Genomic DNA, 57,528 nt, shown 5'->3' with positions numbered 1-57,528 from the left:
TGACGTGGAAGCCTGGGTGGGCGACGCTGCCCACGTGGAGCTGACCGGTGTGGATCGCGAAAATCATCAGCTGATCGCCGAGCGCATCGATGGGGAGAAGAAGACTCCGAACCCCGCAGGAGATGACCTGTTCTTCGATTCGCAGAAGGCCGACGGCACGATGACCTACCGCTGGACCGCCCCGGATGACGGTGACTGGTCGCTGCTGCTGGCAGCCGACGGCACCAAGGCGGCGCCCAGTGAGATCTCGGTGACCTACGCCAACGATGACGCCATGCCATGGGCGTTGCCACTGATCATCATCGGTGCACTGCTGTTGGTACTCGGTGTGGCACTGCTGGTGATGCGCGTGATCAAGCCGGCTAAATCGGCTAACTCCGGGCGTCGGGCAGAAACCGCGGTAGCAAATACTAAGAACGGACCGACGAAGCAGAATTCGCTCGCGGTTGCCGCGGTGCTGGCCCTCGCGGTGAGCGGAATTAGCGTACCGATGGCGCCGACCAGCGATAAGCCATCGGACTCGCCAAAAGCCTCTGAATCTGCGTCGGCCTCTGAATCTGCGTCGGCCTCGGCAAAACCTTCGGAATCTACTGCGGAGGAAAAGCCGAGCTACCCGGTACTCACCGAAGAACAGCTGCAGCGCGTGCTCAGCGACGTGGAGAAGCAGATCGGCAAGGCCGACGAGAAGAACACCAAGAAGGATTTGGACTCGCGCGCCTCCGGTGCCTTTAAGGACCTGCGCACCAAGCGTTACGACATCCTCAACGACAAGATCAAGATCGCTAAGCCACTGGCGCTGAAGACCTCGGTCATTCGTTCGGCCGCGGTGCCTAATAGCTCCGAGGCGAAGTTCCCGCGCGTGATCACCGTGGTGACCGCGAAGGATTCCGATCCGGCCACCTTGCCAATCGCGTTGACCCTGCAACAGAACAGTGCCCGGGATAACTACAAGCTCACCTTCGCGGCGCAGATGCTGCCGAACTCAACCTTCCCCGGGATTGCGGTCGGTGACCCATCGGTGACGCAGCTCGACGCCAATGCCGAGGGGCTGAAGGTGAAGCCAAAAGACGCGCTGACGCAGCTGGCCGACGTGCTGACCAACGAAAAGTCCAAGCACAAGGACAACTTCGCGGAATCCGAATTTATTAAGGCGATCCACTCCGGGCAGAAGACCGAGCAGAAGGATGCCAAGGAGGCGAAGGTGAAGTACTCGCGCACGGTCACCGATAAGGACACCCAAGTGGTTTCCACTCCCGATGGCGGGGCGATCGTCACCGGTCGACTGAACCAGAAGGCAGTCTTTGAACGCACCGAGGATGCCGACCCATTGGAGAGCGCCGACGAGCTGACCAAGAAGCTGCTTGGATCGAGCACCTCAAACGGTAACGTAGAGATCACGTACGCCGAACCGGTGATGATGTACATCCCCGCATCCGGTAACGACGACAAGATTCAGCTGGTCGCCAGCGAGGTTTCGTTGCTGAGCGTCAAGCAGGTGGAGGAAAACTAATGACTGAACCACATATCCCTTCCGCGCGCGGAGCCATCGACCTCGGCGCGCTGGCAAGTTCCGGGCCACAGGCCACCGAGTCAGATAGCGCGGCTGCGACAGTTGCCAGCTGGACGATGAACCTTGATGAGGCCGCGTTCCAGCCGTTTGTTGCCCTGTCTCAGCGGGTTCCGGCGATCGTCTCCCTGGGCTCGCCGCGCGTGCAGGTTTCGGTCGATCTTGATGCTGCGCTCAAAACCCTCGTCGATCGCCGTGCCGGCAAGATGGTGCTCGGTGTGGTCGACGCGGAGAAGTACCCAAATATCGCTAAGGCCTTCAACGCCGAGCAGATCCCGATGGTGATCGCGCTGGTCAACGGGCAGCCGGTGCCTTTGTTCCAAGGTCCGGCAGCTGCCGAACAGATCGACCAGGTGCTCAACCAGCTGGCCGAACTGGCGACGCAGCAGGGGCTTGGCGGGAGCGTTCCGGCGTTCTCCGGTGACAGCGGCGAAGCAGAACTGCCGCCGTTGCATCAGAAGGCGGTGGATGCGATCGACGCCGGTGATTATGCGGCCGCGGAGGCCGCATACCTCGAAGCTTTGGCCGAAAAGCCTAATGATCACGACGCGCAGGTGGGCGTGTATCAGGTGCGTTTGCTTTCGCGTACGGCAAATCTTGATTTGAACGATTCGCGCGCCGCGGCGGCAGCGAACCCCGATGATCTTGACATGCAGCTCAACGTTGCCGACCTGGATTTGGTCGGCGGGCATGTGGAAGACGCCTTCGCGCGGTTGGTTACGTTGATTTCCCGACTGGCCGATGAGGACCGTGAGCGTGTGCGTCGTCGGTTGATTGAACTGTATGCGGTGATCGGCAACGCCGATCCGCGCGTGGCAGCTTCGCGCCAGAAATTATCTCGCGTGCTCTTCTAACCCGTGCAGCTTTACCCGTCGTAGAGGCGACCGGCCACATTTTTAGCTGATGTGGCCGGTCGCCTTTTTTGCGCCCTGACGTGGCATCCCCATCGATTGGGCTCCGCCCTAGCAGAGCGCTGGGCTTCGAGATTAACTCCAAAGGATGATGCGAGTTGACTTGGGCGATTGATAGTCTCGAAACATGAATAGCATGGCGCTCGAAATTAGAAATCTTGCCAAGCAGTTTGGCGACAAGGTGGCGGTGAATAACGTCAGCCTTCAGGTGCCCACCGGATCCTTTTACGGACTGGTCGGACCCAACGGGGCGGGTAAAACCACGATGTTATCGATGGCCACCGGGTTGCTACGCCCGGACCAGGGAAGTGCACTAGTCAACGGCGTAGATATCTGGGCCGCTCCACACGAGGCCAAGGCTACGCTAGGCGTACTTGCCGATGGGGTACGTCAGTTTGACCGGCTGACCGGACGGCAGCTGGTGACCTATGCCGGACTGCTGCGCGGCATGGATCGCGAGGAAGTGGCCACGCGCACCGAAGATTTGCTACGCGTGATGGACCTCGGCGAGGACGGCGACAAGCTCGTCGTAGACTACTCCGCAGGTATGACAAAGAAGATTTCCCTGGCGACCGCGATGATTCACTCACCGAAGCTGCTGGTGCTCGATGAGCCTTTCGAGGCGGTGGACCCGGTGTCGGCGGCGAATATCCGCGACATCCTCAATGACTATGTGTCCTTTGGCGGCACCGTGATCGTCTCCAGCCACGTGATGGACCTGGTGCAGCGGATGTGCTCGCACGTGGCGGTCATCGACGGCGGCATGCTTAAAGCCTCCGGATCGGTGGACGAGGTACGCGACGGCATGAGCCTCGAAGATCGCTTTGTGGATCTGGTCGGCGGGCGCGGAACCAGCGAAGGGCTGTCATGGTTGCGCACCTCCTAAGGCTGAAGTTACGACTGCTAGGCAACGGGTTTAAACGAAGCCCCTGGCAACTGGTGGGCGTGATCATCGGTGGGCTCTACGCGCTAGGGATCGTGGTGATGCTTTCGCTGGCCGGCTGGTTTACCGCCGACCAAAGTGATCTGCGCGGCTGGGTAGCTATTCTGGCCGGATCGGTGATCGTGCTGGGCTGGGCGGTGATTCCGCCGTTGATTACCGGTGTGGATCTAACCCTTGAACCACAGCGCTTTGTGCACTTTGGGATCGAAGAAAAGACATTGGCGCGCGGGCTGATCCTGGCCGGGTTCATCTCCATCCCGGCGGCGTTGACGCTGCTCGCCGCCCTAGGGTTCTCCACGATCTGGCGGCTTGACCCGGCGGTGTTCGTGGTCGGGCTGCTCTGTGCGGTGGGTACCTGGCTGATGGCAATGTTCGCCTGTCAGTACCTGACGATCGTGGCCACCGCGCTGCGTGGCAAGCGACGCTTCCGCGAATTGTCCTTTGCCTTGTTGTTCTTATTGCTGGTTGGCCTGGGGCCGATCTTCAGTACCATCGGCTCAAACGCGGAATCTATCTTTGAAGTGTTGGTGCCGATTTCCGCGGTGCTCGGCTACACCCCCTTGGGTGCTTTTGCTGCGGTGCCCGGCGCGTTGGCTGCCGGGGAGATGGGCATGACTGCGATGTATGCCGGCCTAGCTCTGGTGTACCTGATCGGACTGTACTTCTTGCTCACCCGGGCTACCGGTAAGGCGACGGTGACCCCTCCTGCGGCGCAGCGTGCGTCGAGCGCCAAAGGCTTGGGCTTCTTCAAACTCACCCCGGCTACACCCGCCGGTGCGGTGGCCGCTCGCGCCCTGACCTATTGGTTCAAGGACCCGCGCTACGCACTGAGCGTGATCATGGTGCCGATGTTGCCGGTGATCTTCTACTTTGCCGGTGGATCTACCGGTAGCTACACGATGATGCTGTTGTTGGGACCGATGATCGGCATCCTGATGGGGTTTGCGATCTCCGCCGATGTGTCTTATGACAACACCGCCTTTGCGTTGCATGTGCTCACCGGCGTCTCGGGCAAGGCCGATCGTTTGGGACGCGTGATGGCCTGCTTCGTGCTGGTGATCGTGCCGCTGATTTTGGCCGCGGTACTTCCTGCCGCGCTGACCGGCCAGCCGTGGCGCATTCCCGGGGACTTGGGGCTTTCGCTGGGCGCGTTCCTGATTGCGCTGGGTGTTTCCTCGATCGCCTCGGCCCGCTACACCTACGCGGTACCGTTGCCGGGGGATAACCCGATGAAAACTCCTCCGGGAAGCGGGGCACGCGTTGCGGTCACCCAGCTGGCGACCTTCGGCATTATGGGTGTGCTGTTGATTCCGACGCTGGTTCCGTACGTCACCGGTTGGGTTATGCATTCAACGTTGGCCGGGTACATCACCCTGGCCGTCGGACTGATTACCGGTTCGCTGATGCTGTCCTTTGGCATCCGAATTGGCGGCAGGACCATGGATCAGCGTGCGCCTGAGCTGATGCAGTCGGTGATGATCAACCGCTAGCAGCATCCAGCGGCAACGCCCGCAACGTTCGGACCGGAGAAAATTTGGTTCGAGGGTTGCGGGCGTCGTCGCGTTTGAAAGGCGTTTTGTCTGAGCCGTTTCGACTGCGGGGTGGCGCGGATGGACAGGGCTGTGCCCCGATCGGCAGTCAATCCCAGTAAGTATTACGCCGCGGTAACTGTTGCGGGTCAATATGCTTCGGCAAAATCACGTGCGGCAACCCATCAACCACCACAATCTTGATCCGACCCGAATCAGCATCCATATGCGCACCCCGGCACAGCCCAGCCAAATTGATCAGCTTCGTTTCGCCGCCCATCCACCACGGATCAATATGGTGAAACTCAATTTTCTCCGGTGGCTCGGTACAACCAGGCACAATACACCCATGATCACGCGCGAGCACGGCGCGTTTGAGTTTCTCCGGCACCAACCGTTGAGCTCGACCATAGTCAAGCAGTTCACTTTTCGAATTGAACACTGCCGGGATGATATCTGCTTCGCATAACAACCGTCTCAAATCCCCGGGCGGAAGTTTCACTCCGTGGGCGGTGCGGGCATCTCCGGAGGCGAGGTCCTGCAAATTTTCGAGCTTCAAATGCACCAGGACTTCAGGTCTGATCCGTTGGCTACCACCCCCGGTCGTGGGGATGGTGGTGAGGAGGTCCATCAACGCGTTGAGCGCTCGTTCGGGGACCGTCGCTGGGGGTTCGGTTGTTTCTGGTTCCCAGATTGCTTCCTCCAACGCCCCTTCGGGTAAGAAATCCAAGATGCTGGGTTCGGTTGGGACCGTTGGCTCAATTACGTCGTTTGCTGTTGCTGGTTCTGGTGTGGCGGTTGGCTCAGCGGGTGCGGGGGCGGGTTCGGCAATAGCTTGCTCAGCAGAGGAAGAGTCCGTAGCACTAGCCGACTCATCAACCGTGCCGGCCTGTGGCTGCCGGTTGACCCTAGCCTGCGCTCCCGCACGGGTGCGTCCGTTAGCTGCATGCGCCGCCAACGAATCAAAATACTCACCCTCCACCGTGGTGACCCGCAGTAAAAACTCGCGGGTGAACTCGTTCTTAATCGGCAACGGGAAGAACCCACGGCGCAACGAGGAAGAAGTCGCCGTGCCCGCAGTGGTGCTGGCGGTAGTGATCAGTTCTTTGACCTGCTTGTTCATTTCGGAGACACTCTGCCCGGCAGATAACAGGTTGGCTGCGTGTTCTTCGACCGGGCGGCCGTCGGCATGAAACAACGTCGGCTCGGTGCGGACCCCGTCAAAGGTTTGATCTTTCGGTTCGCGTTTGGCGAGTTTCTGACTGGTCTCACGCACCACCGATGGGTGCAGTGCCGGTGATTGTTCCGGGCCAGGGGTGGTGAATAACGTGGCGAGGTGTTCAAAGCGTGGTGGGAGCTGGTTGCCAGCCATATCGCGGCGGCTAATAAGATCACTGGCGTCGCCGATGAGTTTGTTCGCTTCACCAAACGGGATATGAGTCCAAGAAGCTAACAGTGCGGCCGGGGTTTGGAAGCTTGCTTTACCAGCACAACGGTGCGCCTGGCGGCTGGTGTCAGGGGCGGTGGTGCGTAGCGTGTCGAGTTCTGATTCATCCAGGGTGTGGGCGTTGGTGGCGGCGATCCGGTCGGCGCCGGTGACACGGATCCGGGCTGCTTCATCTTCGAGGTGTTGGCCGGTGGTGGCGAGCTCTAGGGCGAGGCGGGGATCGGTGGTGTCTGCCAGATGGTGGCGCAGGAAGGTGAACAGTGCGGTGCCGGTGGTGGCCAGGGTGCGCAGGGTTTGTCCGGTGAGGTTTTCTGGCTCGCCGGTGGCTGCGGTGAGCTCGGTGAGCGTCGTGTGCAGTTCGGTGAGGGTGGCCCCGGCGGTGGTGTTCATGATTTGAGTATGCGCGGAAGGGTGGGCCGGGTAGGTGGGGGTGCGAACCGACTGTGGATAAGTGCGGACACACCCGGTTGGATCGAACATTTGTTAGCGTCGGGGAGCGTGTGGGGCGGGCGGTGGCGGTGGTTGGTGGGGATCGGCGGTAGGAGAGTTGGGGTGGGTAAAGGTGCTGGTAGTACCGATAATTGTGGCGTGGGGTTTGCTGCGAGGAAAGATGTTGGGCAAGGAGGAGGGGGACTGGTCAAGGGGTAGCGTGTGTGGATAAGCTCCCACCGTTTGAGGTGCCCGCGGCGGGCAATGCGTACTAGACTTGAAGCCATGGTGGAACAGTCTGAGGAAACCCGTGGCGGAACGGCAACGATCGAGCGCACAGACACGAGTCAAAGTGTCGAAGCCGGAGATCATGAGCGCTTTGCACACTACGTGCAGAAGGAAAAGATCATGGAGTCGGCGATGTCCGGCGAGCCGGTGATCGCGCTGTGCGGCAAGGTATGGACCCCGGGGCGGGACCCGAAGAAGTTCCCGGTATGCCCCGAATGCAAGGAAATTTACGAAACCCTGATGGGCTAAATTGCTGCGCTAAGCACTAGGTAATACGGCAAGCAGCAGGCACGTTCGGGAAAAGGTATATGACCGAGACACTTTTTGACTTTGGTGACAAGCTTCCACTGGAAGACAAGCTCCCGCCGGCATACCCGGAACGGGCGGCCTGGGGGACCGGGCCGAAACTTCGCGCCTGGCAGGCCGAGGCGCTGGCCAAATACTTTGATACCGAACCACGGGACTTTATGGCCGTGGCGACCCCCGGCGCGGGTAAAACTACCTTTGCGCTGCGCCTGGCGAAGGTGCTGGTGGATTCGGGCAAGATCAACCGGCTGATCGTCGTCGCGCCCACGGACCACCTGAAAAAGCAGTGGGCCGATGCGGCGGCGCGCGTGGGAATCTCGCTGGACCCCAATTATAAGAACTCCGATGGTCGGCACGGCTCGCATTATCTGGGGGTGGTGGTGACCTATGCGCAGGTTGCGCAGAAGCCTGCGGTGCACCGGGCAAAAACCGAAGGTGCTCGCACGCTGGTGATCATGGACGAGGTGCACCACGCCGGGGACGCGCTGTCCTGGGGCGACGGTATTCGTGAGGCCTTTGAACCGGCTACCCGCCGGCTTGCGCTGACCGGTACGCCGTTCCGCTCGGACGCCGCTCCGATTCCTTTTGTGCAGTATGTTGATGAGGGCGACGGGATTCGTCGATCGACCGCGGATTACTCCTACGGTTACGGCAAGGCGCTGAAGGATAATGTGGTCCGCCCAGTGCTCTTTATGGCCTATTCCGGGGCGATGCGTTGGCGTACCGCCGCGGGCGAAGAGATGGAAGCCGAGCTGGGCGCCGGATTTACCAAGGACGTCACCGCGCACGCCTGGCGTACCGCGCTAGACCCGCATGGGGATTGGATTCCCTCGGTGCTGCGCGCCGCGGATCGGCGGCTTTCCGAGGTGCGGCGTACCGTGAAGGACGCCGGCGCCCTGGTGATCGCCACCGACCATGAGGATGCGCGCGGTTATGCCACGCAGCTAGAGGCGATTTGTGGCGAGAAGGTCACCACGATCCTCTCTGATGACCCCAAAGCCTCGCAGAAAATCGACGAATTTGCGGCCTCCGATTCGCGTTGGATGGTGGCGGTACGCATGGTTTCTGAGGGCGTGGACGTGCCCCGGCTGTGTGTGGGTGTGTATGCGACGAGCACCTCGACGCCGTTGTTCTTCGCTCAGGCGGTCGGACGTTTTGTGCGTAGCCGCAAGCGCGGCGAGGTCGCCAGCGTGTTCTTGCCCTCGGTACCGGTGCTGATGGCGCTGGCCAACGAGATGGAAGTTGAACGCGACCATGCGCTGGACCGCGCGGGGGACAAGCTCGAAGACGGGTTGGATGACGCGTTTTTGGAGGAGGCTAACCGCGAGGAGAAGGCCAGCGATGAGCTGAACAAATCCAAGTTTGAGGCGCTGAATTCTCAGGCGGCCTTTGACCGGGTGCTCTTTGACGGCGGTGAATTTGGTACCGGCGCCGAGCTGGGTAGCGACGAGGAGCTCGGCTTCTTGGGGATCCCTGGCCTGCTCGATACCGAGCAGGTCTCCGCGCTGTTGCGTGAGCAGCAAAATAAGCAGATTAACCGTGGCGCCACGAAGCCGGCACCGGTCAGTGATCATCGGCGGATGATGGATTTGCGCTCGAAGCTGTCGAAGAACGTGTCCGCGTGGGCCTCGCGCACCGGGATGCCGCACGGGCAGGTGCACAATAAGTTGCGCAGCGTCTGTGGTGGTCCGGCGGTGCCGCAAGCTACCGTTGATCAGCTCCAGGCACGGATCGACAAGCTCCAAGACTGGTTTGTGGGACGTAAATAACCTTCGCGGTGCCGCGTACCGGGTCCAACCGGTGCGATACTACCGCTATGACCAGTAGTAATATTTCTGCCGCAGCCCGGGTGCATCAACGCGATCGCGCCCGGGCTGCCGCGTCTTATTTAGCCATCTTTTTGGCGGTGGTGAGCCTTTTTGGTCCGCTATTGCACCCGCTGACCTCACTGATTTCCGGGTGGTTGCAGGGTCCTGTGACCTTGTTCCCCGAATTTTTGACGCAGATCTCGCGCATTTACGCGGTGTTCGGTGCCTTTGGATTATTTATTGTCGCCCGGTATCTGCGCACCGGAAATGCGGTGGCGTGGGCCGGATCGTTGGTCTTGCTACTGGCCAACGCCGTGCTCCACTTAGGCAAGTTCAGCGACTGGCCAGTGATGGTGTTATCCGTGGCCGGCGGACTCTGGTTAGCCGCCAAGCACCGTGCCTTTCCGGTGTGGCCGGGCAAATTTTTGACCCGGCGGGTGCTGTTGATCAGCGCCGGCGCGCTGGGCGTCGCCACACTGATCGCGGGCGGATTTTTTGTGCGCCAGATGAAGGCCGGGCATCAGAGCATCGGTGGCGAAGTTCAAATCCTGTTCGGAGCCTTCGGCGGGGAGCTACAGGAGCGTGGTGCCCATCCGCGCTGGGAGTTGGCCGCGGCGCTGATCATTTGCCTCACCGCGATGATGCTGTGGTTCCTCTATGACTCGAACCGTACCCGGCCCGCCGGAACCCGCGAACAGCTCGCACAACGAGAACGCGCCCGAGCGGTGGTGCTGGCCCATGGTGGCGGTACCCTTGACTACTTTGCCTTGCGCGATGACAAGCAGTACTTTTTCCTTGCCGATTCTGTCATCGCCTATGCGGTGCGCGGATCGGTCTGTTTGGTATCCCCGGATCCGATCGGCCCCGCGGCGCAGCAGGAAGAAATTTGGGCTGAATTTATGTTGCTGGCAGAGCGCCGCGGCCTGACGGTCAGTGTGCTCGGCGCGGCGGCGAACTGGCTGGATATTTACGAACGCTCGGGTTTGCGTGCGGTGTATCTGGGCGATGAGGCGATCGTTGAGACTCAAGGGTTTTCGCTCGATGGTAAAAGGTTCAAATCCTTACGCCAGGGCCATGCCCGGTTGGGCCGCGCCGGTTACACGGTGGTGCACCGCAACCCGCTGGAGATTGATGCAAAGCTACGCGAACGGTTGACCGAGCTTGCTACCGAGAGCCGGCAGGGCGAGGTGGAACGCGGATTTTCCATGACGCTTTCGCGCCTCTTTGACCCGGCAGATAAAGAACTGCTGCTCTCCATTGCGCTAGATGCCGAGGGGGTCGCTCAAGCGTTTATCCAGTGGGTTCCGGCGCCCGCGGTTAACGGCTGGTCCTTGGACGTGATGCGTCGCAGCACCGCCGAGCAGGTGCCCGGCGGGCTCACCGACTTTGTCATCCTGGAAACCATTTTTAAGCTGCGCGCCGAGGGTGCTGGCGGATTGGGGCTGAACTTTGCGGTCCTGCGCGAAGCGATCGCCGGGGCACCTGATGCCTCGCTCTTTGAGAAGCTGGTGGCACGCCAAGCCTCTAAACATGCCCAGGTCGCCTCACTGTGGAAGTTTAATGCGAAATACGATCCACGTTGGCAACCACGCTATGCCGCGGTGGGCACCGTGGATCTGTGGTTGACCCAGGGATTGGCGATGGCTCAGGCCGAAGGTTATGCCGAGGTGCCCGGTCTTTCCTCACGTAGTAGAACGCCGGAGCAGAACTAATGGTGACGGGACTGATCACCGCGCTGATCGCAAGTATTTGTTATGGAAGCGCCTCGGTGCTGGAAGCCGTGGCCGCGCGACGTGCCGAAGGTTTAAAAGTTTTTACCCAGCCGCTATACCTGATGGGTCTGGGCTTGGACGGTGTGGCGTGGGTAGCCTCGTTAGTGGCGCTACAGTTTTTGACCCTGTTCACCGTGCAGGCGCTCATAGCCGGTTCGCTCATTGTGACCGTACTGCTGGCCAAGATGGTTTTTTCTACGCGGCTGGGTACCTCGACCTGGTGGGCCATGGGACTGTTGGTTGCCGGGTTGGTGGTGATCGCACTAGCTACCGGAGAACAACCTGCCACCGGTGCGCCGCGCCTCTTAGCTCCGGTGCTTGGCGCCGTGATGTTGCTGCTGACGGTGGCATTGCTGGTGTTATACCGCCGCCGGGTGCCATTGGCGATGTCGATCTTAGCCGGTCTCGCTGCCAGCGTTTCCGCGTTGGCCGCGCGCGGCCTGGAACTGGGCGGTTCGCTGTGGCAGATCCTGATGCAACCGTTGCTTTGGGTGCTATGTGTGGCCGGGGTGGTGGCTATGGCCAGTTACACCAGGGCATTGGAGCATGGCTCGGTGGGTGCAATGACGGCCGTATTCACGGTGATCGAGGTGGTAATCCCCGGGGTGGCGGGCATGCTGCTGCTGGGGGATGCCTCCCGGCCAGGCTGGGAAGTAGCTAAGTTTGTGGCGATCGCACTGAGTTTGCTGGCCTGCGTGTGGTTGGCTAAACAACCCGGAGCGGACCCGGTGCATGAAGCTCAGAGCACACACGAAGACGAAGAAAAGATGGCAGGGCGAGGAACATGAAAACGTTGGATCGGGCAAAGATCTACCGCACGGCGTTGCGCGTCGGCGCGGTGTCCTATTCGGGCGGAATGCTCGGTGAGGCGCTGCTGGGTTGGAAATTGGACCCACAGGTGACCCTGCTTTCCGAATTGGCGGCGCGCGACCGTGAGCATCGACGGCTGTTCCAAGTCCTTGACCTAGGGGCGGGGAGCTTATTTATTACCGCCGGGATGACTCAGCGCAGTGGCGGTTCCAAATGGTTAGGAAGCTGGCTGGAACTTTTTGGTGCGGCAACTATCGGCGATGCGCTCAGCCCACTGGATTATCCGATTTCCCATGATCATTTACGCCCGGGGCACGCGCAGAAGGACTGGACACCAAGTGTTAGCCACACGATGCACTATGTGACCACCACCGTGGCAGGGGTGGCCGCTGCCGGGATCTGCCTAGAGCATTGGCGGATACAGCGCTCGGCGCAAGTGTCTGACAGTTTAGCCGCGCGGATCTTGCGCACCTGCGCGGGTCCGGCTGTGGGATTGCTGCTGCTCAGCGAAACGCTCACGGTGCTGTTTCCCAAGCTGCTTCCAGGAGTGGTGCAACGGGTGCAAACTCTAGCCTTCTCGGCGCTCTGCCTAGATCTAGCGGCCCTAGATGGGGCGAAGCCACAAACTTAAACACCAACGCCGCCGAACAAATATATTGTCCGGCGGCGTTGGTCAGTTAAACATTGGTTTAGGGTGCGGGGCTGAGCGGTTCCAACCCAAGGGTGAGCACCGTGGCGCCGGCCTCGCGCAGTTCCGTATAAACCTTCGGCAGGTTTTCCGGGGTGACCGCCGCGGTCAGCGGGGCGAGCACGGTGGTGGTGAACCCGGCGGCTGCGGCATCGATCGCGGTGGCTCGTACGCAGTGATCGGTAGCGATACCCACGATGTCTACCGTGGTGATTTCTCGCTCGCGCAACCAATCGGCCAACAACATGCCCGATTCATCCTCTGGCGCGGCGTTCGGATCGAGCAGGCGTGCCTCAAAACCCGAGTAGGCGGCAGCGAAGCGGCCCTTGGCGAAGTGCGCGTCAACTTCCAGTGCGGCGATCTGCGGGTGCAGAGCCGCACCGGTGGTTCCAGCCACACAGTGCACCGGCCAGGAATCGACAAAATCAGGGGTGTCCGAGAAGTGGGCACCCGGGCTGATATGCCAATCCTGAGTGGTGATGATGGCTGCGTAGGAGTCGCGGCGGGTGTCCGCGTCGCTGGCGATAGCCGACGCGACAGCGTTACCTCCGGTCACCGCCAGCGCGCCGCCTTCACAGAAATCGGGCTGGACATCGACAATTAGCAGTGCTCTGCTCATAAGTTTCTCCTAATCATTGCGAGTGAGTAGGGGTTTTAACCATGATACTGCCTGAGTGCTTAGTCTTCGCGCATAATCGTGGGAATGACCGGCTCGCCGCGCTGCAGTTTGCGTGCTACACCGGGCATTTCCTGAATCGACGCGTAGTGACGAGCGCGCGCCTTTTTAACGCCGGACGCTCCAATGTAGGACTCATCGATTTCACCGTTGGTAACAAATGGGATCGAGAGCTTACGTTCCGGACCACCGGTGCTGAATTCGGAAAGTGAGACGACCTCGGCGGTGGCACGGTTGCGTTCGTTGAGCTGACGGATCGCGTGCTTGCGTCCGCCCACGCTGGTCTTATTTGCCGCAGCCTTGGCCACTGGAATCCATTGCCCTGCCGAATCCTGCCGGGCCACCAACTTGTAAACCATCGAGGCGGTAGGGTGCCCGGAGCCGGTCACCAGTGCGGTGCCCACTCCGTAGGAGTCGACCGGGGCGCTGGCTAGCGCGGCGATCGCGTATTCGTCGAGATCTGAGGTGACGGTGATCTTGGTGTTCCAATTGCCAAGGTCATCGAGCAGCTCACGGACCCAACCGGCCTGCGCGATGAGATCTCCGGAGTCCAGGCGTACTCCGCCCAGCTGCGGGCCGCCGACCTTGACCGCGGTGCGCACGCCGGCTTCCACATCGTAGGTGTCTACTAACAGCGTGGTGTCCTTGCCTAAGGAGTTGACTTGCGCGGTGAACGCGGCTTCCTCGGAATCGTGGAGCAGGGTGAAGGAGTGGGCGGAGGTGCCGACGGTTTTGATGCCGTAGCGTGCTCCAGCCTCCAAGTTAGAGGTGGAATCAAAGCCGGCAATGATCGCTGCGCGTGCCGCGGCGACCGCTGATTCCTCGTGGGTACGTCGGGAGCCCATTTCAATGCACGGTCGGGTACCGGCGGAGGCGATCATCCGTGAGGCGGCCGAGGCGATGGCCGAATCGTGGTTCAGGATCGAGAGGATGTAGGTTTCAATGACGCAGGCCTCGGCGAAGGAAGAACGCACCGTGAGGATGGGTGAATTCGGGAAGTACAGCTCGCCTTCGGCGTAGCCGGTGACCTCTCCGGTGAACTTGAAGTTTTCCAGGTAGCTCAGGGTTTCCTTGTTCACCACCTTGGTGTCCGAAAGGAACTTCAGCTGTGCATCGTCGAAGTGGAAGTTCTTTAGCCCTTCGAGCAGACGCCCGGTGCCGGCAACCACGCCGTAGCGTCGTCCCTCGGGAAGGCGGCGAGCGAAGGCTTCGAAGACCGAGGGGCGGTGAGCGGCGCCGGAGGCGAGGGCCGCCTGCAGCATGGTCAGCTCGTAGTGGTCGGTGAAAAGGCTGGTGAGCATGTGGTGCTCCTGATCGAAGAATGAATGGACCGGCCTTTACTGTATAACGGCTCACGCTTGCGGTGATATTCACAACGCACCGTGTGTACCGCGGCGTTGGGGCGTAAAATGGAAATTATGACCGCTATGCCCGATGTAATATCTAACCCCGAGACCGTCAAGGCGCAGGATAAGGCCTGGCGTCTGATCGTGTGGAATGACCCGGTAAACCTGATGAACTACGTTTCTTACGTGTTCCAGTCCTACTTTGGGTTCACTCGCGAGCGCGCCGACCAGCTGATGTTGCAGGTGCACAACGATGGTTTTTGTGTGGTGCGTTCCGGCTCCCGGGAGGCCATCGAATCCGATGTGCATGCGATGCACGGCTTCGGTTTGCAAGCGACCATGACTCAGGAGGCCTAAGCTACGTGGCTAAAGCCTTTAAAAATGGTGCCCGCGGCATCACCGGTTCCTTGGCGAGCGCGGAACGAAAATTATTGCGCGAACTATTTAGCGACGTGATCACCGTGCTCGAAGAACGTGCACAGATCCACGAGCTACCCGAAGATCTTGACCCGCTGTACGCGCTGACCGGAATGCGCCCAGAATCGGCGAACCTGCCCGAACCTGCCGACGCGGCGGTTAAGCGCCTGCTACCGGATGCCTCGGACGATAAAGATGTGGCAGATGAATTCCGCCGGCTGACCGAATTGGATCTGATTACCGAAAAGATTTCTTTGTTACGTCGCTCCCAGCTGTTGCTGGAGACCGAGAAGCTGGTGCTTTCCGTATCCGAGGCCCAAGGTTTTGCGCGCGCACTGAACGATGTGCGGCTGGTGCTTGCCGAACGGCTGAACATTCAAAGCGAAGCTGATTCGGAGCGGATCGCACAGTTGGTGGATGCCGCGAAGGTCACTACCTCCGAAGAATACCTAGGACTGGTCTATAACCTGGTTTCCTGGGTGCAGGACACCTTGATGCAGGCGTTGATGAGCGCGGAGCGCTAGGTCATGAATTCTTATTTCGCCTCCGGTCCGGTCAGTGCGCCACAAGCTAATACACCCATCGGTATTTTTGACTCCGGGGTGGGTGGGCTGACGGTGGCACGTGCCATTATCGATCAGCTGCCCGGTGAATCTTTGATCTATGTGGGAGATACCGCCAATTCGCCCTACGGTCCGCTGCCCATAGCCCAGGTGCGTGCTAACGCGTTGGGTGTGATGGATGAGCTGGTGGACGCCGGGGTGAAGCTGTTGGTGATTGCGTGTAACTCGGCCTCCTCCGCGGTGCTGCGTGATGCGCGTGAGCGTTATACCGCGCGCTACGGAATCCCGGTGGTTGAGGTGATTCAGCCTGCGGTGCGCCGTGCGGTGGCGGCGACTAAAAACGGGAAGATCGGGCTGATCGGTACCCAAGCTACCGTGGGCTCGCGTGCCTATGAGGACGCATTTGCGGCCGCTCCAGCATTGAAGGTACATGCGGTGGCTTGCCCACGGTTTGTCGAATTTGTGGAGTCCGGGATTACCGCTGGAGCCGAACTATTGGAACAGGCCGAAGAGTATTTGGCTCCGCTTAAAGAGGCCGGGGTAGACACCCTCATCTTGGGATGCACACACTACCCGTTGCTGACCGGCGTGATTTCTTATGTGATGGGGGATTCGGTGACCTTGGTGTCCAGCGCCGAGGAGACCGCGAAGGACGCGTTCCGTGCGCTGACGACCCACCAATTGATGCGTGATGACCAGTTGGCGGCGCGTCATGAATTCCTTGCCACCGGTAACGCTGATAGTTTTGGGGTATTGGCTCGCCGGTTCCTCGGACCAGAAGTGTTGCAGGTGCGCCATGTGGACCATGTGGCCGCCCACTATCCCACCGGTGCGATCACCAGGCTAACCCCGGAATTGATTGCCGCGGCGAAAGCGAGTAAGCAATGAAGCTGACCATTATCGGTTGCACCGGGTCATTCCCCGGGCCGAGCTCTCCAGCGTCCTGTTACCTGGTGACTGCCTTTGACGGCACCCGTGACTGGAAGATCTTGCTTGATTTGGGCTCTGGTGCACTGGGCGTACTGCAGCGCTACACCGATATTAAAGACCTCGACGGCATCATGATTTCCCACCTGCACCCGGATCACTGCATGGATCTGTGCGGGATGCACGTGGCGATCCGTTGGGATCCTAACGGCTGGAATCGCGAAAAGATGCTGGTACACGGTCCTGCTGATACCGCTAATCGCATCGAGACCGCTTATGGGTTGCCCGAGGGCGACACCATGCACCAAGATTACGACTTTAAGCACTGGACACCGCTGAAACCGGTGAACATTGGGCCGTTTACGATTACCCCGTACCCGGTGCGTCACCCTATCGAGGAGTCCTACGCGTTGCGCGTCGAGGCCCACGAGCCGGGCCCAGATGGGGAACTGCTCACTAGTGTGCTGACCTATTCCGGTGATACCGATACTTGTCAGGGATTGGTAGATGCCGCCAAGGACTCAGACATGTTCTTGTGCGAAGCGGCCTTTGAAGAAGGCCGTGATGACGCGATCGATGGAGTTCACCTAACCGGTAAACGTGCCGGAGCGATGGCCACCCAGGCCGGTGCCGAACGCCTCTTGCTGACTCATATCCCGGTCTGGACCGACATTAACAAGATCGTCAATGAGGCGAAGGAAACCTACGATCGCGGTATTGCGGTGGCAATTTCCGGGGTGACCTACGGCGTATATTCCGGAACTCTGAAGGAAGAGAAGCACCCAACGCTCTTTAAAGGCGATTTGGGTACCGATTACCTCAAATCCCGTACCGGCTCGTTGCCAAAAATCAATTACGAAAAGGTCCGCAAGTTCCCACTGCTCAAGCGCAAGAAGTAGCGAAAAACTAAGGCCAACTAAGCTCACCGGCGGAACTGAAGTTCCGCCGGTGAGCTGTTTAACCCAAAGTCTTATCCTTGACCCGGATTCGAACCGTCGGCCATCCTTAGAACCACCGCACCGATTGATTGTTGAGGCACCGATGAAGAAATTTTCGCTCACAGCTCTGGCTCGTACGCAGATTCGCCAGGCAATTGTGGCTCCGGCCGGACGCAGTGCCAGTACCGTCTTTGGCGGTCATGAGCACACGATGCGGCAGACCGTGATTGGAATCAAAGCTTCAGTGACGCTTCAGGAGCATGAAAATCCGGGGGAAGCCACGGTGATGGTGCTCTCCGGGCGGATTACGCTCACTTCGAATGGTGATTCGTGGGAGGCCCGTACGGGGGACCTGTTGTTGATGCCTGCCGGGCGCTCTCAGCTGAGCGCCATCGAAGATTCCGCAGTGTTGCTCAGCGTGGCGAAGTTGGGCCGCCCCGGGGTGTCCGAATTGGAATCCGATTTAACCTAAGAGTTTTATCTGTTTAGCTGGCCTAGATCGCTAAGCTGAAGGCGAGGAACACCGCCATTCTGCACTGAGAAGAGATGGACGCTATGTCAGCAATATCAAATAACGCGGTTAATCTGGGCAAAGTACATCCCGAGGTTTATCAGGCCATGATCCAGTTTAATCAGCAGGCCGATAGCGCATTCAAGGCTTCAGGACTTGACCCGCTAGTAGCTGAACTCATCAAAATTCGGGTGTCGCAACTTAATGGGTGTGCATTCTGCTTGCGCATGCATCAGCGTGATGCGATCAAACTAGGTGAGTCCATGGATCGGCTCGCGGTCGTGGCAGCCTGGTGGGAATCGCAGTACTTTTCCGAGGTAGAGCAGGCCGCCTTGGCGTTGGCCGAGGAAATTACTCAGCTCCCGGTGCCGCAGCATAAGTCGTGGAACACCGGGGTACTCAGTGACGAACAGATGTCAGCGATTAGCTGGTTGGCGATTGTGATGAACGGATGGAATCGAATTGCCATTCAAAGCCACTACCCGGTTGCTCCGTAGCCGGCACAGCCCGCGAATCGAATCGCACCCGCGGACTTCTAAGCTGGTGAGTTTGCTCATCGAAGCCTAGCGAGCCGATTTTTTGCGTGCTAGCTTGGAAATGATTCCGCAGTTGACCCGCGGAACGAAAAAATTGCTACACCATGGACGCGAACCCGCCAGGACTTCCTATGGACTATTCATAAGGAGCACCTCGTGTCCCCGGTTCTGCGACGTATTGTCTACGTTTTTTCTTACGAGCTATTTGCTATTCTGCTCACCTCGACAGCCTTGATCCTGATGGGATTTGGTGGAGGAAACTCCGGGATTGTCGCGATAACTTCTTCGGCCGTGGCCCTGATCTGGAATTACGCTTGGACCTCTGCGTTCGAAGCCTGGGAAAAACGCCAAGAGGAGCAATCGCGGTCCGTGTCCCGTCGGGTGGTGCACGCGGTGGGTTTCGAAGCTGGCCTGGTGCTCATTCTCGTCCCGATCCTGGCCTGGATTCTGTCGGTCACGTTGTTAGATGCTTTGATCTTGGAAGCCGGGTTATTGGTGTTCTTCTTGTTTTACACCTTTGCCTTCTCCTGGCTCTTCGATCGATTTGTACCGACTGCACGGTCTACACCGGCCAAGGCGCAAAACAGCACGAGGTAATTTTCGCCGGCCAGGTCTACTCGCTGGGCTCCTGTTGCGCTAAACACCCCTAGCATTAGGTGTCGTCACTGGCGAAAAGGATGCCACGTTTTCGCTACGATGGAAGTATGACTTTACGTGCCGACGGCCGCAGCGCCGCGCAACTTCGTGACATCACCATCACCCGCGGATGGTCCACCCAAGCCGAAGGTTCGGCCCTGATCGAATTCGGAAACACCCGAGTACTATGTACCGCTTCCTTCACCCAAGGCGTGCCGCGCTGGCTTAAGGGCGAAGGTACCGGCTGGGTCACCGCCGAATACGCGATGCTGCCCCGTGCTACGAATACTCGTAACTCCCGCGAAGCAGTTAAGGGCAAGGTTTCGGGTCGCACCCACGAGATCTCCCGGCTGATCGGCCGTTCCTTGCGTGCGGTAGTTGATACCAAGCAGCTGGGCGAAAACACCATCGTATTGGACTGCGATGTATTGCAGGCCGACGGTGGTACTCGTACCGCAGCGATCACCGGCGCCTATGTAGCGTTGGCCGAAGCTATCGAATGGGCTCGGGGCGAAAAGATCCTGAAGGTCAACGCGAAGGTACTGACCGATTCGGTCGCAGCGATCTCGGTGGGCATCATCGATGGCACCCCGATGCTGGATCTGCCGTATGAGGAAGACGTTCGCGCGGAAACCGACATGAACGTTGTGGTGACCGGTAGCGGTGACTTCGTCGAGGTACAGGGCACCGCCGAGGGCGCACCCTTCAAGCGCGACGAACTCGATGCACTGCTTGATCTCGCCTTGATCGGCACCACCGAACTGGCACAGATCCAGACCGAAACCCTGAAGAAGTCCAAATGAGCCAACCGGTTCTTGTCCTAGCTTCACGTAATCAAGGCAAACTACGCGAACTGCGTGAGTTGCTGCGTGGCCAGGTGCCAGGTCTGAACGTCGACACCCAGGTGATCGACGCAGCGACCGCTGGGGCACCGGATCCGGTAGAGGATCAGGTGACTTTTGAAGGCAATGCGTTGAAGAAGGCGCGGGAGATTAGCGCGGCGACCGGGCTGATTGCGCTCGCCGACGATTCGGGTCTGAGTATCGACGTTCTTGGTGGGGCACCAGGGATCTTCTCTGCTCGCTGGTCTGGTGTACATGGAAACGACGAAGCGAATATTGACCTGTTGCTTGCACAGCTGGGGGATATCTCCGCCGAACACCGCACCGGTGCATTCGTTTGCGCCGCAGCGATTGCGACACCGCAGGGCACCGAACATGTTCAGCTAGGTAAGCTGTTGGGCAGTTTGCGTACCGAGCGTGCGGGGGACGGCGGATTTGGTTACGACCCGGTCTTCCAACCTGCAGATTCCAATCGTTCACTGGCGCAGTACAGCGCCGAGGAAAAGAACGCGATCTCGCATCGCGCGCAGGCCTTCGCACAGTTGCTTCCGGTGATTATCGCCGAGGTCACCAAGGTGCTGGGGTCAAACTAGCAAGTCTTTTCAGTACATTAAAATCCGGACGTTGCCTTGGCAACGCCCGGATTTTTTTGCGTCTAGGTGTAGTTCGATTTGCTGGGGATGGCGCACATAAGCGTGGGATTAGTCAGCTGGGATCGGCTAAATCTGAGTTCTTGTCTCGAGTTTTCTCTGCTGCTTCGGACATGGGAAGTGCGCGTTGTGCGTTGCTGCCGGCAACTTTTGTCTCGTCGCCTGAAGCGGATGTTAGCGCGATAGTTTTCCCGCTCTGGATGTGATCGGTGATCTGAGGTTGGGATGCAGTTGCCGTGGTGTCGCCGGGGGATCCGGCTAACGCCGCTGCCACAAGGGTCAGCGATGAAATCATCATCATGAGTTTCTGCGATTCGCGTCTTCGCCCGTCAAATGAGTCGGGCTGAAAAGGATTGAGGGACATCGTGACGCCTCCTAACTTGTTATCGAAATTCCGATACCTACATTTTCATGTTTCGTCATCAGTCTGTGTGGACCCATTGCGCAGGTGGGGAATCACCTTTATTTGGATTTTCCGGGCTCAACTAAGCACTTATCTATACTTGTCAGCATCGATATTCAGCTGATCGCGCAAGTTCTCAGTTCGTATTTATCGATGTTACTTACCGCTCCAAGGCTTGCCATAAAGTTGAGTTGGTTCTATGGTTAGTTACACAAGTAATGAACCAATGAACTGAAGTTCAGATGTTGGTTCCAAGTAAGGCAGGAGGCGCGTGGTGTGATTGACGATTCAAAACCAATTTTCATGCAGATCGCTGAGTTGATCGAGAACGACATCTTCTCTGGCGTCCTGGCCGAAGAAGGTCAGGTGCCATCCACCAATGAATTCGCCGCCTTCTATCGGATAAACCCGGCAACCGCGGCTAAGGGAATAAACAAACTCGTCGAAGAGGGTTTGCTCTACAAGAAACGGGGAATCGGAATGTTCGTAGCGCAAGGCGCGCCGGAACGCTTACGGCAGAAGCGCAGGCAAAAATTCAATGACCAATATGTCCAGCCATTGGCAGCCGAAGCAGGGAAGCTCGGCATCGAAGTCGAAGAACTCATGGACATGATCAAGTCGGCGCAACCCATCATCGATGTAGGGCCAGGAGGATCTCACCATGTCTGAGCAAACCCCAGTTTTAGTACGTAACGTCAGCAAAACGTTTAAAGATGTTAAAGCCTTAGATGACGTCAACCTGCAATTGGATTCTCACAAAATCTACGGATTGCTCGGACGCAATGGAGCGGGCAAAACCACACTCATGTCCATCTTGACTGGACAGGGGTTCCCCGACGCTGGCGAAGTCAAAGTATTTGGTCATACTCCCTTTGAGCATGACGGGACACTCTCACGAATCTGCTTCATCAGGGAATCGCAGAAATACCCCGATGAGTACAAGGCTTTTCAGGCATTCAAAGCCGCAGCACTTTTCTTTGAAAACTGGGATGAACAGCTGGCCCAGGAACTGATCGCTGACTTTAACCTTCCACTCAAGCGTAAAATCAAGAAACTCTCACGTGGTCAGCTCTCCGCGGTGGGCGTGGTCATCGGGTTGGCTTCACGTGCCGAAGTCACATTTTTCGATGAGCCGTACCTGGGTCTAGACGCGGTGGCCAGGCAGATCTTCTACGATCGACTGGTCGAAGATTTCGCCTTGTACCCGCGAACCATTGTGCTCTCAAGTCACCTGATTGACGAGGTAGCTAACTTGCTGGAACACGTGATCATTATCGACTCGGGACGCATTGTGATGGACGAGGACGCAGAATCATTGCAGGGAGCCGCAGTCACGATCAGCGGCAAGGCAGAGGTGGTCGACGAGTTTGTTGCGGACTATCCGGTGATCCATCGCGATTCGTTGGGTGCGCTGGCAAGTGTGAGTATCCAGCAACGGCTGACACCGGCCCAGCAAACCGAAGCCAAAGAACTCGGTCTTGATCTGTCGCCGTTGTCGCTGCAGCAGCTGGTGGTCCGAACTGCCATGGGACGCAACGTCCTTGCATCACACCAAGATCAAGCGAAGGAGAGGACATCATGGAACGCGTAATCAAAGTTGCTCGGATGCAGCTGATCAACAAGTGGGTCTTTATTGGCTTGCCGTTGCTGATTCTCGGCTGCGCGTTTGTCTTCTCGTTAGCGATCTTCTGGATTGTTCGCGAGAACGGTGGCGAAGGAACAATGTATGGCGGCGGCGCACAGGCACCGATGTGGTATTTTCTCGCACTGGGAATCCAGGCCTTGACCTTGACCTTTCCGTTCTCCCAAGCGATGAGCGTTTCGCGCCGAAGTTTTTACCTTGGCACGGTGTTGCTCTTTGGAGTGTGTGCTCTGGCCTTGTCCGTCTTCTACTACCTGATGGGTCTTCTCGAAAAGGCCACCGGGGGATGGTGGATGGATGCGCGGTTCTTCGCCTTGGAATGGGTGGCCGATAACAATGGCGCGGTACAAATTGGCTTCTACTTTGTACTGATGGTGCTGTTGTTCATGGTGGGCTTCTTGATTGCCACCATCTACATGCGCTGGCGCACCACTGGACTGCTCGTATTCTTCATAGCATTGGGTGTGCTGCTGCTCGGAGTTATCGCACTGCTGACTTTCAACCAGCTCTGGGGCAACTTCTGGACCTGGGCGCTGACATGGACCGCCGCAGGTGTCACCCTGTGGGGCGGTGTCGTGGCAGTAGTGATGGCTGGCGCTTCGTACCTGACGCTGCGCAAAGCGACCGTAGCCTAGTAGTTGTTCGGCCCAGATGCCCTTGATGCGTTACGACGTGTCAAGGGCATCTGTGCGTGCATCAGCGACTCGCTATCGGTGCTTGCAAAGCGGGAGTGTGACAAGTCTGTGTTGTCGCACGTATTCAACATCGACATTTTGTCGCAGAGTCACAGGTCAGTAGACGTTTAATCGTTGAATATCAGCCTTCCGGAATTCACAACTCAGGAGGAGGGATTATCCACACATTAGACTTCGGATGCTGGCCTTTGAGCATTAAAGAGTAAACTGTCATGCGTGGCATTGGACTTCACAGCATTAGATTTTGAAACTGCAAACGGATTTATCGGATCGGCCTGCTCGGTAGGCCTGATCAAGGTCCGTTCCGGACGCATCGTCGAAACCGAACAATGGTTACTTAGACCGCCGGCAGGTTTTGACCACTTCGACCCGCGAAACGTCTCAATCCACCACATCACCGAAGACATGGTCACCGACGCACCACGCGTGGGGGAGAAGCTCGGAGATCTACTCGAATTTGTCGGATCCGACGTGCTTGTAGCGCATAACTCGGCCTTCGACTCCGGAGTCATTCGTGCCGCCTCGGAAGCCAGCGAACTCGCTGTCCCCGAAATTGCACATCTTTGTACGGTCAAACTTGCCCGCAAGGCCTATGACTTGCCCAGCTACTCGCTACCGTTTGTCGCAGAAGAAGCCGGCCACCCTATCGAAAACCACCACCAGGCGCTCGCCGACGCTGAAGCCTGCGCGTGGGCAATGATCGATATCGCTCAGCGAAGTGATGCTCCTTCCGTCTTGCACGCTGCGGATCACTACAACGTCGGGTTGGGGCTCACCGCGTCATGGAAGCCGGGCGAAGAATTCTCCCGTGCCACCCGAGATGCGCAAGGTTGGATGGCCAATGGTCACCCGATGCCTGCCTCAGATTCCTTTGGCTCCTGGCCGCAGGAGGGGGAGAACCCCGAACCAAATATGGATGCAGATCGAACGCACCCGTTATTTGGGCAGGTTATCGTGTTCACCGGAAACCTCTCGGTACCGCGGCCTAAGGCCAAACAGTGGGCGGCAAACTATGGCGCACAGACCGCCTCGCGAGTCACCCGAGCGACCACCGCATTAGTGGTTGGCGATGGATTTGTTCCGCAGGATCTGGCCAACGGACGTTTGACCAACAAAGCCAAGCAGGTGCTGAAGTTGCGCGATAAGGGCCAGCGCGTGGAAATCATCTCGGAAGGTGAATTCATGCAGCTAGTCGAGGGCTTTGGAATGGCCGTTCAAGGCTGAGTCTTGCAGTCCGAATAGTTTTTCATCAACTAAACACCACGAGGTATACGTGAACAACAAAAATGGCATGCTCACTAGACTCATGCGATTTATTGGAGTTGGCGGATTCTGCTTCGTAGTAACTTTGGTAGTCAACTACGGGTTAAAATTCACGGTGCTTGAAGCGCACCCAACCACGGCATTCATCATCGCTAATGCTGTTGCGACGGTAGTCTCCTTCGTACTGACCCGGCAGTACACGTTCCAAAATCAAAACGACGCGTACCGTAAGCGCATTCAAGCCATTGGCTTCTTTACCGTGTCGTTGATCGGCATTGCCATCAACTCCGCACCGCTATATGTATCGCGCTGGATCTTGGGATTCCACTACCCGCAGGTATCTTTTCTCAGCCAAGAAGTAGCAGACTTTATCTCCGGGCCGATTATCGGCACACTACTAGCGATGGTGTTCCGTTGGTGGGCGCTGCATAAGTTTGTTTTCCCAGATTCACAGAAAATTAACCTGCCACAGGAACCACAGGAATCACTTGTTCCTTCCAAGGGATAAGCGAGAACCCGCAGTTTTCTAGCGGTACGTCTCACGTTGTACAAATGACTCGGCCCGGAACCAAAAATTTGGTTCCGGGCCGAGTCATCTAAAACGTTTGGGAGGGTTAGTCCACCAAAGCCATCCACCGGTCGTGAAGCTCGGAGATGATGTCATCCAACGCGGATGCTGGACGGTCACCCACAGCATCAGAACCATACACGGCAGCCAGCAGGGCTACCGCGTAGGCGTCGGTTTCTGGATCACGGCTGTCGTCTTCCTCAGCTACTGGGGCATCAGCTGCCTCGATATCCGATTCTTCCTCTACCTCGGCTGCGCCGCTGGCGTTGAAGTAAGCGGCATAGGCATCGGTAGGGGACAGGTGCAACGAATCGCGCACCACGCTCACAACCTGACGCAGGGCATCCGCCGAGGGACCTTCCAGTCCTTCGAGCAGCGCTTCCCATTCACTGCCAGCTGCCTGGGAGCGTTCAATGGCGGAGCGGACAATGCGGGCAGCAGCCACCGTGGTTTTTGCAGCCTGCTCATCATGGGTCAGATACGCGGAGGCACGGGATAACGCCTCTGTAGTGGATTCTGGGACGCGCGATAGCAGTGCTACCGCGGCGGCACGTGGAAGCACGCCCGTGGAGTCCGCATTCACACCGGTAGGACGCCCGCGTTGGCCCATATCTTTGGATTTTAGACCCGACAAGTTGAGCGGATCGCCAGCCATCAGGCCGTCATGAATCTCGACCTTCTTCATTTCGAGATCAATCCAACGCTTCAGTGGCTCGGGCGCACCGGTCGGGAAGGACCCAGTTAGCTGAGAGTAGGCGCGAAGCGAAGCGAGCCACATGCAGGCTAACTCGTCGCTGCCCACACCGTCTTTGGCCCATTCGAGGGCTTCAAGCAGCCCATCGACCATATAGAGCGGGAGTAGTTCGGTGGCACCGGGATCGATATCGTCCCGGGCGTGGGTTGCGCCGTCGGCTAGGCCGAGCAGGATCGCGAACACCTTGTCTGAGTAGTTCTCTGGCAGGAGTGCAATTTCACCGGTTTCATTCACAAGTACATTCTAGTGCGCAAACTGTCCGAGGTATTGCATAAGGTGGGATCATGCGATTGCTTCACACCTCAGACTGGCATTTGGGTCGTACCTTCCATGGTGCGTCGCTACTCGATGCCCAGCGCAACGTACTGCAAGAAATCATCGATATCACCCGCGAACGCCAAGTGGACGTGGTGTTGGTGGCCGGTGACATTTATGACCGTGCACTGCCCCATGTGGATGCGGTGCGTTTGTGTAACTGGGCGTTGGCCGAACTTCGCAAAACCGGGGCCACCTTGATTTTGACTAGCGGCAACCACGATTCCGCCTCCCGGCTAGGATTCGCCTCGGAACTCTTGGATTCCGCCGGAGTACATATTTTTGCTGATACCTCACGCATGCTCGAACCGGTGGTTCTCGAAGCAGAGGGGCACCGAGTGGCCGTGTACGGGATCCCGTATCTGGAGCCACGGATGGTAATGGATGAGCTTCAGGTGGATAAAGCCAGTCACGAGGCAGTGGTTGAAGCGGCCATAAACCGTATCGACGAGCACCTGGGAGAACTACGAAAGAGCGGCACCCCGGTGGTGTCTGTGGCGATGGCACATCTGTTTGCCGCTGGCGGTGAAGGCAGTGACTCGGAACGTGAGCTGAGTACCGGCAACTTGGATGTGGTTCCCGCGCGGCTCTTTGAGAATTTTGACTACACCGCGTTAGGTCACCTCCATGGACGCCAGCGCATCGCCGAGAAGATCCGTTACTCGGGTTCTCCTCTGGCCTACTCCTTCTCGGAAGTGAACCAGCGCAAGGGGATCTGGCTGATCGATACCGATGCGCAGGGAATTACCGGTTACGAAGAAATACTGCTTTCGGTACCGAAAAAACTCGCCATCCTGCGCGGGAATCTCGAAGACCTTCTGGCCGATAAGGAACTGGCCTTTGCCGAGGATGCTTGGTGTCAGGTGACGCTGACCGACCCGGAACGCCCGGCAGATGCGATGAGTAAGGTGAGGACTCGCTTCCCCGACACCGTGGTGCTCGCCTTTGACCCACAAGGTGGCAAAGCAAAGGAAAAGTCGACGTATTCAGACCGGATGGCTAAAGCAACAAGTACCGCACAGGTCTGCACAGACTTTATTGAACATGTCAGAGACCGGCAGCCCGATGAACTTGAACGGGAACTGCTCGACTCGGTGATCCGGAGCACGCGTGAAGCACAGGTGAGCAAATGAGAATTCATAAACTTCGTATCCAAGCCTTTGGTCCTTTCGCCGGAGTAGAAGAAGTTGACTTCGATGAATTGTCGGCCGGCGGATTGTTTTTACTTGATGGCCCCACGGGCGCCGGCAAATCCAGTATTCTCGACGCAATTTGTTACGGAATTTATGGTTCGTTGCCTGGAAACCGTGCCGGTAGTCGGCAGATCCGCTCGGATCACGCAGCAGAAGGTCTCGAACCACAGATCATCTGCGAATTGACCGTGGGGGACCGTCGCTTTGAGGTGACTCGTTCCCCAGCCTGGATGCGCCCAAGTAAGCGTGGCAAGAACGGGGTCACCGAACAGAAGGCTTCCAGTGCTCTGCGAGAACTGGTCAAAGGACAGTGGGAGGCCTTGTCGACCCGTAATGATGAAGTAGGGCAGATCCTCGGTGGCCTTTTAGGTCTAGACCGTGATCAGTTCACCAAGGTGGTCATGCTCCCGCAAGGTGGGTTCGCGGATTTTTTGCGTGCCAAGGCCACCGCACGTGAAGACCTGCTCAGCAACCTCTTCGACACCAGCGATTACGGAAAAATCGAGGACGAGTTTAATCTGCGTCTGACCGAGGAACGTAAAAAGGCCGCGGAGATTGAGGCTACGCTCAGCGCTCGTGAAAATGGTATTCGTCAGGACGCCACCGCCTTCCTGGCTAGCCACGAGCTAGCTGATCCCGAAGTAGCTCAGAACCAGATAGAGCCACCGGCAGACTTAGCGACCGAGTTCGCCGACTATGATGCCCGTATTCTCACCATGCATTGCGCACGCCAAGAGGGCACGGCGAAGTTGCGTCTGCGCCGCGAGCAGTCACTGAAGAACCAAAAATCAGTGGATGAGCGCCGACGTGTGTTCGCGCGACGCGCCGAATTGAGCGGTTTAGAAAGCGAACACAGCGAAAAGCATCCCGCTGCCGTACGCGCCGGACAGGCTTTGGAACTTCATGGTAAGGCCGCGGGAATTAGGGGCTATGAAGCGCAAGTTAATGAAACTAAGAAGAGCTTGGAAGCCACCGTCAAAGCATGGCACGAGTCCCAGCTGAAAGTCGCCAATGGTTATGAGCTTCGGGCTCAAGCGAACGCTGATGATCTTGACGTGATTAGATCACGAACCGCGAAGCTGAATAACCGTCTCGTGGTGCTCAACGCGGCGCTCGCCGACGAAACCAAGAAGGAACAACTGCAAAAAGATCTCAAAGACGCTCTTGAACAGGTGAATAAGCAGAAGAAAATCCGTGAAGATGCGGAGAAAACTCTTGGGCAATTACGTGCTGAACGAGATGACATCGCGGCCGAACCACAAAAGCTAGATCTTGTCGCTGCCGCTGGAGCCAAGCAAGTAGCCACCGAGGAACTCACAGCAGCGCAGGAATTGGTAGTGCAGATCAAGCTGCGCGATAAGTTGCACAAATCATTAACGGCAGCCGACATCGAATATGCGGAGCAAAGCCTTAAACTCAACGCTGCCGAGACTGAGCTGATTGCAGCGCAGCGTATGCAGCTAGAACAAAGCGCGCTGCGTCTAGCCGCCGCGCTCGAAGATGGCTCGCCGTGTCTGGTCTGTGGTTCGCTGGAACACCCCCAGCCGGCGCAGAGCGAGGATGACGCCGAACTCATCGACGACGAACGGATCGAGGCGCTAGATAAGGTCGTTCAGACAGAACGCGAACTGCAACGCACCAAGGCCAAGATTCGTGATGTTGCGACCACCAAATTTGAGGCAGCCGCTGAATCCGCAAAAGATACGGATCTGGACACCGGCAAGGCTCGGACCGAACTGGCGCAAACAAAGCTTGATGCGGCCACTGCCAAGCAGGCGGAGACTACCGAGCTGGCGCGAAAACTTGAATTGCTCCGCGCCCGTATCGAAAAGGAAACCGCCAAGGTCGCTCAGGCTGCCTTGGATCATGCCACGGGTACCAAGCAAGTTCAGTCGTTAAGCACCCAGATTGACGAGCTTGATGCGAAGCTAGCGCAGCTGCGTGAAGGCAGCGACTTGGGGCTTGCCGAGCTAGTGAAGAAGGTGCGGGCCGAATTCACCGTTTTTAATGGTGCTCATAAGGCACTTACGGACCATTTGGCCGCGGCCAACGCAGCGAAAAAGGCGGCGGACACGTGGACCCAGCAACGTGATGAAGCCGGTTTTGTGAACGACAAGGAATACGTTGTGGCCCTGCTGAGCGACGAGAAACGAGAGCAATACCAAACACTGCAGCACGAGGACACCGTGCGTTCCAGCGCCATCGCGACTCTCAAAGCCTCCGAAGATCATTTGCGAGCCAAGGACTTGGCTGCTCAAGGAATCGGCGCGCCCACCGAGGAAGAGCAGTCCACAGTGAACGAGAACGTCAAGGCCGCTGAGGAACTCTACGAATCCGCACGGCAAGATGAGGTGCTCGCCCAGACCCAGCTTGAGCGACTTCGCACTTCCGTGGCCGCGCTGAGCGAGTACCGCGCCGAGTCTGGTCCGGTAGTGGATGCATATCGCAGGCTTCGCGATCTGGCCGACGTGATTCGTGGCGGGGGAGAGAACAAATACAAGATGACCCTGAGTACCTATGTGCTGGCGGCGCGTTTGGAAGAAGTTGCACAAGCCGCCACCGAGCGGCTGAAGATCATGTCCTCCGAACGTTATTCGCTGCATCATGATGATTCCACCCGTGGCAATTCAAAGTCTGGGCTGGGCTTACGCGTCCGGGATTCATGGACAGGTAAAGAACGCGACACTCAGACGCTGTCCGGCGGTGAAACATTCATGGCTTCACTGGCTCTGGCATTGGGACTGGCGGACGTAATCTCACATCACAGTGGTGCGGTAGATATGCAGACGCTCTTCGTGGATGAAGGTTTCGGCTCCCTTGATGCCGAGACCCTAGAGCAGGTGATGGAAGCGCTGGAATCACTGCGTGCAGGCGGACGAATGATCGGTCTGGTGTCCCATGTTTCGGAGATGAAACAACGAATTACCAACCGAGTGACGGTTATCAAAACCCAGCACGGTTCCACAATTGATATGACCCCAGAAGTGATGCTCACCATCTGAACTAGACATTGACCAAGACGCTGGTATCTTGAAAGTAGTGCCATCAGGCATGTCTGGGAAATTTTGTGTGTCGGGGGGCGTGGGACGACACACGCTTTGTTGTGGAGAATTGTTGACTCAACATATGTTGTCCAATGAACCGAACCAAAAACTAGAACCTAAGCCAGGGTTCTCTTCTCTGGTGCCTATGGTTGGAACGGCCTACGTTCCGCTATCTTTCTTTGCTAGATTGCCCCTGGCAATGCTCACCATTGGGTCGATGACCTTGGTGACTGCAAGCTCCGGATCCTATGCACTCGGTGGCTTGAGTGCGGCCATGGTGGGACTTGGTTCTGCCGTGGGCGGGCCGAGTATCGGAATGCTCGCGGACCGCTTCGGTCAGCGTCCGGTGCTAATTCCAGTATCAATCTTGCATACCATTTTGCTTCTGCTGTTGACGTGGTACGGCAATAGCGGTTCGAACATGCTGGTCGGTGTGCTGGTCCTGATTTCCTTGCTAGCAGGAGCCAGCGGTCCACAGGTCGGACCGATGTCGCGTGTGCGTTGGATTTCAATGACGCGCCGGCAGCAAAAAAATCCTAAGGTGCTCACCGCGGCGTTGAGCCTGGAATCCATGCTGGACGAGCTTGGCTTCGTCTTCGGACCGGTTGCCGTAGGTCTATTAGCCTCGCTGGTACACCCAACCTTGCCGCTGCTGATCGCTGCAGTCCTCACCGTGGTGCTGGTTCCTACCTTTGCGAAACATCGCACCGTCGATGAGGTTAAACCGCATGGCAGTGGCGAACATGAAGTGAAGGTGCGCATCTCTAAGGCGCAAGTGGCCGCCATTGGTGCGCTAGTACTTGGCATGATTGGCTTAGGCACGGTCTTTGGCTCATCAGCCGCCGGCACGCTGGCATTTGCCGGCGCGCTGGGTAATTCCAATCAGGGTGGCTTGCTCTATGGCGCAATGGGTCTTTCCAGTGCGCTGGCAGCGATTTCCGTGGCTTCGTGGCCACAGGGATTTAGCCAGATCAACCGTTGGATCACTTGCGGTGTGGCGCTGACTATTGCCAGCTTTGGATTGCACTATGCCAGCTCCGTGCCGTGGATGCTTTTAGCACTGTTTGTGGCAGGTTTTGCTGTCGGTCCGGTAATCGTCACGGGCATGACCTTGGGCGGCGAGGTAGCTCCGCCGAAGGTGCTGTCCACAGTGATGACGCTGCTGTCGGCCGGAATCGTGGTGGGCACATCAATCGGTAACGGATTGGCCGGAGTATTGGCAGAATCTTCCGGTTACCTCGGGGCCTACTGGGTCTCTACAGCTGCGGCGTTCCTCATCCTGCTTGCGGCTCTGCTGATGAAGCTGATCGTTGCAAAGGCTCCGTCGTTGCGACGCGTGCGCTAACTAAAGAGCGTTAAGCCGCAGGCTCCTTTCACTTAGGGGAAAGGAGCCTGCGGTGCTTAAATCTGAGGGGACCAAGTTTTTAGCTGAGTTCGTCGCCCACGTTCAGTGCAGCTTCTTTCAACGCACGAATAATGTGCTCACGGGTGTCGACGGTACTGGTAGCGAAGATGACGGCGATGGCCGCAGGGGTAGGGCCGGTGTGGGAAATCGGTACCGCTATGGCGGTGACGCCTTGGATCACTTCGTTCTCGCTGGTGGAGTATCCCTCAATCCGTGCGGTGCGCGCAGGCTCACGGTACTCAATGCCGGTCTCCATCGCATCCCATTGGCTGCGCGTGTATTGGGATTGGATGGCGATACCTGGCGCGCCAATATCCATCCCGTGCACCGAGCCGGGGCGGTGCACAATGGCGCTTCCTGAGTGCACCGGTTCAACTGACTGCAAGGTGGTGCACATATCGTGTTCCCAGACGGCCAAGAAAGCCGTCATGGATAGTTCATTAGCAAGCCTGGTGAGCTCGGGCAGCGCGGCAGATTGCAGGTCGCGCTGCACGGAGCGGGCAAGGACTGCCAGCCCAGAGGCTGAACGAATCCTGCCGGATTCATCCCGGCTGAGCAGGCGGTGTTCTTCAAGCGTGCGCAGGATCCGGTAGGCGATGGAGCGATGGACGTCGAGCCGCTCGGCGATTTCCGCGATGGTGAGGTTGACTGGAGACTCGGCAACGATCTCTAAGGCTCGAATTCCGCGGGATAGGGTTTGCGAGGATGACATCTTCTTCATTCCGGCGCTGGCCACGATTTCTTCGGTGCACAGTCAGCCTTAGGCTCGACGCTGGTGTACTTGATTCGAGTCCAGGGGTTCTTTATCCGAACAGCGAATTCTTTTTTTGAACTGTTCGACGGGAGTGTGACTAATGCAGCTTGTGAGGACAGTCACTCCTAGTTTACTATGTATCTATTACCCGTCCGAACGGTCGGTAATTATCCGCATCTTCATCTGAGGACACTCGCATATGTCTACAACCGCATCACGTACCCAGGAAGAACGGCGCGTTCTGGCCGGCACCCTGGTAGGTACCACCATCGAGTGGTACGACTTCTTCATTTTCGCTCAGCTCACCGCGACGCTGTTGACCCCGCTGTTCCTGGAACCGCTCGGTGAATCAAATCCAGCTGTAGCCCAGATCCTGTCCTTTGCCATGATTGGCATCTCCTTCTTCTTCCGCCCCTTGGGGGCCATCGTGGCAGGACACTTAGGTGACCGCTATGGACGCAAGAAGATTCTGGTGCTGACCTTGATCCTCATGGGAGCGGCCACCTCGCTGATCGGTGTGCTGCCAACCTACGCCGCAATTGGCATCGGAGCACCTATCTTGCTGGTGCTTCTACGTGTGATCCAGGGCTTCTCCGCAGGTGGAGAATGGGGTGGCGCAGCGCTGATGGCAGTGGAGCACGCACCGAAGGCCCGCCGCGGTTACTTCGGAGCTTTCCCGCAGATCGGCGTGCCTATCGGCATGATCCTGGCAACTGGTTTGCTCTACATCCTGCGGGTCTCGATGACTCCAGAACAGTTCCAATCGTGGGGCTGGCGTATTCCATTCCTCCTGTCGGTCGTGCTGATCCTGGTTGGTTACATGATCCGCCGTGCGGTGGAAGAATCCCCGGTCTTCAAAGCCATGGCTCAGCGTAAGGCCGCCGAGCACACTCCGCTGAAGGAGCTGATGACCGGGCACCTGAAGCCGGTGATGCAAGCTGCTTTGATCTTCGTTTCGAACAACGCCGCCGGTTACCTGGTGATCGCCTTCTTCATCTCCTACACCACCAAGGTACTGAAGATGGAACTGGCTCCGGTCTTGTTGGCTACCACCGTTGGCTCAGTCGGCTGGCTGATCTTCACGCTGGTCGGTGGCTGGCTCTCGGATAAGTTAGGACGCCGGAACACCTTCTTGCTCGGTTACGGCATCGTATTTGTCTGGATGATTCCAATGTTTATGTTGGTGGACACCGGAAATATCGTGCTTTACACCGTGGGTATCTTCGTGCTCACCATTGGCCTGGGTCTGTCCTACGGTCCACAGTCGGCCATGTACGCCGAGATGTTCCCGGCTCGTATCCGCTACTCGGGCATCTCGATTGGTTACGCACTGGGTTCGATTCTCGGTGGCGCCTTCGCCGCTACCGTGGCGCAGGTCTTGCTGACCTCCACCGGATGGTCCGGTTCCATCGCGATCTACATTATGGTGTTGACCATCATCTCCGTGGCCGCGGTGCTGTGGGTGGGCGAAACGCAGGGACGTAACCTGCACCTCGAAGAAGTTGAGGACGAGGAAGTTCCTACCGTTCGCTAACTAATGGCAGGTAGAACTGAATAACAACAACAACGCGCTCGCTGGCATCATGCCGGTGGGCGCGTTGTTGATGAACGCACAATCAGCCGATGTTCAATGGGATGGCCCGCAGCCGGCTCTAACCCGCGAATGGTGCGCAACAACATGGCTACCGCAGTTTCACCCTGCTGGTGGGGTCGCTGTTCAATGGTGGTCAGCCCAAACATGTCTGCAAGTTCGTGGTTGTCGATACCAATCACCGACAGATCATGGGGCAGCTGCAGGCCTAAGTCCCGGGCGGCGAGCATCGCACCGATAGCCATCTCATCGCTGGCAGCAAAAATGGCGGTGGGACGATTTACCGGGTGGCCGAGCAGCTGCTTTGCCGCCTGATAGCCCTGGGCCATGCTGAAATCGGCGCCCAGGTAGAGCCGGTCATCTACGGTCAGTGAAGCCTCACGCATGGCGCGCTCGTATCCGGCCCGGCGGCGGGTAGGTAAGTGGAAGTCCTGGTCGGTTTCTTGGCTGCCACCAATGTGGGCGATACGTGTGTGGCCCAGCGCGATGAGGTGCTCGGTAGCTAAGGCCGCCACCGCTTCTTCATCCCAGAAGAGGGTGGGAGCGCCGGGTAATGGTCCGCCTACTCCGACCAGTGGTTTATCCAGTGCGTGCAGGGCTTTCATCTCGGCCTCGCCTAACTCCACGTTGACTGCGATGACCGCGTCTACCCGTTGGCGTAGCAGGAAGTCAGAGAATACCTTTTCGCGTTGGTCCACTTCCTTGCTCAGCTGATACAAGGTGGTGTCATAACCTTCACGCATCAGTGCCGCGCTAATGCCTTCAAGCACCGAGGCGTAATACCAGCGGTTAATCATTGGTACCAGCACGCCGATATTCCGGGTGCGGCCCGAGGCCAGACCTGAGGCGCTGGCGGAAACCACGTAGTCCAGCTCGTGTGCTGCCCGGCGGACCGCCGCGAGGGTGGTGGCCGAGACGTTTCCGCGACCCGACAGGGCCCTAGAGACGGTGGCGATGGAGACACCTGCGGCCTCAGCCACGTCTTTGATGCTGGCCACGATGACCCTTTCACGAAGTATGTCTAGTGCTGTGGCGACCACCTAGTGGACGCCACAGCTACTTTTTGAGCTTACCGGCAGTTAGCTTCGCGTCGCGTCAAGCCATAGCGCGGTTTCGCCTTCGATGCTTGACTCCGAGACCTGCAAGGCGCTGGAGACCAGTCGTGGTAGTTTTGCTAGCTCCGGCGGTAAGCGAACCGGGTCCGCACAAAAATTCATCACGATAATAACCGAGCCATTTTGCAGGGTCAGTAGCTTCTCATCATTGCTAGCTAGCCATTGTACGTCTCCGGAACCCAGTGCATGTTCGCGGCGCAAACGCAGTAGTTCTTGATATAGATGCAGGGTTGAGTCGGCGTCGTTTTCCTGCAATGAACGGGCATAACCGGCCCATTGCTCGGGCTGGGGTAGCCAGCTTTCTCCGGTGGTATTAAAGCCGTAGGCCGGGGCGTCGGCTTCCCACGGAAGCGGGACACGGCAGCCATCTCGGCCGTAGCGCTCGTGATTGGTGCGGAACCAGGTCGGGTCTTGGCGTGCCTCGTCCGGTAGCTCCATGGCTTCGGGTAAGCCGAGCTCTTCACCCTGATAGAGGTAGGCGCCACCGGGTAGCGCAAGCATGAGCGTGGAGGCGGCCCTGGCGCGGCGCAAACCGATGACCGGATCTGGATGGTTTGGGGTTAGTGGGCCGATGCCTTCGCCCTGCGGGTTGTCGTCGGTGAGTGCTAACCGTGAGGAGTGGCGTACGACATCGTGGTTGGACAGTACCCAGGTGCTCGGCGCGCCAACCGCGCCGAAGGCGGCCATTGACTCATTGATTACTTCACGCAGCGCCGAGGCATCCCAGCCGGTGCTGAGATAAGGGAAATTGAAGGCTTGATGCATTTCATCTTCACGCACCCACTTGGCCATTAGATCTAGTGGGTTGACCCAGGCTTCGGCGCAGAGCACGCGCTGGCCTTCATATTCATCCATGACGGTACGCCAGTCGCGGTAGATTTCATGCACGCCGTCCTGGCCCCACCACGGGGCAAGTTCTTCGGTTCCGCCCATGGATGCACCCTTGGGGTCGGGGGTGAAATCTGGAAGCCCTTCGGCCTTGATCATGCCGTGGGCAACGTCCACACGGAAACCGTCGGTGCCGCGGTCCAGCCAGAAGCGCAGTACGTCGCGGAACATCGCGCGAACTTCCTCGTTGTGCCAGTTGAAGTCTGGTTGCGTGGCATCGAAGATATGCAGGTACACCTGGCCGGGGGTGCCGTCTTCGTTGGCGGTCCGGGTCCACATGGGTCCGCCGAACACCGATTCCCAGTTATTGGGCAAGGTTCCTTCGTCGGCGTCGCGGAAGATGAAGCGATCGCGTTCGGGGGAGCCGGCCGGGGAGTTCAATGCTTCCTGGAACCAGGGGTGCTGATCGGAGCAGTGGTTTGGAACAAGATCGATGATGACGCGTAATCCGAGCTCATGGGCGCGGGCCACCAGTGCGTCGTAATCGGCCAAGGTGCCAAAGAGCGGGTCCACGTCCACATAGTTGGAGACGTCGTAGCCTCCATCTTTTTGGGGTGAGGTGAAAAAGGGCGAGAGCCAGATTGCGTCAATATCCATGGTGGCCAGCTGTTCCAGGCGGGAGGTAATGCCCTGCAGATCTCCGATTCCATCTCCGTTGGCGTCTGCGAAGGAGCGTGGATAGATCTGGTAGATCACCGAGGTGCGCCACCATTCCGAGCCGGGCTCGGTTGATGGCGTGGTCGAAAGCGCGCGCGTTTGAGTCATGACAATAACGATAGGCGATGAGTACGTGCTTGTAAACGCTTCCAGTAATTCTTCTGCTTCGCGTAGAGGTGGGCTTGCGCAGCAAGGAAGAATGATTGATTCTTTGCTGAGTGTTGCCAACGTCAATGATTTATGTCACTCTGGAAACGCTTACATATTTGTCGAAAACCTTCGACGCTCAGATCCGCCCGGTCCCGACCTTGGACCGAGGTTGTTACGAAAGGTACACCAATGAAGGTGAACGCTCGCTCCCTGATTGTCGGCGGGGCCATGACGGCCATCGCCGCACTCTCGCTGACCGCCTGCGGCGGATCCGGCACTACGACCGAACCCACCACTTCCAGCTCGCCCGCGGCTTCTGCCTCGGCGCCTTCTGAAGCCGGATCGTTGACCGTCTGGGTTGACGCAAACCGTGAACCAGTGCTGAAACTGGCGGCCAAGGACTTCCAGGCAGCCAGTGGCGTGAAGGTAGATCTGGTCATCAAGGATTTCTCGAAGATTCAAGAAGACTTCCTGCGTCAGGTACCTACCGGCAAGGGTCCTGATATCACCATCGGCGCCCATGACTGGTTGGGCAATCTCGTCAATAACGGCGTTGTTCAGCCGGTAGAACTGGGCGACAAAGCAGCAGACTTCCAGGATGTCGCGGTCAACGCGATGAGCTATGAAGGAAAAGCCTACGGCGTCCCCTATGCCACCGAAAACTTGGCACTGCTACGCAACACCAAGCTGGCTGATAAAGCACCTGCCACCTTTGACGAGATGATCACTGCCGGTGAAAAATCAGGGGCAGACTTCCCATTCCTGGTGCAGGTCTCCGAAACCGGTGATCCATTCCATCTCTACCCATTCCAGACTTCATTCGGCGCACCAGTGTTCGGTACCAATGCCGATGGTGCCTATGAGGCCAGCAAGCTGGAATTGAACAACTCCGGCGGCGAGAAATTCGCTCAGTGGATGGCTGAACAGGGCAAAGAAGGCACACTGAAAACCTCCGTGGACTCAGATATTGCCAAGGAAAAGTTTGTTTCCGGCGATTCACCATTCTTGATTACTGGCCCATGGAACGTCGAAGCGGCCGAAAAAGCCAAGATTGAGTTGTCCATTGACCCAATCCCAAGCGCCGGTGGCGAACCAGCACAACCGTTCGTGGCAGTCCAGGGATTCTTCGTCTCTTCGAAGACCGAAAACCTGTTGGCAGCTACAGAATTTTTGACCAACTACATTGGTACCGAGGCGGTGCAGACCGAGCTCTATAAGGTTGGCGACCGTCCACCAGCAAACAAGGCAGCCTTCGAGGCCGCGAAATCTGACGAAGTAGTTGCGGCCTTCGGTGAAGTTGGAGCCAACGGTGTTCCGATGCCAAACGTTCCCGAAATGGCTGCGGTCTGGGAATTCTGGGGTGTCGCAGAAGCTGACATCATCTCCGGCAAGGCCAAAGATCCAGCCAAGCGCTGGGACAAGATGGCTGAGGACATCGAAGCAGCAATTTCCAAGTAGTTCTGCGTTGGCCGGGGTATAAGTCTTGGACTCACACCCCGGCCTAACCACACCGATAACCGCTGGCAGAATCGTTCAAGGACCACGTAGATGAATCTCAAAACCACCGCGCCACAAGAAGCCGCCCCTGAACGTGCTTCCGGGGAAAAAAGTACTTCGCTCCAATTTAGCGGCGGACTGGGCACGATGATCTTCAAGATCGTCGCGCTGGCGGTCCTGGACGCTACCGCAGTATTTGCAATTTTCCTCGCAGTAGCTAAAGACGCGGTGCTTATTGCCAGCATCATCGGTGTCATTACCTTATTGATCAACGTCATCTACCTCAAACGAGGGTGGCTGCCGGCTAAGTATTTGGCACCCGGCGCCGTATTTCTGCTGATCTTCCAAGTTTTTGTCATTGGTTACACCGGTTATATCGCCTTTACCAACTATGGATCCGGGCACAACTCGGATCAGGACGACGCGATCATGTCGCTGCTGCAAACCAATCAGCAACGTGTGCCTGACTCGGCCAGCTACCCGGTGACGGTGCTGGATGGTGCCGACGGGCTGGCGCTCTTGGTACAGCGTGAAGGGCAGCAGCTTGTGGGGGACTCCGATGACCCTCTGGCACCGATTGACCCGGCAGCACTTGGAAAATACACCCAGCTGAACTTCGCTGATTTACTTGGCCGGCAACAGGAGGTCACGTCCTTAGCGGTGCCCATGAGCGAAGACCCGACCCAGGGAACTCTTCGCACCTCCGATGGACGGACCGCATATCAGTACACTTCCACCCTGGTCTACGACAAGGGTGCAGATACGATGACCGACTCGATCACTGGGACGGTATATAGCGACACCGGCGTGGGCGCCTATACCGCACCGGATGGTGAGCAATTAATGCCGGGCTGGTCCATCAACGTAGGTTTTGACAACTTCACTCGGGCTATCACTGACTCCTCGATCCGCAGCTCGTTGATCTCGGTCACCGTGTGGACCTTCGTCTTCGCATTTCTCTCGGTCGCCACGACCTTCTTCCTTGGATTATTCCTTGCGATTGTGTTCAACGACCTGCGGATGAAGGGGCGCAAGATCTACCGAGTCATCTCGATCCTGCCTTATGCGTTCCCTGCATTCCTTGGCGGCCTGGTCTGGGCAGGCATGCTGAACAAGGACTTCGGTTTTGTTAACCAGGTACTTTTCAACGGAGCCTCGATACCCTGGCTTACCGACCCATGGCTAGCCAAGTTCTCCGTGCTCTGGGTCAACCTCTGGCTTGGATTCCCTTATATGTTCCTCGTCTGCACTGGCGCCTTGCAATCGATTCCAGAAGAGCTTTCTGAAGCCGCGAAAATTGACGGGGCGAAACCCTTCCAGATCTTCCGGTTGATCAAGATGCCATTGCTACTGGTATCCGTAGCGCCGCTGCTGATCTCTTCTTTCGCGTTCAACTTCAACAACTTCAACATCATCTACATGCTGACCGAGGGCGGACCACGTCTAGCGGACGGCGCCATGAACGTGGGTTCCACGGACATCCTCATTTCGATGGTGTACAAGGTAGCGTTCGTCGGCTCACAGCGCGACTACGGGTTGGCTAGCGCATTCTCCATCATCATCTTCTTGATCGTTTCGCTGATCGCGGTCATCAGCTTTAAGCAGACCAAAGCTCTGGAGGAATTGAACTAATGAGCACTGCAACCTCAATCTCATCCAAGGGACCGAAAAAAACCTTCGGTCAGTGGTTCGCGGCAACCGGCTGGCGCCACCTCATTGGTGTGGCGCTGTGCATCTACGCGGCCTTCCCGCTGCTCTATGTTCTTTCCGCGTCGCTCAATCCCAACGGCACCCTGCTTTCCTCCAACGGATTCTTCAGCACCATTGGTTTGGAAAGCTACGAGAAGCTCTTCGCTAATGAACAGCGTCCCTTCGCTGCATGGTTTGCTAACACAATGTTTATCGGACTAACTACCGCTGCCGCGTCCGTGCTGCTTGGTGCACTCGCCGCCTACAGCTTTAGCAGGATGCGCTTCAAAGGCCGCCGCTTTGGCCTGGTGTCCTTATTGGTAGTCCAGATTTTCCCGCAATTGCTGGCAGTGGTAGCAATCTTCATTTTGCTCACGACCCTGGGGGATGTGTACCCAGCACTGGGTATCGATAACCAGATTGCTCTAATCATGGTGTATCTCGGTGGCGCACTGGGTGTAAACACCTACTTAATGTATGGGTTCTTCAATACTGTGCCGATAGAAATTGATGAGGCTGCCAAGATTGATGGGGCTGGGCATGCGCGCATCTTCTTCACCATGATCCTGCGCCTGGTGGCACCGATCCTTGCAGTGGTGGGATTGCTGTCATTCATCTCCACCACCAGCGACTTCGTGATCGCCTCCGTGGTATTGGTCAGCCCGGAGAATCAAACGCTAGCGGTAGGGCTGTACTCCTACGTCTCTGAAGAATTCACCTCAAACTGGTCGGTGTTCGCCGCTGGTGCGGTGCTCGCAGCCATCCCGGTCATGGCACTGTTCTTGTTCTTGCAGAAATACATTGTAGGCGGGCTGACCGCAGGAGCCGGCAAATAGGTTTTTCGAAACACGAAAAGGGCTCACCACGTCATCAGGCACCATGTGTCAGACGCAACGGTGGCATCCGCCAAACTGGGGAGCGCACCGGCTAAAGTAAGCCTCATGAAGTCACGCCTCCCACGCGCAGCACGCAAATACTTGGATCAATTGCGCCTCGAATTGGGACACCTGAACATTGAAGAGCGAAACAGGATCATTGAACAAACCAACGCGAAGATCCGTCAACTGCCCGGACGCGGCCGCAATCAGGTAGAGCTATTTGAGCACCTCGGTACCGCAGCTATGCGAGCTGAAAAGTTCCGGCGGACCGAACCCGAAGCACTGGCGGTACGTAGTGGCAAAGAATTCTTGAACCGAATTCTTGGCTGGCCGATTCTTGCCTTTGCTCTGCTGACCGCCGTGGTGCTTTACTTCGGTCCTATTGCCTCCGTCGAGCCAGACGGCACAGCGTTGGCAGAGACTATGTTGTCCACGTGGGAAGCTGCAGTGGGAGCTCAGATCATCTGGCTTGCGGTGCTGCCGGTGTTGTTCAGCTCACTGCGACTGTGGGCGCAGAATAAGTTCACCTGGACTCTTGGAGTACTCGGCGCGGTACTTTTCACGCTCGTAGTGATCTTTGGTGCCGCGGGCATTGGGCTGTATTTCATCCCGATCACCGTGTTGCTTTGGGCGCAGGTACTTACCCCGATGATCATGATGCGTGGATCCATGGCTTATCCTGGAGCTCTCTGGTTGATTTCAGGTGCCTTGCTGGTGCTCTTAGGACTGGTATGGGCGGTGCGTCCGGCCTTAGACGAGAGCACCAATAACATCTGGCTGATCATTTCACCCGCGATTGTCTTGGGACTGCTGGCAGTCCTACTTCCGACCCGCAAATTCTGGGTCCAAGTAGCATTGATTACTGTCGGGATCTTGGTAATTGCCGCCGGACTAACTGCCGCACTCGGCAACCTGGGCCATCCAGCATTAATCGACACCTGGGTGGTTGGGGGACTGGCATTCGCCGTCGGGCATTTAGCGCTCGCCGGTGGACTGTGGCACGAGCGGGTACGCAAGCTCTTGGCCCTGTATTAGTTCTGTTATCGAATCTGATGGATGACAGCAGGACAAACAGCCAAGTAGTTTCCGGAATACAGGTGCCCGACTGCTTAGAATAGAACTATGAGCGACGCCCCAAATTCCTTGCCGACACCGCCAGCTAAGCGTGGGCGAGGCCGACCCCGAAAAGACTCAAATTGGGCGACGTTCTCACGTGACGAACTAGCTGCCCGTGCCTTGCACATCGCTGGAAATGAAGGCTTCTCCGCGGTGACTATGCACCGGTTGGCGGCAGAGTTCTCCGTGACCCCGCGGGCGCTGTATAACTACGTGGCTGACCGCCAAGAGATTATCAACCTCGCGGTAGCGCAGTTTTTGGAAAAGGCTCCGTTCATCGATTTTGATCCGGAGAACTGGCGTGATTCCGTGGGCGAAGCCTATAACCGCTCACGTGAGGTCTATCGGATGTTCCCACGCGCCACCTTGGTGGGAATGGAAGAAAGTGTGACCGCCGATATCGGGCCGAGGCACACCGAGTTGCTGGAACGGTTACTGAAGTTTTTTGTAGACATTGGTCTGCCACTAAAAAATGCGGTCAGTCTGTCACGTTGTTTAGAACAGGACGTGCTCGGCTTCGCACTGAAATATGACTACCCCTATGACCGTGCCCCGGAGCAATACCGCGACGTAGTCACTAGAGTCGTGGCCGAACGCTGGCTGGATAACTACCCAGAGGTGGATGCGCCAATGTGTCGGGCTTCGCTTGAGCTTCCCGAACAGACCAGTGACGAGATCTTCGCTGAACTAGTGGAGATGCGGATCCTGTCCATCGAAGTGATTCTCGCGAGAAACTGAGCATCACTAGGGAATAACTTCCTCGCCCTGGACGCTTGAGTACTTGTTCGCATAAATTTTTGGACCTCCTGCGGAGTTCGTCAGGTATCGGCCTACCAGTTGAAAGTTGGACCATGCCACAGCGAGATCAAAAGCTGCCCGAGCCCTTATCCTCCGCGGCACGGTGGCGCTTGCTTGGGGTGCTCCTAGCGACGATGTTTATGTCATTGGTTTCGGTCAGCATTGTCAACGTGGTGCTGCCGTCCATTGAGTCCACCCTCGGCGCCACCGAAGCCGACATGCAGTGGGTGCTCGCCGGATATGCGCTAACCTTCGGCGTGGTGTTAGTTGCCGCCGGACGTGCCGGAGATGTGCTGGGGCGCGGGGTGATGTTTGTGGCCGGAGTGATCATCTTTACGCTCTCCTCAATCTTCGCCGGCCTAGCTCCGGATCCCACCAGCCTGAATATCGCACGTTTTATTATGGGATTTGGTTCTGGCCTGCTGAACCCGCAGGTTATGGGCATGATTCAACAACACTTTAAAGGTCACGAGCGCGGACGCGCTTACGGACTGTTGGGCACGGTCATCGGCGTTTCGGTGGCTATTGGTCCGGTTCTTGGTGGTTTTTTGATCGGCTGGCTTGGCCCGGATGCCGGCTGGCGTTGGACTTTTTTGATTAACGTTCCGGTGGGAATCATCGCGGTACTACTGGCATTGATGTGGTTGCCACGCCCCTTGCTGATCCGCGGTACCGGAAAGCTGGACCTAGACCCCGTGGGAGGGGTCTTACTGGCGGTGGGATTGTTGGCTTTCCTGCTTCCGTTCGTCCAGGGACGCGAGAATCCTGCGCTGTGGGCACTGCTGGTAGTGGGTCTAGCGATCTTGGTCTTCTGGGTTTACTGGGAGAAGAAATATAAGGCGCGGGGCCGTGCCCCGATGGTGGAACTGGCCCTATTTAAGATTTCCAGCTTTACCAACGGCTCATTGATTGCCGGACTGTATTTTATGGGTGTCAGCAGCGTATGGGTGCTCGTGGCCATTTATGTGCAAAGCGCACTCGATTTCAGTGCACTGGAAGCCGGATTGATCTGTCTTCCGGCGGCACTGCTCTCTGCGGTGAGCTCGCAATTGGCGGGAAATTACGTGATGAGTATCGGGCGCAAGATGATCGTGTTCGGTACCGCGAGTGCACTGTTCGGACTTCTGGCCACGGTGGCGGTAGTGGAGCTGGAAGCACGCGCGGGGTTGAATATCTGGTGGATGATGCTGGCACTGTCATTTATCGGTCTGGCCCAAGGTTTCATTATTTCGCCGAACCAAACGCTGACGCTGATGGAGGTACCGCTGGAAAACTCCGGCAGCGCCGGTGGGCTGATGCAGACCTCCCAACGTATTGGCACGGCGGTAGGCATTGCGGTCATTACTGCGATCTTCTACGGAGTCAATCACATCTCGGGCTGGACTAACGCGATGAGCTTGTCCTTTGCCGCCATCGCATTGCTGGTGCTGATCACCATGTGCGTGGCCATTGGAGATCTGCGCAGGGGACAACGCGACGAAGCAGCGGTTTCCTGAGCTGGTACAGAGGCAGCGCCACACCCTGAAGCTGGGCGGAGCATTGGGGCGCACCGGGTAGTACCGGCGAATATGGGCAAAGTCGTTGGAAGGCTCCTGTGATCGCTCTACGCTGGAGGGATGAAGCGTCTTACCATGGTCCTAGCCATCCCACTTCTGATGTTTGCCTTGGCCTCCTGCGCCTCGTCGTCCGGAGGCGCGTCGGCGCCCGAGGGGGTATGGGGCGAACAGGCCCAAGGTAAACCCTGGATTGAACTTTCAGCAGATGGGAAAGTGTCAGGCAACGACGGATGCAACCGTATCGCAGGGCAATGGGCTGGCAAAGACGGAGAGATCCACTTTGAACAGTTGAGCAGCACCAAGATGTACTGCCTTGGAATCGACCCGTGGCTCTCCTCTGCTGTGACCGCGCAGATCAGCGGTGACAGCATGCTGGTGCTGGATGCGGAAAATGCCGAACTTGGAACGCTGAAGCGAGCCGGGTAGTTGGTTGGTAAAATAACAAAAAAACCTCGGAATGAACCTTTTGGTTCATTCCGAGGTCTTTTTTAAGTGATTCGAACTAGACGATTCGGTATCCGCTAACCAGCGGGCAATCGAATGGATCGCGGGCCGAGAGGCCAACCTTGTTCAGGTAGGTAATGACCTGCGAGTAGGATTCTCGGACGCTGGCAATGGTGTAAGGAACCTGATGCTCGTCGCAGTACTCGCGAACGATTTTGGATACCGCAGCCAGGTTGGCGCGCGGCATCGATGGGAACAAGTGATGCTCGACCTGGTAATTCAATCCGCCATAGACGTGGGAAAGAATACGGTTTCCCCAGTTGGACTTGGCCATCACGTTACGTCCGGTGAGTACCTGGCGGGAGAAAAAGTCGATACGTGCATTCTCGGGAACCATGGGCATGCCCTTGTGATTCGGAGCGAATGACGCACCCATGTAAACGCCGAATACTGCCAGCTGCACGCCGATGAATGCGAAAGCCATACCGACAGGCAGGAAGTAGAAGATGGCAGCTAGGTAGAGCGCGATACGCAGTGCAATACCGGTCATTTCACGCTTGCGGTTCTTCACGCGGTTGGCCTGGAACAGGTACTTGATTGACTGCATGTGCAGGTTCAAGCCCTCAAGCGTGAGCAGCGGGAAAAACAGGTAACCCTGGCGCTCGGTGATCCACTTGAGGAAACCACGCTGGCGCTTGGCATCTTCAGGCTGGAACGAGATGGTGTCCCACTCGATGTCCGGGTCCTTGCCGATGGTGTTCGGAGTGGCGTGGTGCTTATTGTGCTTGTTCATCCACCACTGGTAGCTGATACCGACAACAATATTTGCCAAGAACTGGCCCAGCTTGTCGTTGCGCTTGTGCGAGGCAAGGATCTGGCGGTGAGCGGCCTCATGGGCCAAGAAAGCGAACTGGGTCAACAACAGACCCAGTGCACCGGCCATCAGCAGCTGGAACCAGCTATCTCCGAGCAGGAAAAAGCCGGCAACTGTACCTGCAAGGAGAACCGTCAGCACGGTGGCGATGCCAACGTAGTGTCCGCGGCGGCGTTGGATTAATCCAGCGTCGCCGACCAATTTTTTGACGTGGAAAAAGCTTTTAGGATCTCCCGGTTTGACCGACGGGCCTGCGGGGTCCAGTACTGAACTACTGCTCAAGAAAACATCCTTGGGTGATAGGCGTCGACATTACAGTCGAAAGAACTGAAAATCTCGGCTCCCATATCCTTAGCTTACTTGGAAAAACTGTGAAGCAACTGTCCGGTTGGTGCCAAAATTTGAAATATCGAGTAATAGACGATACTCAACATTTTCCGCCCAAGCCAGGCAACAGTTAGTGCCGTACTGTCAACTGGCCGTCTGTTATTTCCCAGCGTGCGTCAAGGCGCACATTTTCAAGCATCCGCCGGTCGTGTGTGACGAGCAGCAAGGCACCCTCATAGGATTCCAAAGCTTCTTCAAGTTGCTCAATTGCTGGTAGGTCCAGGTGGTTGGTTGGCTCATCGAGGACCAACAGGTTCACACCACGGGCTTGCAAAAGAGCCAGACCAGCACGGGTGCGTTCCCCGGGGGAGAGCGCAGAGACCAGTGAAGCAGCCTGGTTGGCTTTCAGGCCGAATTTTGCGAGCAAAGTCCGAGCGTCCGCCGAAGTCATTTCCGGCAATTCGAGCTCAAATGCTTCTCCCAGAGGAAGCCCGGCGGGCAAGTAGCTGCGCGCCTGATCGATTTCACCAATCTTCACCGAGGCACCCAGCGAGGCGCTTCCCGAATCAGGGGTGATTTTGCCCAGCAACAAGTTGAGCAACGTCGATTTTCCGGATCCGTTGGGACCGGTGATGCCGATGCGCTCTGCGGCGTTCAACTGGATTGACAGGGGACCGAAGCTGAAATGTCCACGGTTCAGGGCCACCTCATTGAGTGTGGAAACCACGGTGGAAGAACGCGGGGCCGCCGCAATTTCAAATTGCAGCACCCATTCCTTACGAGGCTCGATGACCTCATCGAGCCGTTTAATCCGTGACTCCATCTGGCGGACCTTCTGTGCCTGCTTTTCCGAGGACTCATTGGACGCCTTGCGGCGCAGCTTGTCATTATCCGGGTTCTTCTTCATGGCATTGCGAACGCCTTGGGAAGACCATTCACGCTGGGTGCGGGCACGGGAGACAAGATCTGCTTTTTTGTCCGCGAATTCGTCATAGGCTTCGCGTGCATGACGACGGTTGATGTCCCGTTCTTCAAGATACGAATCATAGCCTCCTTCGTAAACCGCGACTTGGTTCTGCGCCAGATCCAGCTCCACAATCCCGGTAGTGCAGCGAGCCAAGAATTCACGGTCGTGGGATACCAGCACCACGCCGGCGCGCAGTGAATTGATAAAGGTTTCCAGTCGTTCCAACCCGGCCAAATCGAGGTCATTCGTCGGCTCATCAAGCAGGACGACATCAAAACGGCTCAGCAGCAGAGCGGCCAGCGCGATACGCGCTACCTGTCCGCCGGACAAAGAGGTCATCAACGAGTCGGTGGGAAGCTCAAAGCCAAGTTCCGCCAGGACCTCCGGCGCGCGGTCATCCAAGTCCATGGCGCCCGAGGCCATCCAATGGTCAAAGGCCAAGGCGTAGGCGTCATCTGCTCCGGAAGCCCCGGAGCCCAGTGCCTCGGCGGTCGCTTCCATGGTGGCTGTGGCCTGCGCGCATCCGGTGCGGCGGGCTAGATACTCGGCGATAGTTTCGCCTTCAATGCGGTCGTGTTCCTGCGGCATCCAGCCGATGAATGCCCCATCGGGTGCGGTGGAGACGGTGCCGCCCATGGGTTCGTCAACGCCTGCGAGCAGGCGAAGCAACGTGGTTTTTCCAGCGCCGTTGGCACCTACGATTCCATACACATCCCCCGGAGAAAGGGTGAAGCTGAGTTTGGAGAAGAGGGTTCGATCGGCATGGCCCCCGGAAAGGTCCTTGGCCACCAGCGTTGCAGTCATGGTCTCAATTCTAGGGTGTTTTGGCCGGTAGGACTGCGCCTTCGTTGCCAGCTCGGGTGTGATGTTTGGAGAGGGCAACTTGCGGGGGTCTATGAAATGGCTATCGTGCTTCGGGAGCGGGAATCCTAGGAGCTACGAGCGAATCGAAGAGCGGGCGTGGGAGAGGGAAGGAATCGGAATTCAACGTGCGCAATGACCGGAAACATTTCGGACCGTTCCAGCGGTTAGTTCGCAATCCTGAACCCGGGCATCTCTCGCCGCACTGTTGAAGTTTGTTTAGGTATTTTCCACTCGTTCGGTAATGAACCGCACTTTGAAGGATCCTTTGAGCAAGGTTGCCATATACGGCTCGGTGTCGGTGGACGGCTTCATCGCGGATGAAAACGACCTGCCAAGACCTAAGGGCTGGGACCCCGAGGCGCCATTCCACTTCGTCCACTCTGCCGCGGTATCCTGGCCAAGGCGCAGCAACCCGCCGGTGAACGCAGTGTCAAGGTCTCCGCCGGCGAGGTTGGCGGCCCGGCGCTCCACCTGCGTTACCCGGTGCGCCGCTAATTAATCATGCTTGAAGGCCAAAATTCCCGGGTCACCAGCGAATTCAATCGCTGGTGACCCGGGATCTTCACGTAGCAGCTCAGGGAAGCTGCCTCGGCGAGGTCCTAGACCTGGTTGCCGAGCTTGAAGCCCTTGGAAGGCTCGCCGCGGTAGGTGCCGTCTTCGTCCTTCTCACGGGTGTAGGAGAAGCCGTCGGCGCCGACGGTGACATCCATTTCGGAGCTGTCGGTGCGGGTGATGACTTCCTGCACGTTGCCGTCCAGGTCAAGGACCTTCGAGGCTTCGGTGTACCACGATGGAACAACTGGGTTGCCCCACCAGTCGCGGCGCTGGTTGTCGTGCACGTCCCAGGTGATGACCGGGTTGTCCGGGTCGCCGGTGTAGTAATCCTGGGTGTAGATCTCGATGCGGTGGTCATCTGGATCCAGGATGTACAGGTAGAACGCGTTGGAGACACCGTGGCGGCCTGGGCCGCGCTCGATGCGGTCCGAGATGCGCAGTGCGCCCATCTTGTCGCAGATCTGGATGATGTTGTGCTTCTCGTGGGTGGAGAAGGCTACGTGGTGCAGGCGTGGACCGTTGCCACCGGTGAGCGCGGTGTCGTGTACGGTGCCCTTGCGGTGCATCCATGCTGCGTAGGTGGTGCCTTCTTCGTCCTGGATGTCTTCGGTGACGCGGAAGCCCAGGTCCTCGAGGTAAGCGCGGCCGCGTGGCACGTCCGGGGTGACCTGGTTGAAGTGGTCCAGACGGACCAATTCGCCAGCCGAGTAGAGGTCGTAGCGCATGTGCAGGCGTTCTACGTGCTCGGTCTCGAAGAAGAACTCGTAGGGGAAGCCCAGTGGATCTTCCACGCGGACCGAATCGCCGATTCCGCGGACAAAGCCCTCGGCGCGGCGCTCGGTGCGGCAACCCAATTCCTTGTAGTACGCCTCAGCGGCGTCTACCTCGGCGGTGGAGCGCACACGGAAAGCCATAGCCTTCAGTGCTGCTACCGGGCCGAGAGTCAGGACCAGGTTGTGGTGGATGAACTCTTCGAAGGAACGCAGGTAGATCTGGGTGTCATCCTCGTAGGAGACGTGCAGACCCAGAACGTCTACGTAGAACTTGCGCGATGCGGCCAGGTCGGTGACGACCAGTTCCGCGTAGGCGCAGCGCAGGATATCCGGCGCTGGAACCGATGGGGTAGGGATTGGGTTATTGATTTCTTTAGCCATGGTGTTTGCTCCTTTGCAAAAGCGAGAAGGTGGGTTAGACGCCGAACTTAGGGGAGTGGGACTCGTTCAGGGTGATCTGAATCGACTGCTGGGTGGTGTAGAAGTCCACCGAGCGGTAGCCTCCCTCGCGGCCCAGACCCGAAGCCTTCACGCCACCGAATGGGGTGCGCAGGTCACGGACGTTGTTTGAGTTCAGCCAGACCATGCCCGAATCGATGGCGTGTGCGAAGTTGTGCGCACGCTTCAGGTTGGTGGTCCACACGTAAGCGGCTAGGCCGTACTTGGTGTTGTTGGCCAGTTCCAGCGCTTCTTCATCGGTGTCGAACGGGGTGATCGCTACGACTGGGCCGAAGATTTCGTCCTGGAAGATCTGTGCCTCTGGAGCAACATCGGCGAAGACGGTCGGAGCAACGTAGTTGCCCGTCTCGAAGCCTTCTGCGCGTCCGCCACCGGCGAGCAAACGGCCTTCCTTCTTGCCGATTTCGATGTAGCTCATGACCTTGTCGAAGTGGTTCGGGTGAACCAGCGAGCCGACCTCGGTCTTTGGATCGCTTGGCAGGCCAACGCGGATGTTCTTGGCGCGCTGCGCAAACTTAGCAACAAAATCATCATAGATTTCGCGCTGAACCAGCACGCGGGAGCCGGCGGTGCAACGCTCACCGTTCAGCGAGAACACACCGAAGACGGTGGCATCCAGTGCTGCGTCTAGGTCGGCGTCTGCGAAGACGATGGCTGGGGACTTGCCACCCAGTTCCAGGGACAAGCCCTTGAACTGTGGGGCCGCCGCGGTGGAGATGGTGGCGCCGGTGGAGCTGTCACCGGTGAAGGACACCAGTGGCACGTCCGGGTGCTTGACCAGGTAGTCGCCGGCCACTCCGCCCGAGCCGAAGACCAGGTTGAAGACGCCCTCTGGCAGTCCTGCTTCGCGGAAGATTTCTGGCCACAGTACCGCCGACAGCGGGGTGTAGCTGGCAGGCTTGAGTACGACCGAGTTGCCGGTAGCGATGGCCGGAGCTAGCTTCCATGATTCCTGCATGAACGGAACGTTCCAAGGGGTGATCAGTGCGGCGACGCCAATTGGCTTGCGGTTCACGTAGTTCATCTGGCGACCTGGAACACGGAAGGTGTTATCCACCTGGGCAACGATCAGGTCGGCGAAGAAGCGGAAGTTCTCCGCTGCGCGGCGTGCCTGGCCCTTGGCCTGGGTGATGGGCAGGCCGGAGTCGAAGGACTCCAGCAGTGCCAGCTCTTCGTCGCGGGATTCAACGATGTCGGCGATCTTGTGCAGCACGCGGGAACGCTCACGCGGCAACATCTTGGACCATGGGCCTTCCTTGAAGGCCTTGTTGGCGGCGGCTACTGCCAGGTCCACGTCTTCGGGCTGAGCCGAAGCTACGGTGGCGTAGTTTTCGTTCTTGACCGGTTCCTGCACATCGAAGGTTTTACCCGAGATGGAATCGACGAACTTGCCATCGATGTAGTGCTGCAGGTGGGTGGGGAGATTCTCCGGAACGTTGCTCATGGATGTTTTCCTTTCGCGTGGCTTTCAGCAATGAAAGTCATCAAATGATGAAAATTTGTGGGGTCTAGATGGCGCTGGGTGCCATATTGGCCTGGGCCAGGTAGGCGTTGAGCGTGTTGGTTCGGTGTGTCCGGGCGGCCTCTTCGATGTCTTTCGTCGAGGCGTGGGCGGCGATCAGTTCCAGTAGGTGCTGGTGCTCTTCCACCGACTGCTTGGCACGGTGCGGGATGTGGGTGAAGGAGCTGGCCCGCATTGCTGCGAGCCGGCGCCATCCGCGCTGGACCAGATCCAGGATGTGCGGGTTAGGGCACTGGCTGTAGAGCTGCTGGTGGAACTCGTTGTTCAACTCGGTGAAGGCCACCGGGTCAAAGTCCTCCAAGCACTGGCGCATCGCATCGTTCAATGCCTGCGCCTTGGCCAGCCAAGTCTCGTCCATGGCGGAGGCCGCGAGGGCGGTGGCCGCCGGTTCGATGACCGCAAGGGTCTGCATGGTGTGCAGGTAGAGGGTTGAATCTACCTGTGCCACGGTGGCTCCCACATTGCGGGTGAAGTGCACCAGACCTTCGGCTTCCAAACGCCGGATCGCCTCGCGCACCGGGACCACCGAGCAGCCCAGTTCCTCGGCGATGGTGCCCAGAACGAGTCGGTATCCGGGGGAATACGCCCCGTTGACGATGCGTTCGGAGACCAGCGCGTAGGCGACCTCGGATTTGGAGTTAGTCATTACAGTTCCCAGGTGGCCAGATCCGGGGATCCGGCGTCCTTCCAGGCGGTGTACTTGGTTTTCCAGTCGGCGTTCATCGGGAACAAGCCCTCGATGCCGTGACCGCGCTGGACCATGGCGAAGATGAATTCGTCGTTGGATTCGGTGACCATTGCTTCCGCGGCGACCTCGGCGACCATAGCCGGTGGGATCACCACGATGCCATCGGAGTCCGCCACGATGACGTCGCCCGGCTGGACGGAGACGCCGCCGCAAGCCACGGTGATGTCCTTGTCCCAGGCCACGTGCTTGCGTCCCAGAACTGCCGGGTGCGCGCCGTTGTAGAAGACCGGGATCTCCAGGCCGGAGACGGCGTCAAGGTCACGCACGCCACCATCGGAGATGATGCCGGCGGCACCCAGCTGCTGGCTGCGCAGTGCCAAGATGTCGCCCAGGGTAGCCGAGCCGGTTTCCCCGCGGGCTTCCATGACCAGGATTTCTCCGTCATTCAAAGAGTCAATTGACTGCTTCTGGATGTTGTAGCCCGCTCCGTGAGCCTTGAACAGATCTTCGCGGTTCGGGATGTAGCGCAGCGTGCGGGCGGTGCCGATCACGCGCTTCATGCCCTTGGTGGCGCCAGGAACTTCGATATTCACGTTGTTCAGGCCGCGCTTGCGCAAGGTGGCTGACAAGGTGGCGGTAGCTACGCCAGCGAGCTGTTCGCGGACCTCGTCGGTGAGTACCGACTTGCCGGTGACCAGTGCCGGCATGCCGGCGGTTTCGCGGTCGCCGTAGGCATCTTCCTTGTCCTTGTCGGTGACCTTTGGCTGGTTGCCGAAGGACGCGAAGGTGGAAGTGCCTTCGACCGCGGTGGTCTTCAAACGCCCGGTGGTGGCACCGGAAAGCAGGTCGGTGACCTCAACTTCGACGACGTCGCCCGGGAAGAACACGGAAGAACCTGCCGGGGTGCCGGTGAGGATGACGTCCCCTGGCTCCAGGGTCATCTGCTGGGAAAGATCTGCAACGATCTGCGCGAAGGAGAAGAGCAGCTCAGAGGTATCTGCATCCTGCACAATTTTGCCGTTGACCCAGGTCTGCACGCGCAGCTTGGCCGGATCCAGATCGGCTGCCGCCAGGGCGGTAGGGCCCATCGGGGTGTAGCCGTCGCCTGACTTCGAGCGGATGTTTGATCCCTTGTCCGCGTACTTGATGTCATGGACACCCAAGTCATTGGAGGCGGTGACCGAGCCGACGTAGCTCCAGGCTTCTTCTACCGAAACGCGGCGGGCAGCTTTGCCGATGATCAATGCGATTTCGCCTTCGAAGGCGAGCAGTTCAGTACCAGCTGGGCGTTCCACGGTTGAGCCGGTGGTGGCCAGTGAGCTGGAAGCCTTCATGAAGTAGCTCGGGAATTTAGGAGTGCGTCCGCGCTGTGCTGCCCGCGAGGAGTAGCTCAGGTGAACTGCAAGAACCTTGCCAGCCTGCGCGAAAGTTTCTTCGCTGACCGGAATCGGATTACTCATCTTTGATTTTCCCACTTTCGTCGTACATCAAATCGTATACGATCTAGTGTGCTCTCAATCTCAATCGGTGTCAAGTCATTGAAGTGGATTGTTTCTTGGTATCCAAGCTGGGGCCGTCGGTAGTCGTAAATGTCCCGCCATTCCGGGGAAGTTACTCCCGATTCTTCACCGCCGAAGAAGATAAACAACCATTATTCTGAATCCGAATCGGTGGGACAAATAACCCCCTGTCGGACGATGAAGGGGCGAGGTTGTATGTATGATCCGACAGTTTTGGTGAGGAGTACTTTCCCCATCGGGCGTTCGGTCGAAAATTGTTTGGCAACTTGTCTGAAGGTGATCCAGCCGAATTGACGGGTTCGTCTCAAAGTCTTAATGCGCGTGTTCAAACCGGTTCTTCGCGGCAATAAATTGCTGCGCACCGGGCGTGGGGGCAATGCTCGTGCTGCGTTGCACTTGGCCTTTTAACCCTGTGGCCCTAGCGGTTCCTTCGAGGGCTTTGGTTAGAGAACACTATTGACTGAATCGATGTGAGTAGGAGTGGAGCCTTCTTAGCGCCCGTTGAAATTTCCTGTGAATTGACAGCCGGCAACAGCTTTGTTCACTTAGCGTATTGTTAGCTAGGTAAGATACTTTTGTGGGAATGATGAATTTCGGAGAGAATCCGGGTGGGCACGGAGGTTTCATGCTATCGCTGTGTCTGCCGACAGCGATTGCTTTCTGTAACCGGACGCCGGAATTTATGCAGGTAATACCAAAATCATACGATGAATCAGTGAGTGAAACCGATGGAAAATATTGATCTGCAGCCCTTTGACGCCGTAGTGCTGATGTCGTTTGGAGGTCCTGAAAAACCCGAGGATGTTCTTCCGTTCCTGCAGAATGTGACCCGGGGCCGCGGAATCCCGGATGAACGTCTGGAAGAAGTCGGGGAGCATTACTACCTTTTCGGAGGGAAGTCTCCCATTAACGAACAAAATCAGGCATTACTGCAGGCTCTGAAGAGCGAATTCAGCTCCCGCGGCATTCTCACGCCGCTATTATGGGGAAATCGCAATTGGAACCTATACCTTACCGACGTTATCCGGGAGCACGCTTCTAACACTGGTGCGCGGAATTTCTTAGCCATTGATACCTCGGCATACTCCTCCTATTCGTCATGCCGGCAATATCGTGAAGACTTTGCTGAAACGGTGGACACACTGGACAGTGAGGGGCTGAGGATCACTTTCGAAAAGATTCGCCAATACTACAACCACCCCGGATTCGCAGAAGCAGAGCTGAAATGCGTGCGGGATGGGCTGGCAGGTTTTAAGGAAATTGTCGGCGAGCTGGATCCTGCACGCCATAAGATTCTGTTCGTTACCCACTCGATCCCATCCACGATGCAAGCCACCTCAGAACGTTATACCCCGGGGTACCAAGCACAGCATGAGGAACTGATCAGGTGGATCGGACAAGAACTCGATGGCGGCGAAAAGCTTGATGCCGAACTGGTCTTCTGTTCCCGTTCGGGCTCTCCGCATACTCCTTGGTTGGAGCCTGACATCAACGATCGTATGCGTGAGCTTTCCGACGAAGGTATAGATGGTGTACTCGTAGTCCCTATCGGGTTTGTCTCTGATCATATGGAGGTCAAATTCGATTTGGACACTGAAGCTGCACAAACAGCCCAAGAACTTGGAATGTCCTTTCTTCGCGCAGACAGCGTGGGGACTTCTGCACCATTTGTCCGTGGACTAGTTGACTTGGTGGTTGAACGAGTAGCGCAGGTTAGAGGAGAACAGGTTGATCCCGCAGTGATCAACGGTGGGATGGCGCTGAGTCCAGGCAGCGGAGCATGTTCCTTGACGTGCTGTGAAGGTGCAAAGTGGAAAAATACAGTTCCAAATTGGAGCCGGTCTGTACCTCAAGGGTGAGCAAACAACTTAGCTGCTTGCTCGCGTGCGCACTCCCTTGGAAGGTGCAATGAGATAAGCAATAATGCGCAGATAACAAGTGATGCCTACGCGTTAGGATCACCACAATCTTCCACCGTGCAACAGCAGGGAAAGGGGCGGTGTACCAAGCGTGACTGTTTCTGCTTACGAAGCTACTTTTAGATTCCATGCGAGCGATCTCTTGAGATTTGCCGCGCTATTTTTGGTGCCCCTGGCGTGGATGAAGGCAGGTCCTGCTGCCGCTTCAGCGATGGCTCTGGTTTCCGGCGGCACTTGGTTGCTTCGATACTATGCAGGAACTCGTGCGCTAGATGTGACCGGTCAGCTAGTCTTCATCTCCGCGGGGATATTTAGCTCGATTGGACTCTACCAAGCCATTTGGTGGTTGGATCTGGCGGTGCACTTAGTCGTCATGGCAGTGGTTACCGCCTTGATCTATGACATCCTCATCCAGCGAAAAGGCCTCACCCACGAGGCTATCCGAGTCCAACAGCGACACGTAGCCCTCGCGCTTCTCGCCTATGGGTCGTTAGCCGCGGCACTCTGGGAGTTGGGGGAATGGGGCGGTTATTTCTTCGTTTCCCCCGAGATTGGGGTGGGGATTTTAGACAGCACCACTGATTTTTTCGCCGGTGTTCTAGGCATCCTTGGCACCGTGTTTTGGATCAGTTTGAACAGAAAGTCTCAGTAATTATGCGCATCAGTATTGTGATCCCTGTGCTGAACGATGAGGAGTATTTGAAAGTCCTTCTGGCTGATCTCGCACATCAGACCTTACCGGCAGACGAGATTATCGTGGTGGACAATGGGTGCACAGATGGTAGCGCCGATGTCGCGAGATCTGCCGGCGCCATAGTCATTGCCGAGAAAAATATCGGTATTCCGGCAGCAGCGGCCACAGGATATGACCGTGCAACTGGCGAGATCATTGTGCGTTGTGATGCTGATTCTCGGCCCCCAACGGATTGGCTCGAGAAAATCGATAAGCAATTCAAGGAAGATCCGACTACTGGTGCGCTGACGGGTCCCGGTTTCTTTTATGACTTGCCCTTAGGAACGCGCTGGATAGGCTCAGCACTTTATGCCGTGGGATATTTCTTCATGCTCGGTTCTGCTCTGGCCACTATTCCACTTTGGGGATCCAATATGGCGTTTCGAAGTGCGCTCTGGAATGGAGTACGAGGAAGGGTAAGCCGAACCGGGACCAAGATTCATGATGATCTGGATCTGAGTTGCGCCGCGCAGCCGAACTTTGTTCTGAAGTTCGTTCCAACACTTCGGATGGGTGCGGCCGGACGCGTTTTCCTACGGCCTCGGGGCTTTCGAGATTCCAGTCGCCTTGCCTTGAACACGTTGGCGAGGCATGGAGGTATCAACGGGATATTCAAGCGTTGGCAGTCTGTTTTAGGGTCGAAATAACTCTCAAAATATGGCCGAGGGCCACGGCCTTAGGCTGGATTCGGTGGGGCCTGGAGTTTTCGTTCACTATCGGTATTCAACAGTGCAGGACGTAGCAACGCCGCCGCCTCAATAACTGAGACAGCGGCGCTGATCTTTGACTAGTGGGGAATTACTTTATGAGCTTCGCTAAACTGGTCTTCGAGACCGACTTGTAACCACTCTTAGAACCGGTGGTAGTTACAGTGACTTTTCTGCCTTTATCGGACTTAGCTAACTTGTAAGAAGTCTTTGTAGCACCAGTGATCGTCTTGCCGTCACGCTTCCACTGATACTTCAAGGTCACCGTTGCAGGCTTCCACGTTCCCGCGTTTGCTTTCAGCGTGGAACCAACCTTTGCCGTACCCGACACCTTCGGAACTGGAGTCCCAGTCAGACTCATCAGAGGGATCGCTGTGGCTGCACTCGTCTTGGAGACCGACTTGTAACCGCTCTTCGAACCGGTGATGGTGACCGTGATTTTCTTCCCTGCGTCGGCTGCTACAAGCTTGTAGCTGGTCTTAGTAGCACCAGTGATCGTCTTGCCGTCACGCTTCCACTGATACTTCAAGGTCACCGTTGCAGGCTTCCACGTTCCCGCGTTTGCTTTCAGCGTGGAACCAACCTTTGCCGTACCCGACACCTTCGGAACTGGAGTCCCAGTCAGACTCATCAGAGGGATCGCTGTGGCTGCACTCGTCTTGGAG

At 57.5% G+C, this 57,528-nt stretch carries 51 protein-coding genes and 2 pseudogenes (1 of these 53 only partly in view); 37 read left to right on the top strand and 16 right to left on the bottom strand.

Annotation, left to right across the window (positions count from 1 at the left end; genetic code table 11):
- The 4 genes from IEX04_RS14215 to IEX04_RS14200 form a co-directional block, all read left to right on the top strand.
- Positions 1–1,510, top strand: partial view of a hypothetical protein gene (locus IEX04_RS14215; RefSeq protein ID WP_188686540.1) — the 3' portion only. 236 nt of this gene lie to the left of the window's left edge; only the last 1,510 of its 1,746 coding nucleotides appear in the window; its start codon lies beyond the left edge, outside the window; the stop codon is at positions 1,508–1,510.
- A complete protein-coding gene (locus tag IEX04_RS14210; RefSeq protein WP_096256452.1) occupies positions 1,510–2,421 on the top strand; it encodes a co-chaperone YbbN in 912 nt (303 codons plus the stop codon). The genes IEX04_RS14215 and IEX04_RS14210 overlap by 1 nt, the downstream gene beginning before the upstream one ends.
- 184 nt (positions 2,422–2,605) lie before the next feature.
- Entirely contained in the window at positions 2,606–3,364 is a 759-nt protein-coding gene (locus IEX04_RS14205) for an ABC transporter ATP-binding protein (protein WP_096256453.1), read from the top strand.
- On the top strand, positions 3,346–4,911 hold the full coding sequence (locus tag IEX04_RS14200; RefSeq protein WP_188686537.1) for a transporter: 1,566 nt from the start codon (positions 3,346–3,348) through the stop codon (positions 4,909–4,911). Before IEX04_RS14205 ends, IEX04_RS14200 begins: the two co-directional genes overlap by 19 nt.
- Positions 4,912–5,059: 148 nt before the next feature.
- On the opposite strand, the gene IEX04_RS14195 is transcribed toward IEX04_RS14200, so the two are convergent.
- Entirely contained in the window at positions 5,060–6,877 is a 1,818-nt protein-coding gene (locus IEX04_RS14195; RefSeq protein ID WP_229677164.1) for an HNH endonuclease signature motif containing protein, read from the bottom strand.
- A 213-nt stretch (positions 6,878–7,090) separates the two neighbouring features.
- Here IEX04_RS14195 and IEX04_RS14190 point away from each other — a divergent pair, with 213 nt between their 5' ends.
- The 5 genes from IEX04_RS14190 to IEX04_RS14170 all read left to right on the top strand — a co-directional run bounded on the left by IEX04_RS14190 (position 7,091) and on the right by IEX04_RS14170 (position 12,441).
- Positions 7,091–7,363, top strand: coding sequence for a DUF3039 domain-containing protein (locus IEX04_RS14190; RefSeq protein WP_229677163.1), 273 nt, complete (start codon positions 7,091–7,093; stop codon positions 7,361–7,363).
- Positions 7,364–7,422: 59 nt separating this feature from the next.
- Positions 7,423–9,189 (top strand): DEAD/DEAH box helicase, encoded by a 1,767-nt coding sequence (locus IEX04_RS14185; protein WP_096256362.1) that lies wholly within the window; start codon positions 7,423–7,425, stop codon positions 9,187–9,189.
- A gap of 389 nt (positions 9,190–9,578) precedes the next feature.
- Complete coding sequence (locus IEX04_RS14180; protein ID WP_407646318.1) at positions 9,579–10,940, top strand: MprF family protein; 1,362 nt, start codon at positions 9,579–9,581, stop codon at positions 10,938–10,940.
- Complete coding sequence (locus IEX04_RS14175; RefSeq protein ID WP_188686528.1) at positions 10,940–11,788, top strand: DMT family transporter; 849 nt, start codon at positions 10,940–10,942, stop codon at positions 11,786–11,788. Before IEX04_RS14180 ends, IEX04_RS14175 begins: the two co-directional genes overlap by 1 nt.
- Positions 11,785–12,441 (top strand): DUF998 domain-containing protein, encoded by a 657-nt coding sequence (locus tag IEX04_RS14170; protein ID WP_188686525.1) that lies wholly within the window; start codon positions 11,785–11,787, stop codon positions 12,439–12,441. Before IEX04_RS14175 ends, IEX04_RS14170 begins: the two co-directional genes overlap by 4 nt.
- A gap of 58 nt (positions 12,442–12,499) precedes the next feature.
- Here the strand turns inward: IEX04_RS14170 and IEX04_RS14165 are convergent, their stop codons facing one another.
- Together IEX04_RS14165 and IEX04_RS14160 are read right to left on the bottom strand one after the other, a co-directional pair.
- The gene (locus tag IEX04_RS14165; RefSeq protein ID WP_096256358.1) at positions 12,500–13,117 is read right to left on the bottom strand and encodes an isochorismatase family protein; all 618 of its coding nucleotides are present in this window, start codon (positions 13,115–13,117) and stop codon (positions 12,500–12,502) included.
- A 59-nt stretch (positions 13,118–13,176) separates the two neighbouring features.
- Positions 13,177–14,475, bottom strand: a complete 1,299-nt coding sequence (locus tag IEX04_RS14160) for a nicotinate phosphoribosyltransferase (RefSeq protein WP_096256357.1) — start codon at positions 14,473–14,475, stop codon at positions 13,177–13,179.
- A gap of 117 nt (positions 14,476–14,592) precedes the next feature.
- Here IEX04_RS14160 and clpS point away from each other — a divergent pair, with 117 nt between their 5' ends.
- From clpS to rdgB, 9 genes and pseudogenes are all read left to right on the top strand, one after another.
- Positions 14,593–14,877, top strand: a complete 285-nt coding sequence (clpS, locus tag IEX04_RS14155) for an ATP-dependent Clp protease adapter ClpS (RefSeq protein WP_096256356.1) — start codon at positions 14,593–14,595, stop codon at positions 14,875–14,877.
- A gap of 5 nt (positions 14,878–14,882) precedes the next feature.
- Positions 14,883–15,461 carry a DUF2017 domain-containing protein gene (locus IEX04_RS14150; protein ID WP_188686522.1) on the top strand — a complete coding sequence of 193 codons (579 nt, stop codon included), beginning with the start codon at positions 14,883–14,885 and terminating at the stop codon, positions 15,459–15,461.
- Between the two features lie 3 nt (positions 15,462–15,464).
- Entirely contained in the window at positions 15,465–16,388 is a 924-nt protein-coding gene (gene murI, locus IEX04_RS14145; RefSeq protein WP_096256354.1) for a glutamate racemase, read from the top strand.
- Positions 16,385–17,179, top strand: a pseudogene (locus IEX04_RS14140) (MBL fold metallo-hydrolase); the annotation flags it as partial. The gene murI and the pseudogene IEX04_RS14140, both read left to right, overlap by 4 nt.
- Before the next feature lie 289 nt (positions 17,180–17,468).
- Positions 17,469–17,837, top strand: a complete 369-nt coding sequence (locus IEX04_RS14135) for a cupin domain-containing protein (protein WP_188686519.1) — start codon at positions 17,469–17,471, stop codon at positions 17,835–17,837.
- An 83-nt stretch (positions 17,838–17,920) separates the two neighbouring features.
- Positions 17,921–18,373, top strand: a complete 453-nt coding sequence (locus tag IEX04_RS14130) for a carboxymuconolactone decarboxylase family protein (protein ID WP_188686515.1) — start codon at positions 17,921–17,923, stop codon at positions 18,371–18,373.
- Positions 18,374–18,568: 195 nt separating this feature from the next.
- Entirely contained in the window at positions 18,569–19,009 is a 441-nt protein-coding gene (locus IEX04_RS14125) for a PACE efflux transporter (protein ID WP_188686513.1), read from the top strand.
- A gap of 107 nt (positions 19,010–19,116) precedes the next feature.
- The gene (gene rph, locus IEX04_RS14120) at positions 19,117–19,851 is read left to right on the top strand and encodes a ribonuclease PH (protein WP_188686510.1); all 735 of its coding nucleotides are present in this window, start codon (positions 19,117–19,119) and stop codon (positions 19,849–19,851) included.
- A complete protein-coding gene (rdgB, locus tag IEX04_RS14115) occupies positions 19,848–20,483 on the top strand; it encodes an RdgB/HAM1 family non-canonical purine NTP pyrophosphatase (protein ID WP_188686507.1) in 636 nt (211 codons plus the stop codon). The genes rph and rdgB overlap by 4 nt, the downstream gene beginning before the upstream one ends.
- A gap of 112 nt (positions 20,484–20,595) precedes the next feature.
- On the opposite strand, the gene IEX04_RS14110 is transcribed toward rdgB, so the two are convergent.
- A complete protein-coding gene (locus tag IEX04_RS14110; protein WP_096256348.1) occupies positions 20,596–20,904 on the bottom strand; it encodes a hypothetical protein in 309 nt (102 codons plus the stop codon).
- A gap of 315 nt (positions 20,905–21,219) precedes the next feature.
- Between IEX04_RS14110 and IEX04_RS14105 the strand changes: the two genes are divergently transcribed.
- The 5 genes from IEX04_RS14105 (at position 21,220) to IEX04_RS14085 (ending at position 25,051) form a co-directional block, all read left to right on the top strand.
- Entirely contained in the window at positions 21,220–21,612 is a 393-nt protein-coding gene (locus tag IEX04_RS14105) for a GntR family transcriptional regulator (RefSeq protein ID WP_229677162.1), read from the top strand.
- Positions 21,605–22,534 carry an ATP-binding cassette domain-containing protein gene (locus IEX04_RS14100; protein WP_096256347.1) on the top strand — a complete coding sequence of 310 codons (930 nt, stop codon included), beginning with the start codon at positions 21,605–21,607 and terminating at the stop codon, positions 22,532–22,534. Before IEX04_RS14105 ends, IEX04_RS14100 begins: the two co-directional genes overlap by 8 nt.
- Positions 22,522–23,220: a hypothetical protein gene (locus tag IEX04_RS14095; protein ID WP_188686492.1), complete on the top strand. Its 699-nt coding sequence runs from the start codon at positions 22,522–22,524 to the stop codon at positions 23,218–23,220. Before IEX04_RS14100 ends, IEX04_RS14095 begins: the two co-directional genes overlap by 13 nt.
- Before the next feature lie 276 nt (positions 23,221–23,496).
- The gene (locus IEX04_RS14090) at positions 23,497–24,504 is read left to right on the top strand and encodes a 3'-5' exonuclease (RefSeq protein ID WP_096256345.1); all 1,008 of its coding nucleotides are present in this window, start codon (positions 23,497–23,499) and stop codon (positions 24,502–24,504) included.
- Positions 24,505–24,553: 49 nt separating this feature from the next.
- Positions 24,554–25,051 carry a GtrA family protein gene (locus IEX04_RS14085; protein ID WP_096256344.1) on the top strand — a complete coding sequence of 166 codons (498 nt, stop codon included), beginning with the start codon at positions 24,554–24,556 and terminating at the stop codon, positions 25,049–25,051.
- Positions 25,052–25,157: 106 nt separating this feature from the next.
- Here IEX04_RS14085 and IEX04_RS14080 read toward each other — a convergent pair whose 3' ends face one another.
- On the bottom strand, positions 25,158–26,099 hold the full coding sequence (locus IEX04_RS14080; RefSeq protein ID WP_188686489.1) for an ADP-ribosylglycohydrolase family protein: 942 nt from the start codon (positions 26,097–26,099) through the stop codon (positions 25,158–25,160).
- 50 nt (positions 26,100–26,149) lie between these two features.
- On the opposite strand from IEX04_RS14080, the gene IEX04_RS14075 reads away from it, so the two are divergent.
- The 3 genes from IEX04_RS14075 (at position 26,150) to IEX04_RS14065 (ending at position 31,762) form a co-directional block, all read left to right on the top strand.
- A complete protein-coding gene (locus IEX04_RS14075) occupies positions 26,150–27,313 on the top strand; it encodes an exonuclease SbcCD subunit D (protein WP_188686486.1) in 1,164 nt (387 codons plus the stop codon).
- Positions 27,310–30,375: an AAA family ATPase gene (locus IEX04_RS14070; RefSeq protein ID WP_188686483.1), complete on the top strand. Its 3,066-nt coding sequence runs from the start codon at positions 27,310–27,312 to the stop codon at positions 30,373–30,375. Before IEX04_RS14075 ends, IEX04_RS14070 begins: the two co-directional genes overlap by 4 nt.
- A gap of 241 nt (positions 30,376–30,616) precedes the next feature.
- Positions 30,617–31,762: an MFS transporter gene (locus tag IEX04_RS14065; protein ID WP_229677161.1), complete on the top strand. Its 1,146-nt coding sequence runs from the start codon at positions 30,617–30,619 to the stop codon at positions 31,760–31,762.
- Between the two features lie 79 nt (positions 31,763–31,841).
- Here IEX04_RS14065 and IEX04_RS14060 read toward each other — a convergent pair whose 3' ends face one another.
- Entirely contained in the window at positions 31,842–32,534 is a 693-nt protein-coding gene (locus IEX04_RS14060; RefSeq protein WP_096256339.1) for an IclR family transcriptional regulator, read from the bottom strand.
- 241 nt (positions 32,535–32,775) lie between these two features.
- Here IEX04_RS14060 and IEX04_RS14055 point away from each other — a divergent pair, with 241 nt between their 5' ends.
- Positions 32,776–34,110, top strand: a complete 1,335-nt coding sequence (locus IEX04_RS14055; RefSeq protein WP_096256338.1) for an MFS transporter — start codon at positions 32,776–32,778, stop codon at positions 34,108–34,110.
- Between the two features lie 47 nt (positions 34,111–34,157).
- On the opposite strand, the gene IEX04_RS14050 is transcribed toward IEX04_RS14055, so the two are convergent.
- Together IEX04_RS14050 and IEX04_RS14045 are read right to left on the bottom strand one after the other, a co-directional pair.
- On the bottom strand, positions 34,158–35,165 hold the full coding sequence (locus tag IEX04_RS14050) for a LacI family DNA-binding transcriptional regulator (protein WP_096256337.1): 1,008 nt from the start codon (positions 35,163–35,165) through the stop codon (positions 34,158–34,160).
- Positions 35,166–35,246: 81 nt separating this feature from the next.
- Positions 35,247–36,935: a glycoside hydrolase family 13 protein gene (locus IEX04_RS14045; RefSeq protein ID WP_188686480.1), complete on the bottom strand. Its 1,689-nt coding sequence runs from the start codon at positions 36,933–36,935 to the stop codon at positions 35,247–35,249.
- Positions 36,936–37,166: 231 nt separating this feature from the next.
- Here IEX04_RS14045 and IEX04_RS14040 point away from each other — a divergent pair, with 231 nt between their 5' ends.
- The 7 genes from IEX04_RS14040 (at position 37,167) to IEX04_RS14010 (ending at position 44,937) form a co-directional block, all read left to right on the top strand.
- Positions 37,167–38,435, top strand: coding sequence for a sugar ABC transporter substrate-binding protein (locus IEX04_RS14040; RefSeq protein WP_188686477.1), 1,269 nt, complete (start codon positions 37,167–37,169; stop codon positions 38,433–38,435).
- 90 nt (positions 38,436–38,525) lie between these two features.
- Positions 38,526–40,106 carry an ABC transporter permease subunit gene (locus IEX04_RS14035; protein WP_188686474.1) on the top strand — a complete coding sequence of 527 codons (1,581 nt, stop codon included), beginning with the start codon at positions 38,526–38,528 and terminating at the stop codon, positions 40,104–40,106.
- Entirely contained in the window at positions 40,106–40,999 is an 894-nt protein-coding gene (locus tag IEX04_RS14030; RefSeq protein ID WP_096256333.1) for a sugar ABC transporter permease, read from the top strand. Before IEX04_RS14035 ends, IEX04_RS14030 begins: the two co-directional genes overlap by 1 nt.
- A 105-nt stretch (positions 41,000–41,104) precedes the next feature.
- Complete coding sequence (locus IEX04_RS14025; RefSeq protein WP_096256332.1) at positions 41,105–42,076, top strand: hypothetical protein; 972 nt, start codon at positions 41,105–41,107, stop codon at positions 42,074–42,076.
- Positions 42,077–42,163: 87 nt separating this feature from the next.
- Entirely contained in the window at positions 42,164–42,895 is a 732-nt protein-coding gene (locus tag IEX04_RS14020) for a TetR/AcrR family transcriptional regulator (RefSeq protein WP_096256331.1), read from the top strand.
- Positions 42,896–43,008: 113 nt separating this feature from the next.
- On the top strand, positions 43,009–44,451 hold the full coding sequence (locus IEX04_RS14015) for an MFS transporter (protein ID WP_096256330.1): 1,443 nt from the start codon (positions 43,009–43,011) through the stop codon (positions 44,449–44,451).
- A gap of 120 nt (positions 44,452–44,571) precedes the next feature.
- On the top strand, positions 44,572–44,937 hold the full coding sequence (locus IEX04_RS14010; protein WP_188686472.1) for an META domain-containing protein: 366 nt from the start codon (positions 44,572–44,574) through the stop codon (positions 44,935–44,937).
- 76 nt (positions 44,938–45,013) lie between these two features.
- Here the strand turns inward: IEX04_RS14010 and IEX04_RS14005 are convergent, their stop codons facing one another.
- The 7 genes from IEX04_RS14005 to IEX04_RS13975 form a co-directional block, all read right to left on the bottom strand.
- Positions 45,014–46,111, bottom strand: a complete 1,098-nt coding sequence (locus IEX04_RS14005; protein ID WP_096256328.1) for a fatty acid desaturase family protein — start codon at positions 46,109–46,111, stop codon at positions 45,014–45,016.
- Positions 46,112–46,286: 175 nt separating this feature from the next.
- Positions 46,287–47,927, bottom strand: coding sequence for an ABC-F family ATP-binding cassette domain-containing protein (locus IEX04_RS14000; RefSeq protein WP_188686470.1), 1,641 nt, complete (start codon positions 47,925–47,927; stop codon positions 46,287–46,289).
- Between the two features lie 276 nt (positions 47,928–48,203).
- Positions 48,204–48,458 carry a hypothetical protein gene (locus IEX04_RS13995; protein ID WP_188686467.1) on the bottom strand — a complete coding sequence of 85 codons (255 nt, stop codon included), beginning with the start codon at positions 48,456–48,458 and terminating at the stop codon, positions 48,204–48,206.
- Positions 48,459–48,586: 128 nt separating this feature from the next.
- Positions 48,587–49,684: a 3,4-dihydroxyphenylacetate 2,3-dioxygenase gene (hpaD, locus tag IEX04_RS13990; RefSeq protein ID WP_096256364.1), complete on the bottom strand. Its 1,098-nt coding sequence runs from the start codon at positions 49,682–49,684 to the stop codon at positions 48,587–48,589.
- Positions 49,685–49,730: 46 nt separating this feature from the next.
- Positions 49,731–51,218 (bottom strand): 5-carboxymethyl-2-hydroxymuconate semialdehyde dehydrogenase, encoded by a 1,488-nt coding sequence (hpaE, locus tag IEX04_RS13985; RefSeq protein ID WP_188686464.1) that lies wholly within the window; start codon positions 51,216–51,218, stop codon positions 49,731–49,733.
- A 64-nt stretch (positions 51,219–51,282) separates the two neighbouring features.
- Positions 51,283–51,942, bottom strand: coding sequence for a GntR family transcriptional regulator (locus IEX04_RS13980; protein ID WP_188686462.1), 660 nt, complete (start codon positions 51,940–51,942; stop codon positions 51,283–51,285).
- Positions 51,942–53,444 (bottom strand): fumarylacetoacetate hydrolase family protein, encoded by a 1,503-nt coding sequence (locus IEX04_RS13975; protein WP_188686460.1) that lies wholly within the window; start codon positions 53,442–53,444, stop codon positions 51,942–51,944. Before IEX04_RS13975 ends, IEX04_RS13980 begins: the two co-directional genes overlap by 1 nt.
- Before the next feature lie 788 nt (positions 53,445–54,232).
- Here IEX04_RS13975 and IEX04_RS13970 point away from each other — a divergent pair.
- The 3 genes from IEX04_RS13970 (at position 54,233) to IEX04_RS13960 (ending at position 56,803) form a co-directional block, all read left to right on the top strand.
- Entirely contained in the window at positions 54,233–55,363 is a 1,131-nt protein-coding gene (locus IEX04_RS13970) for a ferrochelatase (RefSeq protein ID WP_188686458.1), read from the top strand.
- 151 nt (positions 55,364–55,514) lie between these two features.
- Positions 55,515–56,075 (top strand): hypothetical protein, encoded by a 561-nt coding sequence (locus tag IEX04_RS13965; RefSeq protein WP_188686455.1) that lies wholly within the window; start codon positions 55,515–55,517, stop codon positions 56,073–56,075.
- On the top strand, positions 56,045–56,803 hold the full coding sequence (locus IEX04_RS13960; protein WP_194446459.1) for a glycosyltransferase family 2 protein: 759 nt from the start codon (positions 56,045–56,047) through the stop codon (positions 56,801–56,803). Before IEX04_RS13965 ends, IEX04_RS13960 begins: the two co-directional genes overlap by 31 nt.
- 151 nt (positions 56,804–56,954) lie before the next feature.
- On the opposite strand, the pseudogene IEX04_RS13955 reads toward IEX04_RS13960, so the two are convergent.
- Positions 56,955–57,528 (bottom strand): annotated as a pseudogene (locus IEX04_RS13955) (carboxypeptidase regulatory-like domain-containing protein); the annotation flags it as partial.

The sequence above is a fragment of the Glutamicibacter ardleyensis genome (assembly GCF_014644555.1).
Taxonomy (GTDB): Bacteria; Actinomycetota; Actinomycetes; order Actinomycetales; family Micrococcaceae; genus Glutamicibacter; species Glutamicibacter bergerei.
Note: the sequence above shows the minus strand (reverse complement) of the source record. Positions and strands in the feature narration are given on the sequence as shown.

What these genes read in the sequence shown, in the direction of transcription:
- IEX04_RS14210 (WP_096256452.1), top strand. Translation starts at nt 1,510, where the DNA reads ATGACTGAACCACATATCCCTTCCGCGCGCGGAGCCATCGACCTCGGC.
- IEX04_RS14205 (WP_096256453.1), top strand. Translation starts at nt 2,606, where the DNA reads ATGAATAGCATGGCGCTCGAAATTAGAAATCTTGCCAAGCAGTTTGGC.
- IEX04_RS14200 (WP_188686537.1), top strand. Translation starts at nt 3,346, where the DNA reads ATGGTTGCGCACCTCCTAAGGCTGAAGTTACGACTGCTAGGCAACGGG.
- IEX04_RS14195 (WP_229677164.1), bottom strand. Translation starts at nt 6,877, where the DNA reads ATGTTCGATCCAACCGGGTGTGTCCGCACTTATCCACAGTCGGTTCGC.
- IEX04_RS14190 (WP_229677163.1), top strand. Translation starts at nt 7,091, where the DNA reads ATGCGTACTAGACTTGAAGCCATGGTGGAACAGTCTGAGGAAACCCGT.
- IEX04_RS14185 (WP_096256362.1), top strand. Translation starts at nt 7,423, where the DNA reads ATGACCGAGACACTTTTTGACTTTGGTGACAAGCTTCCACTGGAAGAC.
- IEX04_RS14180 (WP_407646318.1), top strand. Translation starts at nt 9,579, where the DNA reads ATGGTGTTATCCGTGGCCGGCGGACTCTGGTTAGCCGCCAAGCACCGT.
- IEX04_RS14175 (WP_188686528.1), top strand. Translation starts at nt 10,940, where the DNA reads ATGGTGACGGGACTGATCACCGCGCTGATCGCAAGTATTTGTTATGGA.
- IEX04_RS14170 (WP_188686525.1), top strand. Translation starts at nt 11,785, where the DNA reads ATGAAAACGTTGGATCGGGCAAAGATCTACCGCACGGCGTTGCGCGTC.
- IEX04_RS14165 (WP_096256358.1), bottom strand. Translation starts at nt 13,117, where the DNA reads ATGAGCAGAGCACTGCTAATTGTCGATGTCCAGCCCGATTTCTGTGAA.
- IEX04_RS14160 (WP_096256357.1), bottom strand. Translation starts at nt 14,475, where the DNA reads ATGCTCACCAGCCTTTTCACCGACCACTACGAGCTGACCATGCTGCAG.
- clpS (WP_096256356.1), top strand. Translation starts at nt 14,593, where the DNA reads ATGACCGCTATGCCCGATGTAATATCTAACCCCGAGACCGTCAAGGCG.
- murI (WP_096256354.1), top strand. Translation starts at nt 15,465, where the DNA reads ATGAATTCTTATTTCGCCTCCGGTCCGGTCAGTGCGCCACAAGCTAAT.
- IEX04_RS14135 (WP_188686519.1), top strand. Translation starts at nt 17,469, where the DNA reads ATGAAGAAATTTTCGCTCACAGCTCTGGCTCGTACGCAGATTCGCCAG.
- IEX04_RS14130 (WP_188686515.1), top strand. Translation starts at nt 17,921, where the DNA reads ATGTCAGCAATATCAAATAACGCGGTTAATCTGGGCAAAGTACATCCC.
- rph (WP_188686510.1), top strand. Translation starts at nt 19,117, where the DNA reads ATGACTTTACGTGCCGACGGCCGCAGCGCCGCGCAACTTCGTGACATC.
- rdgB (WP_188686507.1), top strand. Translation starts at nt 19,848, where the DNA reads ATGAGCCAACCGGTTCTTGTCCTAGCTTCACGTAATCAAGGCAAACTA.
- IEX04_RS14110 (WP_096256348.1), bottom strand. Translation starts at nt 20,904, where the DNA reads ATGTCCCTCAATCCTTTTCAGCCCGACTCATTTGACGGGCGAAGACGC.
- IEX04_RS14100 (WP_096256347.1), top strand. Translation starts at nt 21,605, where the DNA reads ATGTCTGAGCAAACCCCAGTTTTAGTACGTAACGTCAGCAAAACGTTT.
- IEX04_RS14095 (WP_188686492.1), top strand. Translation starts at nt 22,522, where the DNA reads ATGGAACGCGTAATCAAAGTTGCTCGGATGCAGCTGATCAACAAGTGG.
- IEX04_RS14075 (WP_188686486.1), top strand. Translation starts at nt 26,150, where the DNA reads ATGCGATTGCTTCACACCTCAGACTGGCATTTGGGTCGTACCTTCCAT.
- IEX04_RS14070 (WP_188686483.1), top strand. Translation starts at nt 27,310, where the DNA reads ATGAGAATTCATAAACTTCGTATCCAAGCCTTTGGTCCTTTCGCCGGA.
- IEX04_RS14065 (WP_229677161.1), top strand. Translation starts at nt 30,617, where the DNA reads ATGCTCACCATTGGGTCGATGACCTTGGTGACTGCAAGCTCCGGATCC.
- IEX04_RS14060 (WP_096256339.1), bottom strand. Translation starts at nt 32,534, where the DNA reads ATGTCATCCTCGCAAACCCTATCCCGCGGAATTCGAGCCTTAGAGATC.
- IEX04_RS14055 (WP_096256338.1), top strand. Translation starts at nt 32,776, where the DNA reads ATGTCTACAACCGCATCACGTACCCAGGAAGAACGGCGCGTTCTGGCC.
- IEX04_RS14045 (WP_188686480.1), bottom strand. Translation starts at nt 36,935, where the DNA reads ATGACTCAAACGCGCGCGCTTTCGACCACGCCATCAACCGAGCCCGGC.
- IEX04_RS14040 (WP_188686477.1), top strand. Translation starts at nt 37,167, where the DNA reads ATGAAGGTGAACGCTCGCTCCCTGATTGTCGGCGGGGCCATGACGGCC.
- IEX04_RS14035 (WP_188686474.1), top strand. Translation starts at nt 38,526, where the DNA reads ATGAATCTCAAAACCACCGCGCCACAAGAAGCCGCCCCTGAACGTGCT.
- IEX04_RS14030 (WP_096256333.1), top strand. Translation starts at nt 40,106, where the DNA reads ATGAGCACTGCAACCTCAATCTCATCCAAGGGACCGAAAAAAACCTTC.
- IEX04_RS14025 (WP_096256332.1), top strand. Translation starts at nt 41,105, where the DNA reads ATGAAGTCACGCCTCCCACGCGCAGCACGCAAATACTTGGATCAATTG.
- IEX04_RS14020 (WP_096256331.1), top strand. Translation starts at nt 42,164, where the DNA reads ATGAGCGACGCCCCAAATTCCTTGCCGACACCGCCAGCTAAGCGTGGG.
- IEX04_RS14015 (WP_096256330.1), top strand. Translation starts at nt 43,009, where the DNA reads ATGCCACAGCGAGATCAAAAGCTGCCCGAGCCCTTATCCTCCGCGGCA.
- IEX04_RS14010 (WP_188686472.1), top strand. Translation starts at nt 44,572, where the DNA reads ATGAAGCGTCTTACCATGGTCCTAGCCATCCCACTTCTGATGTTTGCC.
- IEX04_RS14000 (WP_188686470.1), bottom strand. Translation starts at nt 47,927, where the DNA reads ATGACTGCAACGCTGGTGGCCAAGGACCTTTCCGGGGGCCATGCCGAT.
- hpaE (WP_188686464.1), bottom strand. Translation starts at nt 51,218, where the DNA reads ATGAGCAACGTTCCGGAGAATCTCCCCACCCACCTGCAGCACTACATC.
- IEX04_RS13980 (WP_188686462.1), bottom strand. Translation starts at nt 51,942, where the DNA reads ATGACTAACTCCAAATCCGAGGTCGCCTACGCGCTGGTCTCCGAACGC.
- IEX04_RS13975 (WP_188686460.1), bottom strand. Translation starts at nt 53,444, where the DNA reads ATGAGTAATCCGATTCCGGTCAGCGAAGAAACTTTCGCGCAGGCTGGC.
- IEX04_RS13970 (WP_188686458.1), top strand. Translation starts at nt 54,233, where the DNA reads ATGGAAAATATTGATCTGCAGCCCTTTGACGCCGTAGTGCTGATGTCG.